This is a genomic window from Deinococcus sonorensis KR-87 (assembly GCF_040256395.1).
Lineage (GTDB): Bacteria > Deinococcota > Deinococci > Deinococcales > Deinococcaceae > Deinococcus > Deinococcus sonorensis.
Genome location: NZ_CP158299.1, coordinates 566,756 through 624,426, shown reverse-complemented (window position 1 = coordinate 624,426; position 57,671 = coordinate 566,756). Strand labels below are relative to the sequence as shown.

Genomic DNA, 57,671 nt, shown 5'->3' with positions numbered 1-57,671 from the left:
TTACGACCCGCCCGGCTTCGAGGCCACCGTGTATGCCCCCACGCTCAACTTCCGCTTCCGCAACGACACGGCCGGGGCACTGCTGGTGCAGGCGTCCTGGAACCTGAAGGCCCAGACGCTGCAATTCGATCTGTTCGGAGTCCAGCGACGCGTGGTGAGCGTGTCGGCTCCACGGGTCAGCGGCGTGATTCCGGCGAGCCCGCCTGGCTTCCTGGCCGATCCCCGCGTGGCGCCGGGCCAGGCCGTGCGTGTGGACATGCCGGCCCAGGGCGCCACCGTCCGGATCGAGCGGCGGATCACCCTGCCGGACGGCCGGGTCCGCCACGATCAGCTGCTCAGCCGGTACCGGCCCTGGGGCGGGGTGTTCGCGGTGCCCCCCGGCGACCCCCGACTGAAGCGCTGAGCCGGGGCAGGTCACAGTCAAGCCAGGCGATCTGCCCTCCTGGTGCAGGTGATCCAGCGCCCTGCCGGCCATCCGGGGCGATCCTTCAGGTGGTCTGAACCGTAGGCCGGAGCGGTCCGGCTGCGTTGGTATGATGGGCGCCGCCGTGGCCGATCGTGGTCCCGGCGGTGACTGCTGCTCCAGCGGCACGTGCTCGCGGGCACAGCCGGCAGCTCCATCAACGATCGACCCTGGGCAGGCGGCTGCGGCCCACCCCGGGGTCCGCGAGGTTCCCTATGACCGATGAGCGTTCCCCTCACCTCGAACTGGGTGTCTGTGATTACCCGGAGCACGTGCCGCAGGACCGCTGGGCCGTATACGCGCAGCAGCAGAAGGCGCTGGGCCTGACTTACGTGCGTATTGCGGAATTCGCGTGGGCGCTGATGGAACCGGCAAACGAGCAGTATGACTGGGGCTGGCTGGATCAGGCCATCGAGACCATCGCGGCCGAAGGCCTTCAGGTGGTGCTCTGCACCCCCACCGCAGCCCCGCCCGCCTGGCTGGTGCAGCAGCACCCGGAAATTCTGCCGCACGACGCCCGTGGCCAGGTCCGGACGTTCGGGTCACGGCGGCACTACGACACCGCCAGCCGGGTGTTCCGGGGATATTCGCGGCGCATCACGCGGGCGATGGCGGAGCGCTACGGCCAGCACCCGGCCGTGATCGGCTGGCAGACCGACAACGAGTTCGGCTGGGGCGACACCGCCCGGACCTTCACGCCGGCCGCCACCGAAGCCTTCCGCACGTGGCTGGAGGAGCGGTACGGGACGCTGGACCAGCTGAACGAGGCGTGGGGCAACGTGTTCTGGAGCATGGACTACACCGCCTGGGACCAGATCCTCCCGCCTAACCGGCTGGTGGCCGACGCCAATCCCTCGCACGTGCTGGACTTCCAGCGCTTCTGCAGCGACCTGACGGTGAGCTTTCAGGAGGAGCAGGTCACCATCCTTCGTGAGCTGTCGCCGGGCCGCTGGGTCACGCACAACTTCATGGGCTTCTTCGGCGGCTTCGACCATTACCGCGCGAGCGCCTGCCTGGACTTTGCCAGCTGGGACAGTTATCCGACCGGCACCCTGGAATCCATCCACGAGTGGGGTCCCGGCGGCGACGCGCTGGCGCTGGCCTATGCCCGCACCGGTCACCCGGATTTCACGGCCTTCAATCACGACCTGTACCGGGGCATGACCGGCAAGCCGATCTGGGTGATGGAGCAGCAGTGCGGGCAGGTGAACTGGGCGCCGTACAACCCGCTGCCGGCCGACGGCGCAGTGCAGCTGTGGACCGCGCAGGCGTGGGCACACGGGGCGGATGTGGTGAGCTACTTCCGCTGGCGCGCCGCCACCATGGCCCAGGAAGTGATGCACTCGGGCCTGCTGCGCCACGACGAGACCCCCGACCGTGGCTACACGGAGGTGCAGGCCCTGTCTCTGGATGCCTTTCCGCTGGGGGACATCCCGGCACGGGTGGCATTGCTGCACGACTACGAGAGCCTGTGGCTGTACGACGTGCAGCGGCATGCGGCCGGCCTCAGCTACTGGGCGCAGGTGATGGCCTACTACAGCGCCCTCAGGCGCCTGGGGCAGGATGTGGACATCCTGCACCCGGACAGCGACCTGAGCGGGTACGCGGTGATCGTCGCGCCGGCCCTGACCGTGATGACCCCCGAGCGGGCCGCCCATCTGGAGCAGGCGGCCGAGCACGCCCAGCTGGTGTTCGGCCCGCGCAGCGGGTACCGGACCGTCTCGGGCCGCACGCCGGAGGACGGTCAGCCGGGCGCGGCCTTGGCGCGGCTGCAGGGGGTGCGGCTGCTGAACTTCGACAGCCTGCGCCCCGGGCTGGAAGTGCCGGTGGCGGGGGAGGACGGGGCACCCTTCCTGGCGAGCAGTTGGGCGGAGAGCTACCGGCTGGAGGGGGCGCAGGCGCGGTATCGCTATGGGCCGGGGCCGCAGGCGGGGCAGGCGGCGGTGACCGAGCAGGGGGCCGTGACGGTGATCGGGGCGCACAGTGACGGGTTGATTCAGGCGGTGCTGCAGGCGGTGCTGCAGCGGGCCGGGGTGCCGGTGGAGCCGCTGCCTGAAGGCGTCCGGGTGTCCCGGCGCGCGGGCAGGACGCTGCTCCAGAACTGGAGCCAGACCGAAGTCCACCTCGAAGGGACTGTCCTCCCCCCCACCTCCTTCACCCTGCGCTGACCCAGCTTGAGCCGGCGGCCTGGCGGCAGAGGTGACGGACCCTGCCCCAGGCCGAAAGCGGGAGTTCGTTCCTCTCATAGCTGAGTGAAGGAGTGGCCATGACCCTGACTGACAAGGACGCCGTGCTGTACGCCATCCGCCACCTGGTCGACCGATGGAGAACGCTCGACCCTCAACGCTTCGCGGCCTCGTTCTCAGAGGACGCAGAGTTCACAGACGTTGTAGGCAACACTGCCCGGGGCCGGCCTGCCATTGCAGAGCTGCACGTCATGCCCTTCACACGGCTCTTCAGGGAGGCGGTAATCGACGTGGGGGACACTCCCATCCGGTTTGTGACGCCGGAAGTGGCCTCCGTGGGGGTCCACTGGACCATGCATGGGCACACCTCCGCCCAGGGGGAAGTCCTTCCACCACGGCAGGGCATCCTGCATGTGGTCGTGGCCCAGCAGGACGGGCAGTGGTGGCCGGTCGTCGCCCACAACACGGATCACACGGCGGTGTACAGCCGCAGCAGTGCTGAGCCGGCCCCCGGCCACAATGGGTGACGTCGGGAGCGTTGTTCACGGCCGCTCAACCGGGAACATTGGTCTCTTCCGGGAAGTCGAGGACCCGATCAGGCGCTGCGAGGATTTCCTCACCACCGTCGGTTCGCGGCTGACGGGCAAGAGCAGCAGAGCGTCGGCAAGTCCCTGTCCCGGACTGCATAGGTTTGCCTGACTCCTCCACGCTGCGGGACGCGTTTGACGCTTTCCGCAGCCTCCTATCCGGTCCCGAGTGCCAGTTCGGCGGCGCCCACAATGCCCGCGTCCTGGCCCAGTGTGGCCAGCCGCAGCGGGGTGAAGTCGTGCAGCGCGCCGGTGTTGCGGCGTTCGTGTTCAATCAGCGGCAGCAGAGTCTCGGCCTGCGCCATCAGGCCGCCGCCCAGCACCACCACGTCCGGGTCCAGCAGCAGCTGCAGGTTGTGCAGAAACAGCCCCAGGTGCGCCGCCGCGTTCCGCAGCAGTCCGGCGGCCTGGGGGTCGCCGGACTGCTGCCGGACGAACAGGTCCGGGACGCCGGTCGGCCGGCCGTACACGAAGCTGGCATCCCGTGCCAGAGAGGCGCCGCTGGCATACGCCTCCAGGGTGCCGAGGGTGCCGCTGCCGTCCATGGTCCCGAAAAAACCGATCCGGGTGTGGCCCACCTCGCCGGCCATGCCGGTGCGCCCGGTGAAGATCCGGCCGTTCAGGATCAGCCCGCAGCCGATGCCGGTGGACCAGGTGAGATAGACGCTGTGGCGGCTGCCCTTCGCACTGCCGTACCGCGCTTCCGCGAGCGCGGCCAGATTCGCGTCGTTCTCAAACGCCACCGGCCGCCCCAGACGGCGGGCGATCACCTGCTCTACCTTGGAGTCGTTGAGGCCCTGAAGGTTGGAGAAGAAGGTGGTTTCGCCGTGGACCACCGGCCCCGGCACGCCCAGCCCCACCGGCAGGGTTGTGCCGCCCTGCAGTTCGTTCACCATCGCGTCCACGCGCTCCAGCAGCGCTTCCAGGCCGCCGGGGGTGGGCACCTCCAGCCGCCGCTGCACCTGCCCGTGGTGCACCAGGCCGGCCGCCAGTTTGGTGCCGCCCAGGTCCAGGCCGATGGCTGGCCCCGGCGAGGGGAGGCCGGCCGCGTCCGCCGGGTCGGTCCGGTCCTGCACTAGCGGGTCACCTTGGCGCTGCGGACCGGCTCGCCGACCCGCTCGACCCGCTGGCCGGCCAGGTCAATCACCACCTGCTGCACCGAGACGCTCAGCGGAAGCAGGGAGCCAAGCTGGCCAGGCCAGGCAGCATCGCTGGCCGGTGCCGTCAGGGAGAGGACCGGGCTGCCGGCCTGCTGGGCGGCCTGCAGGATCAGCTCCGCGGTCTGCCGCTGGTGAGCAGATTCCTCCGCCGCGCGCAGCAGCATGACACCGAGGCCGGGGCCGAGCAGTTCCAGCGGGCCATGCCGCAGCTGGCCCAGGTCGTAGTGCAGCGCCGGGAAGCGGCCCAGTTCGATGGTGCCCAGCGCGGCCATGGCGGCCAGCCCCGCCAGCCCGCCGGAGCCGGCAAAGACCATCGCCTGCACCGACCGGAACGCTTCGAGGCCCACCGGCGGCGCGCTCAGGTCCGGCAGTGGCAGGGTGGCGCTGCCCCAGGCCCGCAGGATCAGGCCGTGCAGCACCAGCGTCAACAGGTACGAGCGGGTGGCTGCGAAGCCCTGCTCGGCGCCGCCCGCCGCGATCAGACCGGGCACCTGCCGGGCCAGCTGCCCCTGCGGGTTGAGGGTCAGGCCGAAGACGCCGGCCCGGTCTGGCCCGGCCGCCTCCAGATAGCTGTGAAGCTCGCCGGACTCACCGGACTGGCTGACCAGCAGCGTCACCCGTTGCGGGTCCGGCGGCAGCGGCATGCTGAGCGCCTCGTCCAGCGACACGGCGACGGTGAGCAGGCCGAGCGCGCGGTAGGCCGCCAGGGCTGCCGCGTTGGCGTGGTGGCTGGCGCCCATGCCCAGCAGCAGCAGCGAGGCGCCCGGCTGGCGCAGCCGCGCCGCGATCCGCTCGGCCCCTTCGCGCTGAGCGGGGTCGCTCCAGGTGGTCTGGGCATCCTGGGCCTGCCGCGCCTGTTCGCGCCGGATCAGTTCCAGGCCGGTGGGAGAAGAGGTGAGGTCGGTCATCCTTTGACGCCTCCAGACGTCAGGCCGGCCAGCAGGCCGCGTTGCAGCGCCACGGCGATCAGCACGGGGGGCAGCGCGGCCAGCACGCCGGCGGTCATGATCAGGCCGTAGTCGGTGGCCCGCCCGGCGGTGAAATCGGAAATGGCCACCGGCAGCGTCTTGGCGGCCAGGCCATTGGTGAACAGCAGCGCGAAGAAGAATTCATCCCACGACAGCAGGATGGCGAAGATGGCGGTGGTCACCACGCCCGGCAGCGCCAGCGGCACCGTGACGCGCGTCATCACCCCGAAGCGGCTCAGCCCGTCCACCAGCCCCGACTCCTCGATCTCGCCCGGCACGCCGTCGAAGTTGGACTTCAGCAGCCAGGTGGAGAACGGCATGATGATGCAGCAGTACACCAGAATCAGGCCCCAGACGGTGTTGAGCAGGTGCAGGCGGGCCAGCAGCTGGTAGAGCGGCAGCAGCAGCGCCACCGGCGGCAGCATGTAGGTGGCCACCACGCTGGAGAGAATCCAGCCTTTGCCTCTGGGCGCCCGCGACAGGGCGTAGGCGGCCGGGATGCCCACCAGCAGCGCCAGCAGGGTGGTGGTGAACGCCACCGCCGCGCTGTTGCGCAGCGCGTACAGAAACGCCTGCCCCGGCGTGTTGTCGCCGAGGGTCAGCAGTCGGCCATAGCGGGTCCAGTCGGGGTGCTGCGGCCACCAGTGCAGCGGCTTCACGGTCAGTTCGCCGGCCGGCATGATGCTGCTGACCACCATCCACGCCACCGGCAGCAGCACGCTGGCCGCGAAGACCAGCACCGCCAGATACAGCAGGGCGCTCTGCAGCGGCTGACGTCTCACGCGGGCCCGCTTCCGCTGCCCTGGCGGCGCATCAGCAGCAGGTACCCGGCGATCAGCACCGCGCTGATCAGCACCATCACGTTGGCGTAGGCCGCCCCGCTGCCGGCCTGCAGGTACGTGAAGGCCTCCTGGTACACCGAGAAGGACGCGGTCTTGGTGGCGTCCGCCGGGCCGCCGCGCGTCATCACGTAGATGATGTCAAAGACCTTGAAGGCCTCGATGGTCCGCAGCACCACCGCCACGCTCAGCGGCCCGAGGATGGCCGGCAGCGTCAGCCGCCAGAAGCGCACCCACGCGGAGGCGCCGTCCAGCGACGCCGCTTCATGGATCTCGGCCGGCACGCCCTGCAGCGCGGCCAGCGCAATCATGGCCACCAGCGGATAGTTCTTCCAGACGTCCGCCAGAATCACCATCAGCATCGCCGAGGACGGCTCGCCCAGCCACGAGCGGTAGCCGCCGATCAGTCCGGTCTGGGTCAGCAGGGCGTTGAGCGCGCCGTACTCCGGGTTGTAGATCCAGCGCCACATGGTGGCGTTCACGATGGTGGGAATCGCCCACGGCAGGATCAGCAGCGCGCGCGCCAGCGTCCGGCCCCGGAAGCGCTGGTTGAGCAGCAGCGCCACCAGCACCCCCAGCACCGTCTCCAGCGCCACCGACACCACCGTGAAGGTCGTGCTGTTCCAGAGGGTGGCCAGAAATTCAGGGCTGGTCAGCGCGCCCTGGTAATTCGCCACCCCCAGCCACTGCGGCGGGATGCCCAGCGCGTTCAGGCTGGCGTCGGTGAAGCTGAGGTACACGGTCCGGACCAGCGGGTAGCCGATCACGCAGGCCAGGATCACCAGCAGCGGCAGCAGAAAGCTCCAGCCCTGAAAGCGGGCGGCCGGGGCGTTCCCTCTGCGGGCCGTCATTACCGGAAGCGGCTGGCGGTCCGGGCCGCCGACGTCCAGGGCCTGCGCGGGCGTCTGGCTGCCCAGCAGCGCTTTCTGCAGGGCGGTCTGCAGCACGGTGCTCAGCTGCGGATACTGCGCGATGGTCGGCCGGGGGAACATCACGTTCAGCGACGTGCCGGCAGCCTTCACCAGCGCCTCCTGGCCCTTGGTCACGGCCGGCTTGCTGTAGCTGGCCTTCCAGATCGGCAGGCTGAGCTGCGCGAACTGCTCCTGCACCGGGGCGGAGGTCAGGTACTGGATGAAGCGCCACGCCTCGTCCTTGTGGGCGCTGCCGGTGGGAATGCCCAGCCCCATGCTGCCGTTCATGGCGCTGACCTGACTGACGCCCGCCACGCCCGGCGCCGGCACGATGCCCACCTGACCGGCCACCTTCGACTGCTTGGGGTCGTTGGCCATGTTGTACATGTAGGTCCAGTTCAGCGCGAAGGCCGCCTTGCCGTCGGAGAAGACCTTGCGTACGTCCTCTTCCAGGTACTCCTTGCTGTTGGGGTTGCTCACCCCGCTCTTCAGCGAGTCGGTCATGTACTGCAGCGCCTTCAGGCCGCCGCCGGTGTTGAACACGGGCTTGCCGCCGGCGTAGAACTGCCCGCCGAAGGCCGAGATCAGGGTGGTGTAGTCGCAGATCAGCGCCTCGGCCTGGCTCCAGCTCCAGACGATCGGGTACTCCACCAGTCCCTTGGCCTTGATGGTCGCGGCCTGCTGCTGCAGCTCGGCCCAGGTCCTGGGCGGGGCCGCGATGCCGGCCTTTTTCAGGATGGCCTTGTTGTAGTACAGGTACTTGGTGTCGAGAATCCACGGCATGCCGTACCGCTTGCCGCCGGCCGTGACGGTGGTCCAGGCGCCGGAAAACACGCGGGCGTTGTCGGCCGCCGGAATGCGGTTCGTCACGTCGACCAGAAAGCTGTTCTTGGCGAACTCGGTGGGCCAGATCACGTCGAACAGCACCACGTCGTAGCCGTTGGTGCCGGCCGAGGCCGAGCTCACGATCTTGTCGTGCAGGCCCTCGTACGGCACGAACTCCAGGTTGACCTTGATGTTCGGGTTTTTGGCCTCGAACGCTTTGGTCATGTCCTTGATGTTGGCCTCGCTGTAGGCCGCCTGTTTCATGAACAGGGCGTTGAGCGTGACGGGGGCCGCACTGGCCGTGGAGAGCAGCAGGGACAGACTGAGCAGCACTCGTTTCATGACAACCTCCGGAGGGGAGCAGGGGGGAGCGTGGGTCGGGCGGCCGGGCGCGGGGCCGCGGGTGGGGCCGGCGCGGGCCCGGTGGCGAGCATGGTCTGGGCGTAGCGCAGGCGGCTGGCGGCCAGGGCGCCCAACGCCGACCCGCTCTCGTCGAGCGGTGACGGCACCACCTGCAGCTGAGGGGCCACCTGCTGCAGCCGCCGGTCCAGGCGGTGGTCGCCGCTGGCGTCGTCGGTCACGATCACCAGATGCAGGTCCAGCGCGGCCGCGATGGCCGCCACCAGATACGTCAGCGCTTCCTGACGCGGCAGCGTGGGGAGCTGCTCCACGAAGGTGGGCGTCCGCCGGTACGGCCAGCGGGCCAGCGCCAGTTCGCCGGCCCGCCCGTCGGAGCCGCGGTAGATGGCGCCGTCCAGGTACAGCCCCAGGCCGATGCCGCTGCGGCGCTGCACCAGCACCATGAAGTTGTCGTGGTCGGTGGCGGCCCCGTGGTGCTTCTCGCCCAGCGCGCGCAGGTTGGCGTCGTTCTCCACCACAAAGGCGGCGCCCGCCTGCGTCACGCGGGCCTGCAGCGGTGCCAGATCGAACTGCGGCAGCGAGTTGGGTTCCAGCAGCGCGCCCTCCTCGGCCACCGGCGCCGGAAAACTGACCGTCACCTGCCGGACCGGCCCGAAGGGGGGGGCGCGCAGCAGCTGATCTACAGCGTTCAGCAGCTGGCGCTGCAGGTCCGGGAGCTGCTCGGCCTGCAGACGCTGGCGCTGCTGCCGCTCCCCACGGACATCGCTGCTGAGCACCCAGAGGTCGGTCGGTTGACAGTCGATGCCGATCAATGTGCCCAGCTGCGGATGCAGGTCCAGGATGCCCGCCGGCCGCCCCGCCGCCCCCTCGGTCTTGCGGATCTCCATCACGTAGCGCTGCTGTTCCAGGTCTTTGGTGATGGCGTTGATGGTGACGGCCGACAGCCCGGTGCGCTCCGCCAGCTCGCCGCGCGAGAGACTGCCATGTTCCAGCAGCTGCCACAGCACCTGCTGACGGTTGTGTTCCCTGAGCCTGCTCGGCTGGACCGGTTCGATACCGCCACCTCGCTTTTTTTAATTGGCTTTCTTAACTTATAAGCCGCTTCGTCAGCTGTGTCAAGGCAAGGGGCAGGGCGTGGGAACGACCGGCTGTCCTGCAGGAGCGTCGGGCCCTATCCGGCGTGCGCGCCAACCCGGCTGGAGCGTCAATCTGCTCCTGCGCGTTTATCGGATGGGTTGGTGCCAGCAGCTGACCGGGCACGTCCTGGAGCTCCAGAGGGCCAGACGATGGGGTGCGGCGCTGGCGTGGCTGGCTGCTATGCGCAGCGAGCGTCATCCACCAGCCAGACCCGGCTGAGCGACAGGGACTTGAGGCGCCTGCGGCCGCTCGGCTGAATCGGGGCAGCGTATGGCAGCGGCGGCCTACGGCCTAGCGGCTGGCCCGCTTGCACCACTGCAGGTCGTGGTTGTTTCCCGCCTGGACATCCTTCAGGTCTCGGATCACGATGGTGTCGCCGTCCATCCGGCTGCCGGTCTCGTCAGGAAAGCCGTCTGGGATGTACATGCCGACCCAGCCATGCCCGGCCAGCCCGCCGCTCTGGAAGGTCAGGGTGCGCGTGCTGGCCTGATAGCTGGAGGCGCCGGGCGTCTTGTCACTGAGATAGCGTCGGGCGTCCAGAATGGTCAGCTCCGGTCGCAGGGCGCCCAGGGTCCCGGCGGTCACGACCCCGTGGCAGGTGTAGTGGCCGGGCGTGATGTGCGAGGCGTCGAAGCGGACGGGGGCCGGTGCGCGGTAGTTCGCCCGCAGGGCCGCGACGACCTCCGGGTAGGTGAACCCGGTGTTGACGCGGCGCTCGTCCTCGGCGGTGAGCTGGAAGGCCACCCCGCGCGCCTGAATCAGGCAGATGGCAGCCTGCGGCGAGATGGTGCTCCACAGGCTGAAGAACGACTCGCGCGTAACCGGCTGGCCCGAGAAGTGGTAAGCGCCACAGGCTGGATTCGCGGCCGCCGTCGGCTGGGGCGGGGCGGCGGCTGGTGCGGACGCCGTCGCCGGGCGCGTCGCGGGCGCGGCCGGCGCGCCAACGCTGGCCGCGCGCTGCCGGCCCGCCAGGAATTCGGCGCGGCTGACCTCACCGTCATGGTTGGTGTCGCTCTGGGTGCAGTTGCATCCGGTCAGCTCGGTGCCGGACAGCCAGCCGTCCTGGGTGAGGTCCAGCGCCGCGAACTGCTGCTCCGCCGTGCCGGTGGGGAGGGCGGCCTGACCCACCTTCAGCGCACACCAGCCCAGAATGGCCTGGCCGCCGGACTCCATCCACAGGCCCGCCAGCGTCTGCCCGCTGCCGGTCAGCCGGAAGGCGTTGACGGAACCGTCCGGACCCTCGCTGTGGTCCAGCAGGTCGTAGCGGAAGCCCAGCGTCTGCATTCCGCTCCGGAAGTGCACCTGCAGCTGATCACCCGCCTGTGGCCACGCCACAAACTCGCTCTGCCGGCAGCTGCCGCCGGCGGCACTGGCCGCGTCCCGCAGGCTGGCCGCGAAGTCCGCGACGCTGGCCCGGTTGCTGACGATCACTGCGCCGGGCGTAAAGGTGGCGTTCACCAGGCTGCTGGCCGGCCCTGAGGCCGCAAGACCGGAAGACCACGGTCCCAGCAGCAGGGTGAGGAGGGGAAGGGTGGACCGGGGCAGACCGTTCGGCATGGAGCGTCCTTTCTTCAGGGGAAGGAACAATGGAGGGCAGGGTGTCCCTCAGGATACCGGTCACCCTGCCCGGACGGCCTGCCATATGGAGGATGTGGTGGCCTGGGGCGACGGACGTCAGCGCTGCTCTGCGTTGCCTGAACGCAGCCGCTGGGCGGTGGCCAGGAAAGGAGCGCCCAGGGCCGGCAGCCCGTGGTGCCTCAGATAGAGGCCGGTCGAAACACGCTCCAGAAAGCCCCACTCCCAGATGGCCTCAGCGTCGGTGCTGGTGTCCTGCGCCAGCCGCTCACACCACGCCCGCAGTTCCCCTTGCGGATCGTCGGAGGCCAGCAGGTGCGCGTTCCACTCGCGGACCGCCACGCCCAAGTCGTACTCGGGCTCGCACCGGAAACCTTCCGGATCCACGAACACGACCCCCGTCTCGGCCCCTGGCCGGGCGCGCTCCACCCGCAGCAGGTTCCCGGCATGCGCGTCTCCGTGCACCACCACCTGACGCCTGGGCTCGCTGGCGTGCAGCCGGGTCCTGGCATGGTCAAGCGCCTGCTGAATCACTGCCTCCTCTCCCGGACCAGCGTGCGAGGCGCCCAGCGTCTGCACCAGGGCAAAGAGCTGGGCGGCCTTGTGCTCATCCACGTGCTGCAGCGGAGGGAACAGGTCCAGCGGCAGGTCCCAGACCAGGTTCAGTGTGCGGGCTGTCAACGACAGCACGTCGGGGATGCTGGACGCCTGAACGGGGGCTCCGAGCGCTTCCAGCAGCAGCGCTCCCTGCGCCGGGTCATGAGCGAGCACCTGCACGTAGCCGCGCCCCTGGGCCGCGACCAGGGTGGACATCTGCGTGGTCAGCGCGGCTTCCGGAAGTGCGACCTTGAGCACGGCCGGCTGGCCCTCCGCCGTGGTGACCTGACAGACGTAGGAGCGGCTTCCGCCCGCGATCGGCGCTCCTCGCGTCAGCATCCACGCCTGACACACCTCCAGGACGATCCGGGGCAGCGCGTCCAGCCAGCGCTGCCCTGGTGCCCCCACGCTCTGCGCATAGGCCCGCACCTGCGGCTGCACCTCGATCGGGAGCGGCTCGTTCACGTTCCAGGAGCGTACCACCCGCTATGGGTGGGGCTGAGGCTGGACGGCCGTCCGGTCACGCGGGAGCGTCCGGCCGGGCGGTCCGCGCTGGCAGCGGATGGTCTGCCTGGGTCTCGATCAATGGAACCGTCAGGCGGATTCAGCTTCGAGGATCGTCCTGGATCTAAGGCACCAGGGCCCAGTGCAGCAGGCCGTCCGGCCAGCTGTCCTGCGCCGCCTGGATGGCCGCCTGTGGATCGCCATCCAGCCAGGTGTGCAGGTCCTTGCTCAGCAGCAGGGCCGGCATCCGGTCATGCACCGTGGCCAACTCACCCACCGGCGCACGCGTCACCACCGTCACCGACTCCAGCACCCCTGCCGGTGTCTCGGTCCGTTCCCAGACCCCAGCCGCCAACAGGGGTCGGCCGTCCGGCCGCTCGACCCGGTACCAGCGTTTGCGTTCGCCCTTTCTGGGCGTGTGGCTGGGGTCCGGTTCGAAGAAGGCGCTCATCGGTACGATGCAGCGCCGGCCCTCCAGGAACGCCGAGCGGTAGGTGGGCTTGCTGGTCAGGGTGTCCAGGCGGGCGTTGGTGGTGGTGACGCGTTTGTAGTCCTCGGGGGTCTTGCCGGGAGGAATCAGGCCCCAGCGCAGGGGGGTCGCCTGGTACCCGCCTTCGGTAGTTCGTACGGTGAGCAGTGGATCGGTGGGGTTGATGCGCTCGCGGTCCCCTTCCCAGGTGAACACCGGACCGAACAGCTGCTGGAGATCCTGCTGGGCCCTGGTGCTGAAGCGGTCTTCTGCACGGTTACACATACATCGCCTCCGTTTTTACGTACATAACATAAGAATAGCGCAGAGTGACGGCGATAGGTCCACCTGAACATCAGGCCGGATTTCCTTGATCCAGCCGCTTGAGCAGGGCTCGGGCCAGGTGCGCTCACCAGCGAGGGTTCAGCTGCTCACCACTCAACGGTTCTTCGGACCATCCATTCCCGGTGCCCCGCCCTTCGCACCCCCATGCCCATGATGTGACGGGGGGTCTCTTTGCGGACAATCCGAGTTCTTCGACTGCTCCACGCGCTGCGGCTGCGGATGACTGGCCTGGGTCACAAGAAGGACAGCAGGCGCAAACCTGAACTGTTGGGACAACTCCCGGATCAAGGCAGGCGGCGTCGCCAGGCTGGAACACGGCCCGGTCCTCCTGGCCACACGGGTGTGTGCGCCCGCCTTGCTGCTGCCGGTACGTCCCTGATCAGGGTCTCGGTGCCCGCCTTCGATTCTGAGCCGCTTTCAGGCGGGCCAGCTGAGGTCCATGGTGACGGAAGTGGACGGCCATGAAGGCCAGGCCCTGACGGGCGGTGAGGCGGCCCGCCACCGGGTGCCGAAAGACCGAGACCGCTGGCCGGTCCAGTGTGGCGAGCAACTCGGCCAGCTCCCGGCGGGTCACGTCCCAGCGCGACCACACGGCTGCGAGGTCCAGACCGTCGACCTGCGGGGCCACGTTCCCCGCCGTGCCAGGGGTCCGGATTCTCAGGCGCGAGGACATCACCAGCCACATCACCGCGAACGTGACATAGGCCCGCAAGTCCGGCACCGAGGGGGGCTGGGTGAGCTGGTGGTGGGCATTGTCGAGCAGGGCGCGCTCCACCCGTTCCAGGTGGTCCACCACGCCCAGCATGGACCACTCGTCGGGAGCTGGCCGGAAGGTGAGCCACTCGGGCGGCAGCCGCTGAAGCTGCCGCCCGAGACGGGCCCGCTCACGTTCAAGCACCGCGTGGGCCGACAGAGCGGGGGAGGGCATGCGACAGTATAAAACCGGCCCCACCGGCTGGCCGCCCGATCGCGATGGGCATAGGTGCTGAGCTGTCGGAGGCAGGACGCTGCTGGTCAGCAATTCACTTGTGGGGAAAGACATGGTCTGCTGTGAAAAGAGGGGAAGCACCCTGGCTTTCGCTGTCCTTCAACGTCCGGTGTTGCTGGTGTGGGACGCCATGCGCGGGGCTGTTCGGGCCATCCTGAACCCCAGCGACCGTTGAACAAGCGTGTTCATGGCGTCCCAGGTGCGGTCCCACGACATTCCAGACAGCAGCGTGTCGGCCTGGCGCTGCCGATCGGTGTGGTCGGCCTCCAGGGCATGGGCAATCGCCTGTTCAAATGCCTGCGGGTCGGAGGCGATGCTCACGAGGCCGCCGTCACCGTAGGGCCGCACCACATCATGGATCGCCGTGCTGACGACCGGCACGCCGGCCGCGAGGTACTCGGGTGTCTTGGTGGGCGAGATAAATTCGGTGGCGGCATTGCGCGCGAACGGCAGCAGGGCCACGTCCCAGTGCGTGAGGTACGCGGGCAGCTCCGCGTACGATTTCATCCCCAGGTAGTGCAGGTTCGGTCCCTGCGGCAGCTGCGATGGGTCGATCTTGACGACCGGGCCGAGGAACACGAACTGCCACTCGGGTCTTCGCGTGGCCAGGGTCCGGACCAGTTCCAGATCGAAGCGTTCATCGATCACCCCGTAGAAGCCCAGCCGGGGACGCGGCAGGGCCTGCTGGTCCGCCGGGTCCGGCAGGCCCTGCCGCGCCTGGGCAAAATGGGCGACGTCCACGCTCGACGGAAACGCGTGGACGTTCGGATGCTGTGAGCGCTTGGCTTCCCAGAGGTGGTGCCCGCCGGTGAACACCACGTCTGCCTGTCGGAACAGGCGCTGTTCGCGGGCCTGTAACTCCGGTGGCGCGTCACAGAAGCCGCCCAGCTCATCCATGCAGTCGTAGACCACGCCGCCAGTCTCGAAGAAATCGGTGACGGGCAGGAGCATCGGCGTGTACACCCAGGCGAGTGGCCGACGCACCTGCTCGGTGTGCAGGAAATCGGCCAGCAGCTGACCGATCCGGCGTTCGGCCTGGACCCACGGCAGATCGGTCCGCAGGTGGGGCGTCACCACCGTCACCGGCCCGTCCTGCCGGGTCTCCAGGTGCGGCTCGGCGGCGTCGTGGCGGGGCACCTCGCAGTAGTACACCCGGCGCTGGTCAGCGGCGCGGCTCATCAGATGCTGTGGACGCTGGTACACGAAATCCCAGCGCAGGTGCGCCAGGCAGAGCACGTCAGGATTCAGGCTCATCACTCCTCCTTGGATCAGTCGGCGGCGTCGGCCAGGTAGCGGTCCAGGGCCCGCTCGAAGCTGGGCATCAGGTGGCCGCGGCGGCTGCTCAGGGCGCTGTATCTCGGCCGTGGCGCCAGCCAGCCGGGCTGGGTGCCGAGCAGCGGCTGCACGGCGTCCCCAGGCAGGCCCCTGGCCTCCGCAACGACCCGCACGAAGTCCGACCAGGTCATCTCACCGTCGTTGACCAGATGCCAGATGCCCCGCTCGCCGTCGATCAGCAGGTCCAGGCTGGCGTGGACCAGGTCCGGCATGTAGGTGGGCGAGAAGGCGTGCTGATGGTCCAGGTGGATCACCTCCCCGGTGCGGACCCGGGCCAGCGCCCGGCTCAGGGCGCTCCAGCGTTCTGCCGGGCCGAACAGCGCCGCACTCCGCACGATCAGCGTGCCGGGGTGGTACGCGAGGGCCTGGCGTTCCGCTTCCAGCTTGGCCCGCCCGTAGGCATTTACCGGGGCCGGCGTGTCGAGTTCGTGGTACGGGGCCCGCCGTTCGCCGGCGAACACCTGATCGGACGAGAAGCTGAGCAGCTGCACGCCACCGGCGGCACACGCACGCGCCAGCACGGCGAGCCCCACCGCCTGTGCCCGCCAGAAGTTCAGGCGGTGGCGTTCTGCCGCGTCGATGTGGCCGTACCCGGCGGTGTGCACCACCGCCCACGGGTCCAGCTGCTGCAGCGCGGCGCCGATGGCCGGCGCGTCGGTGAGCTCGGGCAGCAGCTGATACGCCAGACCACGCTCCACACACAGGCGGCGGACCGATCGCCCCAGGGCGCCCTGGCCGAGAATCAGCAGCGGCCGCGCCGTCCGGTCCGGCGAGGGGGCCCGTCTCGGGGCGGACGACCGGACCACCGGGAAGAAGTACCGGTCCGGCCGGTCCCAGAAGCCCGGCGAGGCCAGCACCGGATGCGGCGCTGCGCGGCCGTCTGCACAGTCGCGCAGCAGCGTGGCGAGCGCGGTAGGCCGCGGCGCTGGCCCACGGACATCGAAGGCACCGGGTTCGTAGTGACCCTTGAGTTCGGTGTGCAGGGTGTTCCAGTCGAAGCTGCCCAGCACCGCCCACGACGTCACGGCCAGTACCTCCACACCCTCCTGCCGGACGCGCTGCGCGGCCTGCCAGAAGGTGCTGAACCAGCGCAGCTGCTCCTCACGGGTGCTGCCCAGGTGCGCTTCGGTGATGGCGATCGGCAGCCGGTAGCGCGCCCACACCTCGCGCAGCAGCCCTTCGATGCCCGCGAGGTCCTCATACACCCGCACCGCCTCGATGTCGGCGTACTCGGAGCCGCACTGGTGATGACCGGCGTAACGTTCGGTGCGCTCGTCCAGGAAGCGTTCGCTGGTCACGTAGTAGTCCACCCCGACGATGTCAGGCGGGCAGGGGTTATGGCGCAGCCACGCCAGTTCCTCTGGGGTGGCGCCGGCCTGTAGCAGGTAGGTCCACAGCGGATGCTGCTCGTCCACCCGGCCACACAACAGGTCGTAGGCCAGCCAGCGCCGGTCATTCTGGAAGTCCGCTTCCGGCTGCATGAACGGCGTCGCGTGCGTCTTGCCCAGGTCGTCGGTCTGGACCAGCTGGGCCTGCGGCTGCACCTCGCGGATGGCGCGCATCGCCAGGACGGTGCCGCGACATTCGTTGAGCAGCATCCGCACAAAGCTCGCGTCGCTGGTGTGATGCGGGTACCACACGCCGTACAGCCCGCTGAAGCGCGCGGTGGTGAGTGGTTCGTTGACTGGCGTGTACAGGCGGAGCCAGGGGTACCGTTCGGCGACCTTCCGGGCGTAGGCGGCCAGTTTCTCCGGGAAGTGCGGGTCGAGCAGATCGGTGTACTCCGGACCGCTGCCGTGATGCAGCAGGGTCGCGATCGGCTGCAGGTCCAGCTCACGCAGCCGGGTCAACCGCTCGTCGGTCCAGCGCCAGTCCGGCTGCTCCGGATCGGTGGGCGCGACCATCTCCCACAGCACCGGGTAGCGGATGCGGCGCGCGCCGAGACCCGCGAGGAGATCCAGGTCGTCCGGGCGGCGGCTGTGGCCGCAGGTGTCGAGCTGATGGAGGTACTGGTCCTGGACCCGGTTGAGGGTACACTCCACCCCGATCCAGACTTCCAGCGGGGCGGGGGCCGGGTGTGCTGTCGGTGCCGTCATGGTCGGACGTGCTCCCGAGGGCCGTCAACGTGCGTTCTGTCAGAGGGAAGCATGGTCCCGGTATTGTCTTGCCGCCCATTCGGGCGGGCGCTTGGTCTGGCTGAAGGGCCATGTTGACGCTTCCTGTGGCTCTCCTCGATTTCCCGCAAGAGGGCTCTGGCGTTTTCTCATAGAGCCGGCGGGACCCCACGAGCAAGGGCGCCGCCCTTTCGTGGCTGGGTGCCTGCCTTGCGAACGCATCAATAAGGAAGGCCCCTCCTGTCAACCAGGAGGGGCCAGAGCGGCGGTGGGGAGGGACGCGGCGTCTAGTGGTGTCCGCCCGCTGCGGGTGGCGTGCTGCCGTGGCCGTTCCCACTGCCGTGGCTGCCGGCATTGCCCTGCCCTCCTGAGCTTCCTTGTCCGCCAGCGTTCCCCTGCCCGGAGTGGCTGGTGCTGGTGCCGGTGTGTGCCGGGGCGGACGGCGTGGACGGGACAACGGCCACAGGGCGGTGTGCCTGACCGGGAGCAGCGTCGCGGTTGATGGCCGCGACCAGCGGAATCACCTGGGCCTTGCCCTGGGCGTTTGTCACGCTGACGAACAGCGGGCCGCCCGCACTCACCTTGGCGGCCAGCGTGTAGGTGGCTGAGGTGGTGCCGCGCGTCACGCTGACCCGGGTGGCGCTGCTGAGACTGGCTCCCGCCTCCAGCTTGAGGGTGCCGTCTGCCTGCAGGGTGGCGATCAGGGCGCCGTCGGCGCCGACCAGCGTCACCACGCTGCCTGCGGCCACCAGGTGGGTCAGGCTCGACAGGGAGGTGCTGGACGCGTCATCTGGGGTGGACGGTGTTTCCGGGGTGCTTGGGGTGCTGGGCGTGGCGGTCTGGGCCTGAACCAGCCCCAGGGCGAGGACGGCGGTGAACATCAGCAGGTGACGCATCGGGACTCCTGGAGGGGCTCGTGGGTGCTGCATCCGGGCAGGGCCGCACACGCCGAGCAGGGAGAATGGGGAAGAGGGTGCGGAGTCAGGACACGGAAGGCCGCACCAGGCAACGAAGCCATGAGCAGGAGGCCCAGGGTTCAGCCTCACTCTGCGCCGGATGGTCTGGGCCCGGTACACCCGGATTGGGGTGGGGGAGTAGAGGAGAGACCATCAGGGCACTTTGCCGGATTCAGGCGGTTCGGCTAAATGCTTAGAAGTCGACCTTTCTCCTCGAATATCGCACAGCGGCAATGGCTTAATTAAGCAAAGATTAAACTATGTCCTCACGTACCGACCTGTCCGTCGGCACTCCGCCGCTCCCCTGCTCCTCTGTGGAGTGGCGGCGATGACCGCCACCCTCAGTGTTCAGACCTTCGGGATCGGTCAGGGCCGCGTCGTCCGCGCCGGGCGTCCGCTGCTCACCACGTGCGGTCAGGTGCATCACCTGTTCTTCTACCTGCTGGCGGCCCCGGAAGGCCGGAGTCGCCACCAGCTGCTGCACGACCTGTGGGACAGTGACGACACGCCGGCGGCGCTCAACCGTCTGCGCGTCACCGTTCACCGGCTCAAGGCGGCCTTCGGCGGCCTGAGCGTGGTCCAGGAGATTGGCGGTCACTTCCGCCTGGCGCCGGAGGTGGCGGCCAAAGCGGACGTGAGCACCTTTGCCATGCACGCCGCCGCTGCCCGCACCGCAGGCAGCGTGGCTGGCCGGCAGGCGGCGCTGGAGGCCGCCGTGGCGCACTACCACGGTGACTTTCTGCCGGAGCTCTCGTGCAGCTGGACCGATCAGGCGCGCGAGCAGTACCGGCAGCAGTACGTCCAGGTGCTGCTGGATCTGGCCGCACTGCACTGTGACGGCATGGAGTGCTCGCACGCCACCCACCGGCTGGCCGAGGCACTGAAGGCCGATCCGTTCCTGGACGAGTCGCTGCACCGCAGCCTGATCAGCTGCCTCGCCCACTCCGGCGACACCAGCCGCGCCGTGACGCACTACCGCACGCTGGTCCGCTTTCTGCGCGACGAGCTGGGCGACGTCCCGATGGTCCAGACCAGCGAGGTGGCCGAGCGCGTGCGGACCAGCCGTCCGGTCTGCCCCCACCACATCGGCACGTCCGCCCCGTGTCCGCGGCTGGCACGGCAGATGCCGGTGCCTCCGGCCCAGGACCTGCAGACGGTGCCGGCCCTGCTGGAGCTGCTCAGCTTCTCGGAAGCGTTGCTGAGCGCGGCCACGCCTGCAGACGCGGCGCGGCTGGCCGCGCCACTGCTGAGCGCGCGGCTGCACGCCTCCAGCGTGGTGATCGGGACGGCCGGACCACAGGGCCAGGGACGCACCGTGTGGCACGCCAGCGGTGGCCACCCGTCGCCGGTGGCGGACCTGCCGCTGGAGGCCGCCCCGGACTACCGCCACCCGTCGCTGGAAACGGGGGAGACGGGACCCGTGGGCCACGCCAGCGCCTGTGAGACGGTGCCGCTGCCCGGCGGCCTGCTGTTCATCCGGCTGGACCGTGCGGCCACCGCCGGTCCCTGGCTGGACGTGGAGCGGTTCTTCCTGGCCCGTGCCACCGCGCTTACGGGGCGGGCCGTGCAGAGGCTGCTGAACTGAGCGACTGCAGGGCAGAGGCGGTGCGTCCATCCTGGACCGTGCCGTAGAGTTCACCCACCACCTGGCGTTCCACCGCCGTCCAGCGGTGCCCCGGCTCGAAGCTGACCAGCAGGCTCAGCAGCACCGGCGCGGGCGCCGCGGCGAGCGGCACCAGCGCCACCGCCTGCGCGCCGGCCTGCACCAGCGGGGCCCACACGGCTGGCCGGTGCAGCCATTTGTCCGCGAAGGTGGCGCCGCCGCGCCGGCTGATCTGCTGCAGCTGTCGGCCATCCAGCAGCAGCGGCTCCAGACGCGGCGCCCACCGCTCGTCGGCGCAGTTGTGTAGGGTGGACACGCCCGCGGGCGTCAGCAGGAGCAGCCGGCTGACGTGCACGTCGAGCGCCGCGTACAGCGCTTCCGTCACCCGCTGGCCGGCCTGTTCGGCAGCCGACGTTGTTGGCCGGGCCCCGTTCATGTGTTCACCCTTGTTCACCACGCCACCCTGGTGTGCTGCCGGTCTGGTCCCGCAGGCAGGCGCCGGGGGCCAGCGCCTCGTTTCGCCTGCGCATGCCGCAGTGTGCCTGAACACGCGTTACAGCGGCATTACACCGGGCATGGCGGGGGTGTAATGGCAAAGTAATCGCGGCCATTCACAGTGGGGTCAGGAAAGCACATCGCCCCGCCCAGCGGGCGCGGCGGTGAGAAAGGAGGACCACGATGGCGATCTTTGGAGAGTTCTCGGAGCTGCCGTTCCCGGAAGTACTGAACATGATGGGCCGACGCTGCGGCCAGCTGCACATCCAGCAGCACGGACGGCAGTACCGCCTGCACATCGACAACGATCAGCTGCTGGCCATCTTCTGTGACCACCAGCTGATCAAGGAGCCGCAGCAGGTGCGCGATACCATCCTTCACCTGAGCCGCAGCCAGGATGGCCGCTTCGAGTTCCACAAGGACTCCCCGAACACCCTGCGTCACCACTACGAATTCAGCATCACCCGGCTGTTGCTGGGTGCCAGCACGGTCATTGACGAGATCAGCCATTACCGTGACCGGCTGCCCTCCCCGGACACCCGCTTCGTGCTGCTCGACGCGGCCCATCAGACGCTCGAGCCGGAGCTGCAGCGGTTCATCGCCCGCACCGAGGTGCAGCTGCTGCTGGGCGCCAGCGCCAACGACCTGGCCCGCAGCCTGGGGTGCAACCCCGGTCAGGTACAGCTGATGCTGTACAAGCTGCGGACCAGCGGCCTGATTGCGCCGCTGCGCGCCCAGCCGACGACAGCGGCCCCGGCGCCGGCGGTCCCGGCGGCCCGCACTGCTGGCGGTCTGGTGGCCCGGCTGCTCGGCGCGCTCGGTGGCCGGCGCAAGGGCCAGCGGGGAGCCGCGACATGAGGCCGCTCAAGCTGGTGGTCGCCGGACCGGTCGCGGCCGGCAAGACCACCTTTGTGCGCGCCCTCAGCGAAACCCCGGTGGTGGACACCGACGTGGAGGCCACCGAGGACATCGGCAAGCTGAACACCACCGTCGCCTTCGATTTCGGCACCCTGACGCTGGACGGCATTCCGCTGCATCTGTACGGCACGCCGGGCCAGGACCGCTTCGACTTCATGTGGGAGCTGCTGTGTGAGGGTGCCCTCGGGCTGGTGATGCTGGTGTCGGGTGACCGGCCACGTGACTTCGCGGCGGCGCGCAACATGCTCGAATTCATCACCACCCGGTATCCGGTGCCGTACCTGCTGGGCGTGACCCGTCAGGACCTGCCCAGGGTCTGGGAACCGGACGACGTCGCCGACTACTTCGACCTGCCCCCCAGCCAGGTGCTGGGCCTCAACGCCACCGATCCTGCCGCCTGTCACGACCTGCTCGCCACGCTGCTGGAACAGCTGGACAGCAGCGCCTCCCGCCTCCCCGACCTCTCGCCCCTTTTTCCCTCCCAGGAGACGCCATGACCGCAACGATGAGCAAGCAGCAGCAGCTTCACGAGACCCTCAACAACCTGCGGGTGAACCTGCCGGAACTGCGCGGCGCGCTGATCGCCACCGCCGACGGCCTGCCGATCGCTCAGGCGATGAATGGCGGCACCGACGCCAACCGGGTTGCTGCGATGGCCGCCACCGCGCTGGGCCTGGGCAAGCGCATCAACGACACGCTCGGCTCCGGCAGCCTGACCGAAATGAGCGTCAGCGGCACCGAAGGCCAGGTGTACCTGTACGCGGCCGGCAAGGGCGTGCTGGCGGTCGTGGCGCCCAGCGGCATGAACCTGGGCCTGCTCCACATGGAAGCGCGCGACGCCGCCCACAGCATCTCCACCATCCTCTGATCGCTGTTCCAGGCGTATGAACGCGCTTGATCGTCTGCTCGCCTCACTCTATCCCCCCAGGAGATCCCCCATGACCGTCACCGCCATCCCTGCCCTGCGTCCTCAGCTGGGCGATTACAGCAGCATCGTGTGCTTCAAGGCCGTCATCACCGGCGTGGAGGACACCCTCGGGCCGGACGGCGCCGCCGTGGTGTTCACCCGCGCTGGCAAGGTGCGCGGCCAGCAGCTCGCCACCGAGCTCGGCCTCGCCGGCAAGAACGTGCCGGTCGACCAGATCGCCGCGGCGCTGGATCAGGCGGTCGGCCGCGGCGGCACCCGGCTGTGCGCCGTGACCCGCTCGTACCAGGAAGGTGACACCATCGTGATCGAGACGCAGGAGACGGTGTGCAGCGCCGGCGAGCCGCTCGGCAGCGACCGGAAGTGCACCTTCACCCTCGGCGCGGTGTGGGGCGCCCTGGAAGCTGTGACCGGCGGGATGTTCCTGGGCGAACACACCGACTGTGTGCTGCGCGGCGGCACCAGCGACAAGTTCGTCTTCAGCCCGCTGTAACAGCAACCGAATCAGAACAACCGGCCGCGGGTCCTTCGGGACCCGCGGCCCTGTTTTGGCATGGGGTTCAGCATCCTAATGGGGTTGCTGCGGTGAACTCTTCTGAGCTCCAGGCACCGGCCGCCGAGTATTCAGCCATCCGGCTGAGGACGTTGAGTCTGCGCGTCTGCCCGGTCCACCTGCAGGCGTCCTCGTCAGACCACGCCCCAATGCCCGGTCGCGGGTTCCTGTCCGGATCGATCCGGACCTAGCTGAGGAAGCAGGTCAGACCGGTGGGAAGGGCAGACCTCATCTGCTTCCAGCTCTCTAAGAACGCTACCCATCTGTCTTGAGTCAACCTCATTTCTGCCTCAGAGCTAGCGTCAGAAGTCCGGAAAATATGTCGGTATCGTTCAACATCAAGAAACATTAAGGTTGGGACTCTCATGCAGGCTGATTCTATGAATCAGGTCTGACACGTCAAAATCTGTCCCTCTCATAATTTTTCAGCACGTGACCCACTAAAATCTCACGTTCTTCATTCGAGGGCAGGTTTTTATGCATCCCGAAGGCAACGTTTACTTTTACTTTAAGCAGCGATCTCTAAATGCGTTTTCTGGCCACCCTGACGAACGCCCGTTCCCTCACCTTCTGAGTTTCAGGGACCACAACGTTCGTCACCGCAGATGAACTGGCCAGACCACCCCGCTGTCCTTCACGCCCCACCTGCATCGAATTGAACTGCCCCGCCAACCCGTGCCCAGCGCTCCTGTCTCCTGCATCATCTCAGCGCCTTAGCACACTGACCCAGGCCCCCGTCTGGTCGGTGCCTCATGCCGCGTGCGAGACGCAGGCCCACAGGAGATTCCATGACCACACATTCTTTCGCTGCCTTTTCTCTGCTGAAGCGTCCCGTTGTTCTGGGCCTGGTCACTGCATTGACCGCAACTCTGGCCGCGTGTGGAAGCAATCCCACACCCGTCAGTGCGACGGCCACCGCCAAGCAGACGTTCATCTACGACGGTCACGATGCCAGCTGGACCGGTGGGCCGCGGCACACCATCCGGGCGCTGTCCATCGATGACGGGGACAACACCCTGAGCAACGAGGACTGGACCGCGGCTACCAGCGGCTGGGGCCCCATTGAGATCAACCGCAGCAACGCGGGCTTCAAGGGCGGCGACGGCAAGACCCTGATGCTGAATGGCGAGAGCTACGGCACTGGCTTCGGCGTGCACTCGGATTCCTCCATGACCTTCGACCTCAGCGGGAAGTGTGACACCTTCACGTCGGACATCGGCGTGGATGACGAGGTGGGGAGCCTGGGCAGCGTGGTGTTCCAGGTGTGGGCGGACGGCACCAAGCTGTACGACAGCGGCACCATGACCGGTGACAGCGACACCAAGAGCATCAGCGTGGATATCTCGGGCAAGGACGAGTTGAAACTTGTCGTGACCGATGCGGGCGACAACAACTACTTCGACCACGCCGACTGGGCGAACGCCACGCTGCGCGGCTGCAGCACCTCCGACAGCTCCGGCAGCACCCCTCCCCCGGTGACGCCACAGAGCTTCGATGGCCCGATCACCATCACGAAGGGTGGCACGTACAGTGGCAACTGGCAGAGCCTGGATCCGAAAGTCCCGGTGATCACGATCAAGACCAGTGAGCCGGTGATCATCGAGAACAGCACGCTGCGTGGCCGCGGCAACCTGGTGGCCGGCTTCCGTAACCGCGTGACCCTGCGCAACAACAAGGGCTACGGCCTGAACCCGAACGTCGCGGGCCGGATCATGGGGCGCTTCGCCAACCTCGAAGAGGCGTACAACATCACCATCGAGAACAACTACTTCGAGCACGGCACCGGCATCTACCTGCGCAGCTTCTACGGTGACCCCAGCAAGGGTGAGGGGATCCGCATCCGCAACAACCAGCTGCGCAACATCGATGGGCGCCAGAGTGACGGCAACAACGGGTATAACGGCAAGCGCAATATCAGCCAGGCGGTGCTGTTCAACAGCATCCAGCGGGTGGCGAACGTGGACATCAGCTGGAACGAGATCATCAACGCGCCGTATCACAGCTACACCGAGGAGAACATGAACTTCTACCTCAGCAGTGGCACCGCGGCCAGCCCGTACCTGATCCACGACAACTACATCCAGGGCGCCTACAACGCTGACCCCGCCAATAACGCGACCTACCCCGGCGGCGGGATCCTGCTGGGCGACGGGCAGGCGAGCGACCCGAGCCTGATGGGCCATGCCCGGGTGTACAACAACCAGATCGTCGCCACCACCAACCATGGGCTGGGCATCGCGGGTGGCGTGGACAACCAGATCTATAACAACCGGGTGATCAGCAGCGGTCGCCTGCCGGACGGCCGGCCGATTGCGGCGCAGAACGTGGGCCTGTATGTGTGGGATCCGTACAAGCTGGGGCAGAAGACGCCGGCGATGTTTGCGAACAACGTGATGCGGGACAACTTCGTGATGTGGACCAAGGTCAAGAGTGACGGCACGACGACGACCAACCCCTGGTGGGTGCCGGACTGCGGCCTGAACAACACCGTCTGCACTGGCAACGTGAGCGGCGGCACCGCCACCCTTGACACCGAGAAGCAGGAGTACCAGCGCTGGCTCTCCAAGCTCGACAACGCCAACGTCAACGTCGGCCCTCAGTAACCCCCGGCACCCAGCGCGGGCCAGCGGACATCCGCTGGCCCGCGCTCCTTCTCTCTCCGCCTCCGTTTGGTGATGCCGCGTATCCACCGTCCCTCCGCGCTGCAGGTCTGGGCCAGGGCATACTGGCCTCACGTGAACCGTACCGACCGCCTGCTCGCCATCGTCCTGACGCTTCAGGGTCGTGGACGGGCGCGTGCCGAGGACCTCGCCCGCTCGCTCGACGTCTCGAAACGGACCATCTACCGTGACGTGCTCGCGCTCAACGAGGCCGGCGTGCCGATCGTCAGCGCGCCGGGGCAGGGCTACACCCTGATGGACGGCTACTTCCTGCCACCGCTGCGCTTCAGTGTGAACGAGGCGATCATGCTGATGCTCGGCAGCGACGTGGTTACGGCGTCGTTCGACGCGGAGCTCGCGAGCGCGGCGCAGCAGGCGGCCCGCAAGATCAGCGCCGTGCTCAGCGAGGAGGTGCGCGGCGACGTGGCGTTCCTGCGCGACAACCTCAGGCTGGTGCAGCGTGACCCGAACGGAGAAGACACGCAGCGCAAGCTGCTGGTGCTGCGGGAGGCGATCGTCCGGCGGCAGGGGGTGAGGTTCCAGTACCACAAACGCCACGCCCGGCCGGAGGAACGCCGCGCCGATCCGCATGCCCTGTTCCGGCTGAACACCGCGTGGATGCTGTCGGCGTTCGATCATGCGCGCGGCGCGCTGCGGACCTTCCGCCTGGAGCACCTGGACGACCTGACGCTCACCGGTCAGCACTTCGAGCGGCAGCCGGGGTTCCAGCTGCGGCGCGACGAGGCAAGGGAGGCGCGCGACACGGTCGTGCGGGTGCTGTTTGCCGCGGAGGTGGCGCGCTGGGTGCGGCAGACTCCGTCGTATTTCGTCACTGAGCTGCAGGACACGCCGGGCGGGCTGCTCGTCACCCTGCGCGTCCGCAACGTCGAGGACGTCCTGGCGTGGCTGCTGTCGTGGGGTGGCGCCGCGCGCGTGCTCGAACCGGCCGCGCTGCAGACCCGCCTGCGCCAGGAGGCCGGGCGCATCCTCGACCACTACCGCTGAACGCTGCTGACAGGACGGTGTCACCAGCCTGCCCGATGCTGGATGAGGAGGTGGACGAGATGCAGACACGATTGGATTTCGCTTCGGTGCAGGTGCGGGACCTGCAGGCTTCGCGGGCGTTCTATACGCAGGTGATCGGCTTCGAGGCCCATGGGCAGGACCGGCCGGGCGCGGTGGTGTTTCAGGATCAGGACGGCGCCATCTTCGCCATTCGCGAGCCGCTGGCCACCACCGACCTCGGCGGGGCGTTCGGGGTGGGTGTCAGCCTGTGGTTCGCCGTGCAGGACGTGGACGCCACCCATGCCCGCATCGTCGCGTCCGGGGGTACGGTCCTGTCGCCCCCACAGCCGGGACCATTTGGCCGGATGTTCGCAGTGCGTGACCCGGATGGCTATCAGCTCACCTTCCATCAGGGATGAAGGAGGACCACATGACCACCCTCACCACGCACCGCCTGCGCCCCGCACCCCCCTTCGATTTCGCGCAGACGTTGGGCTTCCTGCGCGGCTTCACCCCCACCAGCGGCGAACAGGCACTCGGGGAGCAGACACTGTCCAAGGCCGTGCGCCTGCAGGGGAGGACGGTGGCGTTCCACGTGCGGTCGGTCGGGACCGTGGACGCGCCGGACCTCGCCTGCGAGCTGTCCGCGGATCAGCCGCTGACGTCCCACCAGGAACGCCTCGCCCTGGAGCGTGTGCGGTTCTTCCTGAGCCTCGACGAGGACCTGCGCTCCTTCTACCGGCTGGCCCGGCAGGACGAGGCGTTCCAGCCGCTGCTGCGGCGACTGTACGGCTACCATCAGGTCAAATTCCTGACCCCCTTCGAGAACGCCTGCTGGGCGGTCCTGACGCAGCGGACGCCGGCACCGGTGGCCAGGGCGGCCAAGCGGCGCCTGGTGGAAGCGTACGGCGGGTCAGTGACCACTGCGCACGGCCGGCTGTGGGCCTTTCCGGAACCGGCCGACCTCGCGGACGTGGGGGCGCCGGACCTGGGCGCGCTGGTGGGCAACGCACGCAAGGGCGAGGCTCTGGCGGCCGTTACGAACGCCTTCCTGCAGGTCGACAAGGGGTGGTTGCGTTCCGCTCCCAGCGCTGAGGTCCACGCCTGGCTGCTCGGCATTCGCGGCCTGGGGCCGTGGTCGGCGGCCTTTGTGCTGTTGCGGGGCCTGGGGCGCATGGACAGCGTGCTGCTGGACGATCCGCAGACCGTCCTCGCGCGCGAACTGCTCGCGGCGGCCACACGGGTGTACGGCCCGGTGAGCGTTCAGGTCCTGCAGGCCAGGGCCGAGGCCTACGGGGTCTGGCAGGGGTACTGGGCCCACTACCTGCGCGCCGCCGGCTGAAGAGCTGGCACTCCGGTTCCGGAAGTGCCGAGCAAAGCGCCGGAGGCCTCCGTGCCGGCCTGGGCGGAGGCCGGTTCCTTCAGGTCAGGCGTGTTTGAAGACGGGCGAAATACGGCTGCAGGAGCCGCTGGAGCGGCCTATTGAGAAACAGCAGAAACAGCGCGTAATAACTCAGGCCGGGGATCAGCAGGGCCAGGCAGAGCACCAGGACGAACAGCAGCGAACTGCTGAAGGACGCCGCCAGGCTGGACGCCTCGAAGGTCGGCCGGCCCGACCGGATCCTGGCGTCGCGCGACACCAGCCAGGTCATGGCGCTCAGAATCAGGCTGCTCAGGGCCATCAGCCCGATGTACAGCCCCAGCAGGATCGGCTCGGGCGACAGCGCGCCCACCATCGCGGTCGGGAACTGCAGCAGCACGATGGTGAACATCCACAAGAAGCTCAGGCCCATCAGCGCGGGCGTGTACCGCGAGACGTGCTCGAAGATCCGGTGATGCACGATCCAGAAACTCGCCACCACCACGAAGCTCAGCGCGAAGGTCATGATCTGACCGCTGTGTTCCGCCAGCATGTCGGTGGCGGACTGCTGCGTCCTGGCCGCTTCGGACACCGATTCCAGCAGCGGCAGGATCAGCAGCGTGAGGGCAATGGCCACGACGGCGTCGGTGAAGAACTTCAGCCGTTCGACGTTCTTGAGGTCCTGGGCCTGCTCACTGGCTTCGGGGTGGGCCATATCGGCATCGTACTGTGATTTTTCGGGGAGCCGACTAGGTGTGTCGCAGCTGGGCTGGGCTCCCTGGCGGGTGGCGACTGGCCACATGTGAGGTCCCGCTTGCCCTGCTGCTTCCTGCCATGCGTTACACCTCCACCTTCAGTTCGGCGGCCTGGTCGGTCAGCTCGAACACCTCGCCGTGCGGCACGACCGTGATCTGGCCGAAATGTTCCAGGATCTTGCGGTAGGCGGCCGCCACCGGGCGCGGATTGCGGTTCAGGTCGTACAGCCCGCAGGCGTTCACGGTGCCGCGCTGCTCGGCCAGCTCGCTGTCCCAGTCGATCTGGTCGGTCAGGCTATACCAGGTGAAGCCCACCACCGGCGCGCCCTCCTGGCGCAGCCGCAGCACGTTCATCCACTGCTTCCACAGCCAGGTGGGCGCCTGATCCGCGTCGAAGACATTGGTTTCGGTGTGGAAAATCGGCTTGCGGTAGCGCTGGTAGTAGTCCTTGGTGATCTGGTACCAGCCGAACACGTCCTCAGCGGTGCAGATGCTGCCGTCCGGCTTGATGATCTTCTCGTTGCGCCCGTAGTAGTCGTTGCCCATGATCTGGTGCCCCGGCGGCTCGCCGGCCATGAACCACTCGTACTCCTGGCGGCTCATGCCGTTGTCCAGCAGGTACAGGCACACGTCCGCGTCGGGCGCGTGGGCGTACAGCAGGTCCAGCGAGAGAAAGCGCAGGCGGTTCTGCAGGGCGATCTCCGGGCGCTGCTCGACGGAGCCGTCATGCAGGTACTCGGCGCTCTCGCTCTGCACGATGATCGCGTCCGGGCGGTGCCGGGCGATCGCGTGGCAGGCCAGGATGTTGGCCGCCGCCGCGTGCTTGAGGGCCGTCACGAAGCCGGTCCCGCTCTTCAGCTGCTCGTTCCACAGCCCGTCCTGTCCGCTCGTCCTGGCCGTCACGTAGATCTCGTTGACCGGGGTGTAGTAGCGCACCCAGGGGTAGCGGGCGGCCACCTGCCCGGCGTACGCCTCGAAGTGCAGCGGCAGCTCGGGGTTCTGGAAGTTGCCGAGCCAGTCCGGCACGCCGAAGTGCAGCAGGTCCAGGATCGGGACCAGGTCCAGCCGCCGCATCTCGGCCATCACCTGATCGGCAAAGTCCCAGTCGTAGCGGCCGGGCCCCAGGTGCATGCGGTGATACGGCAGGCCGTAGCGCAGGTACTTCAGGCCCAGGTCCTTCACCAGGTGCAGGTCCTGCTGCCAGTGCTCGTAGTGGCCGCACTCGGCCAGCTGGTCGCGCCGCACCCGCCCATTCTGGATGGTGGGGTACGAGCACTCGATGCCGGTGGCGAACATGAAGTTGCCGGGCCGCCGGGTGGGCAGCCCCGACCCGTCGCGGCCGCTGGCGCCGCCGAACTGGTCGCCGGAGGCCGCGTCGCCACGGACGCGGCGGATGATGTCCAGAAAGCCTTCGCTCATGCGCGTCCACCTGCCTGGGTGGAGAAGCCGCCCACCCGTTGAGTCTCCAGAAAGCAGTCCGCTGTGCGCAGCGCCAGCGCCATGATGGTCAGGGCCGGATTCACGCTCAGGGCGCTGGGAAAGGTGGAGTTGTCGCTGATGTACAGATTGCTCAGGTCGTGACAGCGCCCGTCCCGGTTCACGACGCTGCTCGCCGGGTCGTCGCCCATGCGGGCGGTGCCGATGGTATGGGCGGCGCGGTTGAAGCTCCACAGCTGCTGCCCGCCCGCCGCCGTCCAGATGTCGCGCATCACCCGCTCGGCGTGCCGCTGCATGCGCCGCTCGTTCTCGCCCCAGCTGAAGTGGATGCGGGGCTTGGGCAGGCCCTTGTGGTCCAGCTCGTCCGAGAGCTCCAGATAATTGCCCTCGTGCGGCAAACAGTCGCCCAGCACGTTGATGCCGGCGGTGTGGGTGTAGCCGCGCAGGTGCTGGTGCAGGGCCGGCCCCCAGGTGTGCGTGCCGCGCGCGAACTGCGAGGCGTACGTCACCAGCATCACGCCGATGGACTGTAGCAGGTAGCCGCCGGCGAAATCGGCGTCCCTGGGCCGGTGGGTGTCCTCGCTGATCAGCGCGCCGGGAATGCCCTTGTACGGGCGCACCTCCTCCTCGAATTGGCCCCACACCTGCAGGCCGACGTGCGCCATGAAGTTGCGGCCCACCTGCCCGCTCTGGTTGGCGAGGTTCATGCGCAGCAGCAGCCGGGGCGTCTCGATGGCGCCCGCGCTCAGGAACACCGCGTGGGCGCGCTGCCTATGTTCCTGCCCCGCGTGGCGGTATACCACGCCGGTCACGCGTGGCCCCTGCACCTCCAGCGCGGTCACGTAGCAGTCGGACCGCAGCTCGGCCCCGTGCTTGAGGGCCAGCGGCAGGAACGTCACGTCCATGCTCGCCTTGGCGCCCACCGAGCAGCCCGCCTGACAGAAGCCCCGGTTGGTGCAGGCGGGGCGCAGGCCATGGCCGTCCTGCTGCTGTGGGCGGCTCAGGGCGGCGTTGGCCGCCGGGGAGGTGCGCAGCCCCAGCGCCGCGCAGCCGCGCTCCATCAGCTGCGCCGCCCCGTTCAGCGGCAGCGGCGGGTGCGGGTACTTTGATCGGCGCGGCGGCCCCCAGGGGTAGTGGCCGGGCCCCGACACGCCCAGAAACTGTTCGAGTTCGTCGTAGTAGGGCTCCAGGTCCGCGTAGGTGAGCGGCCAGTCCACGCCCACACCTGCGTCGGTGTGCAGTCGCAGGTCGTCCGGCTGCGCCCTGGGCGTGTAGGCGGTGTAATGCAGGGTGGAGCCGCCCACCCCGCACCCGGAATTGTTGTTCCCGAAGCTGACCGGGTCCGCGCCGGCCGAGAGCCGCTCGTCGTTCCAGAACAGCGACACCTGCGCCCGCTCGTCGGTGGGCATGTCGGCGGGCCGGTGGTGGGCGCCCGCCTCCAGCGCCACCACCCGCAGGCCGGCGGCCGCCAGCCGCGCCAGCAGCGGCGCCCCGCCCGCCCCGGTGCCGATCACCACGGCGTCCACCACCTCATCCGGCGCGTGGGTCCGGGTCACGGCGTATCCCTGGGGCCGGGGAAGGCCAGCTCACGCCGCTCGGCCTCGTTCAGGCCGATGCGGGTCCAGCCGGGCGCGTCCGCGAAGCCCACGTACCCGAGCGCCAGCTGCACCGCCGGGTGGCTGTAGTATCCCTCGGTCAGTTCGGCCAGCAGGTCCTCGAACGGGTGGGGAAAGCGGCGTTCCAGGTCCTGCAGGTGCCGGTCCTGCGCCGGCCCCTCCAGCCCTGTGAAGTCGGCGGGCAGGGCGGCCAGCAGGTCGCGCATCGCCTGCGGGTCGGGCGGCGTGTCGGCGTAGCGCCAGCCGTCGGTGCGGTCCTCGGCCAGCCGGTCATCCACCACGCCCGCCAGGTTCAGGTGGGCCGGGTCGTGCGGCACCAGCCGCGCGGCGGCCGCCTGCAGCACCCGGAATTCCGCCTCGCTGAAGAAGCGCCGCTCGAAGGTGCGGTGCAGCCGCTCCTCCAGCACCCGCCGGGTGGGCGCGGTGACGTGGCCGGATAGGAGCAGCTGCTCGAGCGTGTCGTGGGTGCGGCTCATGACCCGCTCGACAGCTTGCCGCCCGTGACGTGCAGCAGACTGCCGGTCACAAAGGAACTGTCGTCCGAGGCGAGGTACACGTAGGCGGGGGCCAGTTCCTCCGGCTGACCGGGCCGGCCCAGCGCGACCTCGTGCCCGAACTTCTGCACCTCGTCCAGCGGCATGGTGGCGGGAATGTTGGGGGTCCACACCGGGCCCGGCACCACGGCGTTCACCCGGATGCCGTTGTCCAGCTTGCCGAACTGCAGCGCCAGCGACCGGGTCAGGGCATGGATGCCGCCCTTAGTGGCGGTGTAGTCCACCAGAATCTCGTTGCCGGTCTCCCCGACGATGGACCCGGTGTTGATGATCGCGTCGCCGCTCTTCAGGTGCGGCAGGGCCGCCTGGATCATGAACACGTACCCGTACAGGTTCGTCTCGACGGTGCGGCGCAGCTGCTCCTCGGTGATGTCGAGGATGCTCGTCTGCGCGTGCTGGTAGGCGGCGTTGTTGACCAGCACGTTCAGCTGCCCGTACGCGCGCACCGTCTGCTCGACCGCGTCCTGGCACTGCGCCCGGTCGCGGACGTCGGCCCGGAGCACCAGGCAGGCTCCGCCGCGCTCCTCCACCATCCGCCGGGTGTCCTGGGCGTCGCTGTCGTTCTCGTTGTAGAGAATGGCGACCCGCGCGCCCTCCAGGGCAAACGCGAGGGCCACCGCCCGACCGATGCCGCTGTCGCCGCCGGTGATCAGTGCGGCCCGGCCTTCCAGTTTGCCCGCCGCCCGGTACGTCCGCAGGTCACTCTGGGGCGGAATCTTCATCTCGGACTGCTTGGCGGGGTAGGGGAGCGTCTGTGCGTCCTTGAAGTCCTCGGCTTTCGGTCGCCTGGTCATGCCTCCAGGCTGAGCCTCGCCGCAGCCCGCTTGTGTCGCAGAGGATACGCAGGTGGGGTTCTGAAGAAAAACCCAAGGCGGGGAGGCGAAAGGGGAGAGGAGCGGATGAGCTGGAGGTCGACAGAGCTGCCGCGAGTCAGACAACCGAGAAGAGCCGGCACGTCGGGGCCGAGGAGGCTGAGCCCCTGAAAACGACCTGGACGACCTTGATCTGGTCTGCGAGGTGTAAGAGGGAGGTAAGACCCGGATTTCTATTGTCGGGGGAGTTTCGTGGCTGCCGCGGGCCCTTGATCCGCCGGCCCCTAAGGAGTGTTATGAACCAGCTTTCCCGTTCGATGCTGGCCGCCGCCGGCCTGATGACCGGCCTTGTGGCCGCACAGGGGACGTCCCCTCTGACACTCTCGCTGGCCCAGGCACTGGTCCGGACCGTCACCGTCGGCGGCAAGAGCACCGAGCAGCTGAGCCCGGCCCCCAAGACCGTGCAGCCGGGCGACGTGCTGAGCCAACTGCTCACCGCCAGCAACGCCACGGCAAAGCCGCTGGCCCACGTGATGGTCCGGTTGCCGGTCCCGAAAGGCACCGTCTACCTGAAGCCGTCCAGCACCCTGAATGCCGGCGTCACGATGGAGTTCTCGATCGACGGCGGGAAGACCTACGCGCCGGCCCCGCTCAAGAAGCAGGTCAGCGTCACCGAGAACGGCCGGACGGTCCTGCGGGACGTGGTGGTCAAGCCGTCGGAGTACACGGCGGTGCGCTGGACCCTGGCGGAGCTGCCGGCCAATGGCAACGTTCAGCTCGGCTTCTTCGTTCAGGTCAAATAACTGGGTTGCACGGCCGAGCCTGACTCAGGCTCGGCTTTCCTGTGCTGGTCGAGCCACTGGGCGGTGCATTCGGAGCTGGACCCCGTTCAGAACAGCGCTCCCCCGAATGGGGGCAACCCACCGGCCGTAATAAATCCGTCATAGTCAAAAGTTAAGAATTCTTAATGAGTGAACGCGAGATGTGTGCCGGTTCAATTCGGCATAAATCGCGCCTCTGCCTGTCCGCTTCTACGTCTCTGGAGGTCCCGAATATGAACGTCACCCCTCGTCTCCTTGCTCTGATGGCTGCCCTGGCCACTGGAGCCGCCGCTGCCGCCGGGAACACCCCCGCCGGCACGGTCATCTCCAACACCGCCACGGCCAGCTTCGAGGACCCGACGAACCCGGGCACCCAGGCCACGCCGGTGAGCTCCAACACCGTCACCTCCACCGTCCAGCCGAAGCCGGACTTTGACGTGACCTACGCGGGCGCCCCCTCCAGCGACGGCACCACCCCGACCACCCCGATCGCCAGCCACGACAAGAAGAACGTGCTGCCGGGCGCCACGGTCGTCACCCAGTACACCATCCTGAACAACGGCAACGTGGGCAGCAACACGCCCGCCGGCGTGGCCTACAACGTGACGGTCGCCCCGTACCTGGGCGGCACCACCCTGCCCACCGGCACGGTCGTTCAGTACTGGGTGGGCACCACCAAGGTGTACGACTCGAGCGACACCGTCACCTACCCCGGCATCGTGTCGGTGCCGGCCGACGATCCCACCACCGCCACCGACGAGGGTCAGGTTGCCCTGGAGCAGCGCATCCTGGTGCCGAGCTCGGCCAATCCCACCGCGGACTTCTCGGTGAGCCCGCGCGGCAATGCAAACGTGTACAGCGCCGGCACCATCGCGGCCACCGACGAAGCCACCACCGACCTGCAGTACACCCGCGTGCGGCTGTACAAGCCGCTGGTGTCGGTCGACCCGCCGAGCAAGGATCCCAACAACCCCGGCACTCCGCTGCCCACCGTGGTCGTGCCGCCCAGCGGCCCCACCGGCACCCAGGATCCCAACTACGATCCGGCGAACCCCACCACCCCGGTCAACCCGGTGTCGCCTCCCGGCACGCCCGGCACCACCAGCGACCCCAAGGTCACCGGTTACGTGGACCCCACCACCACCAGCACGCCGATCGCCAAGTCCGGCAGCAACCAGATCGCCTACCCGACGGCCGACACCAACACCACCGATGACGTGGTCACCTTCGTCAACACCCTGACCAACACCGGCATGGCCGACACGGTCAACCTGTTCCCGACCGACAGCAGCGGCAACCCGATCGGCATCAACAACAACGACGGCAGCTTCCTGCTGCCTGGCGGCGTCGTCGTGCGCTTCCTGAACAACGACGGCACGGCCATCACGACCCTCTACACCGATCCGGCCACCGGCTCGAAGTACCCCACCATCGCGCTGGCCTCCGGGTTTGTCACGCCGAGCACCACCGACGTCCGCGTCCAGGTCACCTACCCGGACTCGAACAAGACCGCCACCACCGATCCCGCGCCGGTCGTCGTCCTGGTGGGCATCGACTCGGGCAACGACAGCGGCGTGGTGGCCGACGCGACCAGCAGCGACACCATCATGCCGGCCAGCATGCAGTTCGGTGACAGCAACGGCACCACCCTCGGTGTGGACAACACGGTGGCCACCGCCACCCAGACGGTCGATCCCACCGTCGCGCCGGCCTCGGCCACCACGGTCGCGCAGAACACCACCGACCGCCGCGCGGTGTTCCCGATGGACCTGGTCAACCGTGGCGAGTACGCCGACAGCTACACCCTGACCACCGCCACCCTGAGCTTCCCCAACACGGCGAACGGCACCAGCACCGCGACGGTCCGCTATGTGAACGCCAGCGGTGTGGAGCTGGCCAAGGACAGCTCGGGACGCTACATCTCGCCGATCGTCGGCGCCAACGACGAGATCACCGTCTACGGCATCGTGGACGTGCCGGCCGACGCGCTGGCCGGAACCGTGCTGGTGCCGCAGTCGGCCACCGGCAACTTCAGCACCATTCTCTCCAGCGACAACGATGACGTGATCAAGATCTCGGTGGTGAACACCGACCGCGACCCGATCACCGGTGATCCCACGACCGGCATGTTCATCCGCAAGTACCAGACCAAGGGCGCGACCGGCCCCACCGGCATCGCGGCCGAGAAGCTGGCCCTGACCACGCTGCCCGGCGACACGCTGCGCTACAAGATCGTGGCGAAGAACAACTACAACGCCGCGATCAAGAACTTCGTCCTGAGTGACAGCGCGACCGGCAGCACCAACGTCTACACCTACTCGGACCTGGTGTCGGTCAGCGCCACGGCCAGCTTCAGCGGCACCGTGTACTACAAGGTGAACGGCGGCGCCTGGAGCACCACCGCGCCGGTCGCCGGCACCGTCATCACCAGCCTGCAGGTGGCCGTCGACACCAACAGTGACAACGTCATCACGGCGACCGACACGGTCCCCGCGCTGGGCAGCGTCACCCTGAACATCGTCGTCACCGTCAAATAACCCGCTTCGCCTGATGGGTGATTCCGCGTGCCCTTGAGCAATCAAGGGCACGCGTTGTCTGAAGCCCTCCCCGAATTCAGACCCCATCGTTCCGCAAGGAGTCCCCGCCTGTGAACCAGCTGTTCAGACCATCCGCTCCGCTCATGACCGCCGTGCTGGCGCTGATCGTGGGCCTCGGCCTGCCGCGCGCGGCTGCCGTCGGGACGCCGGCCGGCACCGTCATCACCAACGTCGCCACCGGCACCTTCGACCCGGTGGCGCCCGGCGACGTCACCGAAGCGCAGAGCAACACGGTCAGCAGTGTGGTCCAGGCGATCTGTGCGGTCAGCGTGTCTCCGGACGGCACCGTGGCCGCAGCCGGCCAGCAGGCGGTCCTGCTGCCCGGCGAGCAGACCACCTTCCCGTACACGGTGGTGAACGCCGGCAACGCGCCGGCCACCCTGCCGCTCATCGGCGCGGTGGAGGCGACCAGCGCGTTTGCCCCCACCACCGCGGTGTATCAGGACCTGAACGGCAACGGCCGGCTCGACGGCGGGGAGCCGCAGATCAGCAGCGTCACGCTGCCCGCGGACGGCAGCGCACAGGTGCTGCTGGTGGTCCGCACCACCGACGCGGCGCGCGGCGACGCGTTCGTCAACCTGATCGGTGCCTGCTCGGGTGGCGCGCAGGACAGCAACAACGTCAGCCGCGTGACGGTGGGCCCGCCGCCCGAGCTGACGGTGCAGAAGACCTTCAGCCCGGCGCTGGTACGGCCCGGCAGCGAGACGACCGTCACGGTGAAGGCCAGCAACAACGGCCAGGGTGACAGCCGCGAGCTGCTGCTCAGCGACCCGCTGGCCGCGCAGTTGAGCCAGGGCCTGAGCTTCGTGCCGGGCAGCGCGGCGGTGAGCGGCGCGGCCGGGGCCACGCTGGAGTACACGGCGGACGGCACCACCTGGGGCGCGGCCGAGCCGACCCCGGTGCAGGGCGTGCGCGTGCGCGTGGCCAGCCTGCCGGCCGGCGCGCAGCTGAACCTGAGCTTCCGGATGCTGGCGGGCGCCAGCGCCGAGAACCACATGATCCCGAACGTCGCCACCGCCACCACCGGCGGCAAGGACGTCGCCAGCACCGCCACCGCCGACGTGCGCTACCAGCCGGCGGTGGCCATCGGGCCGCTCGGCGTGCCGGAGGCGCCGGAAGACTCGCCCAGCGATACCCAGACGCGCAGCTTCGGGGTGGTGGGGCAGCTCATCTGCTTCGACCACACCCTGAAGAACACCGGCGACGTGCAGGACAGCTACACCCTCACGGTGCAGGACACCCAGGGCCACGCGACCGCCACGCTGCTGTCTGCCAGCGGCGCGCCGCTGGTCCAGCCGCTGACCCTCGACCCCGGCGCCAGCACGCCGGTGCGCGTCTGCTACGCCGCCGACCAGGCCGGGGCGCTGGACGCGCTGGTCACCGCCACCGGCGCCCGCGGCACCAGCAACCGCACCCGTGACGTGGTGCAGGCGCTGGAGGCCGGCCTGCCGGAGGTGCACAAGAGCAGCAGCGTGGCCCCGGGCGTCACGGTGGCCAGCGGGGAATTCATCACCTACACCCTGACGGTCCGCAATCCCTACGCCCAGCCGCTGACCGGCGTGGTCCTGAGCGATCCGCTGCCGGCCCATACCGACGAGGTGGAGGCGTCCGGTGGCGGCAGCGTGACCGGCACGTCCGGCGCCCAGACGGTCCAGTGGGCGCTCGGCACCCTGCAGCCGGGCGAGACCCGCACGGTCACGGTCCGGGTCGTGGTGACGGAGCGCGCCCTCGACGGGGAGGTGCTGAAGAACACCGGTCAGCTGACCAGCAGCGAGCTGCCGGCCGCCGTGCCGAGCAACGAGGTGGTGACGCCGGTCTGGAGCGCGAGCCTCAGCGTGACCAAGGTGTCGAGCGCCGCCCAGGCCACCTTCGGGGACCGGCTGGTCTACACCCTGCGCATCCGCAACCACTCGCCCACCACCGACATCGTGGACGCGCTCGTGACCGACACGCCAGCCGTGGGCCTGCAGTACGTCGCCGGCACCAGTACCCTGGATGGCCAGGCGTTCCCCGATCCGGACACCACGGCGCGGGTCCTGCGCTGGACCGTGGACCGCATCCCGGCCGGGGGCGAGGTGGTGATCACCTACGCCACGCGCGTCACGCCGGAGGCGACGGGCACGCTGGTCAACACCGTGCAGGTGGTCGGCATCGGGGCCGGCGGCACCGCGCGGGCCATCAGCAGCAACCAGGCGGTGGCGACCGCCACGCTGGCGCCCCTGAAGTTCGCGCCGCTCGGCGACCTGATCGGGGTGGTGTTTATCGACCGCAACCGCAACGGCATTTTCGATGCGGGCGTGGACACCCCGGTCGAGCGGGCACGCGTGCTGCTGGCCGGCGGCCGGCTGACCCTGACCGACCGCTCGGGCCGCTACCACTTCACCAACGTGCCGTACGGCCTTCAGGCGCTGCGTCTGGACCCCGGCAGCACCCCCTACCCGGCGCGGCCGATGCCGGCCGACGGCGGCCTGCGCGGCACGCAGACGGTGGAGGTGCGCGGGCTCACCAGCGTGGACTTCCCGCTGGAGCCGCTGCCCTCGGCCATCGACGTGCTGCGCCGCACCACCCTGACGGTGGGGGACGTCCGCATCGACAAGGTCGTGGTGCCGGACGGCGACGGCTACCGGGTGACGCTGACGATCCAGAGCCCCCGGACGCTTGAGGCGGTGACGCTCACCGACCCGCTGCCGGACGGGGCCGTTCTGAAAGAAGGCAGAAATACTTACAGCGGTACGTTAAGCGCAGGTGAAACCTCTCTCACCTACCGTTTCAACGGCGTCGGGGCAGACCGGGCCGCCACCACCGACCCCGATGTGAGCTGGAGGTACTAAACGTGAACGCAGAAGGCAAACTCGTCCTGGCGGCCCTGACCGCCCTCACCGCCCTGCTGGCCGCCGGCCCGGCCGCCCGCGCGCAGGGCGTGGACACCAGCCTGCCGCTGACCAGCGTCGGCGACCGGCTGATGTGGACGGTGGGTGACCAGACGCTGAACCTCAATGTGGCGGTCGGCGGCCGGATCCGGCTGGACCTGTACAGCCCGCGCGTGGACCCGGCCGACTACCGCAGCGACCGCTTCTACGGCGATGAGGTGTACGGCGGCCCGGCCGTCACCACCACCTTCAGCGTGCTCGCCGACGACGGCACGGTGGTGGTGCGGCGCACCTTCACGCCGGGCAGCCACGCCTGGGACACCCTGCTGGACCAGGAGCTGCCCGCCGGGCACTACCGGCTGAGCGCCCAGACCAGCGGCAACGGCAAGAACACCTTCGCGGTGCGGCTGACCGGCCTGAGCGCCGACATGCAGTCGGACCGCCTCACCGTCACCATCCACGCCCAGGACTGGGTGCCGGCCGTGAACGTCACCACCGATGGCGCCGCGCCCTACGTGGTGCGGATGTACGACGGCGACGGCCCCGGTGAACTGGAGGCGCGGGTGCGCGATGAGCAGGGCCGCGTCACCCCGCTGCCGGTCAGCGGCGACCTCGCCTGGACCGACCTGCCGCTCCCGCAGGCGGCGGGCCGCTACGTGATCGAGTTGCGGCAGGCTGGCGCGGCGCGGCAGCACTCGAACTCGGTCGGCATCAGCCTGATGCGGGCCGGCGCCAGCACCCCGCTGACCCTGACCCGGGTGGACCAGACCGGACAGCTGCGCGTGACGGCCGAACTGGTGCTGCCCGGCAGCGTGCAGCCGACCAGCGCCGACGTGACGGTGGGCCAGCAGACGCTGCGGGTGGTGGGCAGCCTCACCCAGCGGGTGCCGGCCGGCGAGTATCCGCTCAGCGTGGCGCCGATTCCGGGCGCTGAGGTGGCGCTCGACCGCTCCGCCCTGGCGGTGCCGCAGGGCGGGCTCAGCGACGCGCGGGTGGAGGTCCGCCCGCAGGTGGCACTGAGCGTGGAGGCGGACAAGACCGAGGTGTGCGTCGGTGACACGGTGACGCTGCGCGCGCGCGCCAGCACCGCCTACGCCGGGGCGCTGCCGCTGCAGCTGACGCTGGACGTCCCCGGCCTGCGGCTGCAGGGCGCCACCGAGCAGCGTGGCACCTTCAGCGCGGCCCAGCCGGGCGCCCTGAGCGTGACCGGGGTGGCGACCGCCGCCGGGCCGCTGACCGTGCTGGCCCGGCTCTTTCCCTGGGGGCAGCTGCAGAGCGTCCGGGTGAATGTCCTGCCCACGGCCACCCGCCTGCAGCTGAGCCGCGCGCCGCTGGAGCCGGCCCAGGTGGGCGACACGCGGACGGTGCACCTGACGGTCCGCAACACCGCCGCGCAGCCGATGGCGTTCGTGCTGCACGACACGCCCAGCGATGGCCTGGAGGCCGTGGACGCCCCCGACTTCCAGGGCACCCTGGCGGCCGGAGAGGCGCGCGAGCTGAGCTACCGGGTCCGCGTCACTGCGCCCGGCACCCACACCCTACAGGCGCGGCTCGACAGCCGGGCGTGCTCCGCCCCGCAGACGGTCGGCGGCACCCTGACGGCCGTGGCCCCGGCCACCCCGGTCACGCCCGCCCCCGAGCCGCGCCCCGCGCCGAGCGTGTCGCGCGAGAGCACCGTGACGCTGCCGTACAGCGCGCCGGCCCGGAGTGGCGACCTGGTGATCGCCCACCGGCCCCCGGCGGGCGCCAGCTTCGTGCCGGGCAGCAGCCGCCTGAACGGGCAGGCCCTCCCCGATCCGCTGCGCGGCGCCAGCGGCACCCTCTACTGGGTGTTGCCGGTGAGCGGCATCCAGCTGCAGCAGGGTCAGCTCAGCTACCGGCTGACGCACCAGGACGCCCTGGGCGTGCTGGACGCCCCCGCGCTGCTGGCCCGCCCGGAAGCGGCCCCGCGCGAGCTGCTGCAGGGCGTGCTGGACCCGGCCGACCTGGCGGCGGCCACCCCGCTGACCGAGACGGCGCCCGACGCCGAGAACGAGGGCGCCATCCGGCTGCCGCTTCAGGGGTCGGTGCTGCGCATCCGCGACCGCATCAGTGTGGTGGTGGACGCGCCGCTGGGGCCGGTCCCCACCCTGAGTGTCAACGGCCGGGCGATCAGCGAGGACAGCATCGGCAGCGTCACGACCGACAGCGCGCGTGGCGTCCAGCGGCTGGTGTACGTGGGCGTGCCGCTCACCGCCGGCCCGAATGTCCTGAAGTTCCTGAACGACACTGTGACGGTGCAGCTGGTGGGCAGCACCACCCGACTGGAGGTGCGGCCCGAGCAGCTGCTCGCCGACGGCAGCACGCCCGTCCGCGTGCGGGTGCGGGCGCTGGACGCCGCAGGGAACCTCACCTCGATGCCGAGCGTCACGCTGCGCACCAGCCTGGAGCCGCGCACGCCCGACGCCGACAGTGGCGAGAGCGGCTACCAGCTGCGCCTGCAGAACGGCGAGGGGGTGCTGGAGCTGCAGCCGCAGGCGTCCCCCACGACCCTGCAGCTGGACCTGCAGAACGGGGACCAGGTGCAGCGCCACACCTTCGAGATCCGCCCGGACGACCGGCGGGTGGGGGTGGGTGTGCTGAGCGCCACCGTGGGCCTGGACGGTCAGCTGTCCTCCAGCGACCTGAGCTGGCAGGGCCGCGCCTCCTTCGAGGGGCCGCTGCAGGGCGGCAAGCTGTACGCCGTGGCCGACAAGGACGGGCTGCCGACCGGCACCCTGCCGCTGGTGCGCAACCCGGTGATCGGGGACGCCAGCAGTGAGACGGTCACGCTGCAGGGCAGCGATCCGGCCGCGCTGCTGTACGACCACCCGGCCTTCCGGGTGCAGTACCGCCGCACCGCCCTGCCGATGGACGTGCTGCCGGTCAGCGAGCAGTTCACGGCGCTGAGCGGCTACAGCAAGGGCAGCACGTCGGTCTCGGGCTTCGTGGCGCTGGTGCCGCGCGACCGGGTGTCGGAGCTGCCGCTCACGCCGAGCGGCACGCGGCTGCTGCGGCTGCCGGCCGGCGGCATTGTCGAGGGCAGCGAGACGCTGGTGCTGGTCACCGTGGAGCCGGACACCGGCAAGATCCTGAAGCGTCAGACGCTCACGCGCGACGTGGATTACGTGCTGGACACCAGCACCGGCATCATCACCCTGACCCGCGTCATCGAGCCGCTGGACCCGGACCTCAACCGCCTGCAGGTGCTTGCCAGCTACCGGCTGCTGAATGCCGAGACCAACCGGCCGCTCGCCTTTGGGGCGCAGGTGCGGCACACCGGCGAGCATTACACGGTGGGGGTGGCGGCGGTCCGGCTGGACCAGGCGACTACCTACGGCGCGCGCGCCACCTACGACAACGGCGCCGTGCACGGCCAGGCGCTGCTTGCGTACTCGGGCGGGCTGCAGGGCAGCGCGGACGTCTCGGCCCCGGTCGCGAACGGCACCCTGAACGCGCGGGTGCGCTACCAGCAGGCCGGGTACCAGGGCCTCGGCGCCTTCGATCCGGGCCTGACCGCCGGCGCCAGCTATCAGGCGAACTTCGGCACCAACCTGAAGGGCGTGCTGGACGGCGACTACCACCACCTGCTCACCGGCGACGGCGGCAGCGTGGGCGCGCGGGCCGAGCTGCGCGTGGCCCCCTTCACGGTGGGCGGCGGCCTGCGCTACGCCTTCGGCGACACCTACGGGGTGGGCGCGGTGGGCAGCGTTGGGTACCAGCAGGGGCGGTTGGACGCGAAGGTGGTGCACACCCAGCCGCTGACCGGCAACCTCGACCCGACCACCAACATCACGGCCAAGTTCCGGGTGACCGACAAGGTCAGCCTGGGCCTGACCGACGCGATCGTCTGGGGAGCCGGCGACACGGGCGACATCACCCAGGCGGCCGTGCTGAGCCTCGACGCCGTGGTGGGGAACGTCAACTACGCTGCCGGATACGAACTGCCCACCGCCGCCGGGGCCGGCAACCGCGCCCGCTTCGGCGTGAGCACCGGCCTGACGCTCAGCGAGCGGGTGTCGCTGGGCCTGCGCGGCAGCGCCGTGTACGACCTGGGCGCGAAGACCTCCACCGTGGGCGCCGGCGCCAACCTGAATTACCACACCGGCACCGTCAGCGCCACCGCCGGCAGCGACGTCACCTTCAGCGGCGGCACCTTCGGGGTGGTGCTGCGCGGCGGCGTGACCGGCAGCGTCACGCCCAACCTGACGCTGACGGCCGACGCCCTGGGCGAGCTGACGACCGACCGCAGCGGGCTACGCGCCAGCCTCGGGTACGCGTACCGCACCGGCACCCTGAACAGCCTGGGCTACGCCCGCTACCAGCAGGGCAGCCTGGGCGGCACCCAGCCGGAGATGAGCGCCGGCGTCAGCGCCGAGGAACACCGCAGCAACTGGGCCGTGCGCGGCGCCGTGGACACCCGCACCCTGCTGAACGACCCGGACAGCTTTACCGTGCAGGCGCAGGCGGGCGGTACCTACTACCTGAGTGACCGCTTCGGGGTGGGCGCGTGGGGCCGGCTGCTGAGCCAGCCGGCCTCCAGCAGCACCCAGGCCGGCTATGGGCTGGAGGCCAGCGTGCGGGCCCTGCCCGGCACCTGGCTCACCGCCGGATACAACTTCCGGGGCTTCGAGGGCCTGCCGAGCAGCGGGACCTATACCAAGCCGGGCCTGTACGTGCGCCTGGACCTGACCGTCGACGACCAGAGCTTTGGAGGGAACAAGTAACATGCATCGTGTACAGCGCCTGAAGAACAGTTCCGTCGCCAGCCTCTGGGCTGTGGCCGGCGGGACCGCGGTCCGCCGGCTGGTCTGGGCCCTGCTGGTCTGGATCTGTGGCTTGCAGGCCCTGGCCGCTGCCGCCCCGGTCCTGAGCATCACCCCCATCAGCTGGAACGTGATCGGCCTGGACAGCAACAACCCCACGGCCGGTCCGGACACGTTCCCGGTCGGCGCGCGGGTCTGCAACGTTGGGGATACCACCGCCACCGGCCTGTCGGCCAGCTTCGTGTTCGACGGCACCAGGAACACCTACCTTAACACCCAGGGCCTGACCACCGTGACGCTGAACGACCTGCCGTCCGGGTCCGCGCCGACCGATTTCAACACCATCAACAAGGTGCCGGCCAACTGTCAGGACGCGTACTTCAACATCGTGGTGACGCGCACCTCCGCGGCGTACAACACCACCCAGAACTTCCACATCACGGCGAGTGCCACCGGTCTGACCGCCGTGAGCACCCCCACGCCCAGGCAGCTGTTCGTGGAGAAGCTGGTGTCCCAGAACCGCAACGCGGTGATCAGTTTCACGGGTTCCAGCACCGTGAGTGTGGGACAGGTGGTGCAATTCACCCTGAACGCCAAAACAGCGACGGGCGGGTACGAGCAGCTGGAGAACTTCCCGGTGCTGCCCAACTCGGTGTACCAGATCCTGAACGTCGCCACCAGCTACAACTCGCCCACCGGCGCCATCAACAGCAGCGTCTACGGAGACGCCTGCGGGTGGGACAACGTGATCACCAATGCTTCCTACCGCTCCTGTATCGGGCCGACGCACTACAGCGGCGGCAAGGTGGGCGATAACATGTCGTCGGTGTACACCGTGCGGGTCATCAGCGGCGGCGCGGCCGGTGTGTTCAACCTGATCTACGACTTCTCGGGCAGCAGCTATCACTACAACAGCGACTACGGCACCAGCACCAACGGCTTTCAGGTGACGGCCACCGCGCCGGACGTGACCTTGACCAAGACCCACACCGGGAACTTCACGGTGGGCCAGCCGGCGAGCTTCACCTTCACCGTCGGGGTCACTGGCGCTGGCCTGTACGGCACCACCACCGTCACCGACACGCTGCCCGCCGGCCTGTCGCTGCCGAACGGCCCGGTGACACTGAGCGGCGCCAATGCCGCCAGCTGGGCCTGCACTTCCGCCAGCAACGTCGTCACCTGCAAGAGCACCAACGTCGACACCCCCAATGCGGTGAACACCCCCCTGATCGCGGCGGGCGGCAGCAGCGTCTTTTCCATCACCGGCATCACCGTCCTGCCGACGGCCGCGGCGAGTGTCCAGAACACCGCCACGGTCAGCAACCCCAACGAGGCCAGCACCACCACCGCCAACAACAGCAGCACCGATACCGTGACGGTGCTGGCGCCGGACGTGACGCTGACCAAGACCCACACTGGGAACTTCACGGTCAGTCAGCCGGCCAGCTTCACCTTCACGGTTGGGGTTACCGGTGCCGGGTTGTACGGCACCACTACCATCAGCGACACGCTGCCCGCCGGCCTGACCCTGCCGAACGGCCCGGTGACGCTGAACGGCACCAACGCCGCGAACTGGCAGTGCAGCTCGCTCACCAACGTCGTGACGTGTACCAGCACCAATGCGGCTGCGACCGCGCTGATCGCGGCGGGCGGCAGCAGCAGCTTCACCATCACCGGGCTGGCGGTCGGTGCCGCCGCCGTGCCGAACGTCTCCAACACCGCCACAGTCAGCAACCCCAACGAGCGCAGCACCGCCACCAGCAACAACAGCAGCACCGACGCGGCCACCGTGAGCTACGCGCCGCTGGTCATCAGCAAGACCTTTTCCCCGACCACCATCGTGGCGGGCAACACCACCACGCTGAGCGTGACCGTGACCAACCCCAACCCCGTGGCCGTCAGCGCCCTGAGCATCACCGACAACGTGGCCACCACGATGGGCTACCTCACGCCGATGCTGTTGCGGGTCACGGCCAACACCTGTGGTGGCACCACGTCCGCCGCCCAGAACGCGACCGGCGTGCTGACGCTGACGACCGGAACGGTGCCGGCGCAGTCCTCCTGCCAGCTCACTGTGGCCTTCACCCCGTCCAATCCGACGGTCGGCACCGCCACCAACACCATCCCTGCCGCCAATGTCACCGGCACTGTCAACGCGGTGACGGTGACCGCGGGCGCCGCGGCGAGTGCCACCCTGACGGTCACCGCCGGCAGCGCGGGCGGCATCTATGTCTGTGACCCGAACTTCTACCAGATTCGCGAAGACCCCACGACCCTACTCTCCACCATGTACATGCTGGACCTCAACAACCTGGGCAGCGGCGGCGTGGCGCAGTGGTCGCAGGGCTTCGGCCCGGCACTGAACGCCCTGGCGTACAACCCCAAGGACAGCTACTTCTACGCCGTGAACATCACGGCCATGAACTCGGGCTCGCCCTTCCGGCTGTACCGTCTGGGCCGCACCGGTGCCGTTGAATACGCGTCCCTCACGAACATCCCCACCGGCTCCTCGGTCGCGGCCGCGGCCATCGACCGCAACGGCGTGATGTACATCAAGAAGCTGCAGCAGGATGCCGTGATCTACCGCTATGACCTGGTGGCCAATGCGCCTCTGTCCAACCTGAACCTGGTCAACACCCTGAACCAGAGTGCCAGCGTCACCCTGTGGGACCTCGCGGTGAATCCGCTCGACAACCAGATTTACGGCGCGATGACGCCCGGCGCCGTGTCCATCATCAACCCCACGACTGGGGTCATCGTCACCAGAGGCACGGGCGCCGCTCTGGCCGCCAACAACACCAACGCCGTCGGAACACTGTTCTTCAACTTCAGCGGTGTGCTGTACGCCTACCAGAACGGAGGGGCCTTCGGCACCATCGACCTGACCACCGGGGCGTTCATACAGACGGCCACCGCCTCCAGCGCGGTCCAGTCCGATGGCGGCTCGTGTGCCTTCGCCACGAGCGCCACGCCGAACCTGACCATCGCCCTGACCGGGCCAACCTACGCCAAGCCCAGCACCGTCGCCAGCACCAATCCGCCGGTGGCCGCCTCGACCAGCACCATCAGCTACACGCTGACGGTCTCGGTCACCAACGCCAACACCACCGGCACCACCACCGTCACGGACACGCTGCCCAGCGCCCTGAGCTGGACGGCGACCGGCAACTACACCTCCAGCAGCGGCAGCTGGACCTGCGGCATCAGCGCCCAGGTCATCACCTGCACCACCAGCAGCAGCATCGCCGCTGGAACGCCGCAGACCCTCACCCTGTTGAATGTCCGCGTGGCGGCCGGCACCGCTGGAGCGCCCAGCTTCACCGACACGGCGACGGTGAGCAACGCTGGAGAGTCTTCGGCGGACGCCACCGTGGGCAACTCGGCCAGCGCCATCACCAAACTGATCCTGACCACGGTGAGCAAGGAGGTGCGCAACGTGACGGCCGACCAGCGGGACAACGCGGGCGTCGCCCGGTTCGGCACCACCAGCACCGGCCTGCCCACCGAGCTGCTCGAGTACTGCATCGACACGAAGAACCTCGGCGGGGCCGACCTGCCCAAGTACATCCTGACGGACGTGCTGGACAGCAACAGTCAGACGCTCACCAGCGTGACCAGCGACGCGGCGTACAGCAGCAAGGCGATCAAGTGGACCCGCGTCACCCCTGGCTCGCCGGCGACCACCACCACGGGCAGCTACACGGCGGCCGCCAGCGACGACAACGGCACGCTCGACACCAGCCTGACCATGAACATGGGGACCCTGCTGGCCGGGGAGACTGTTCGCACCTGCTTCCAGGTCCGCGTTCGCTGAAAACTGAGGTCAGACGGATCGCCGGGCCTATCGTCCCTCCAGAACGGAGGGGACGATGGGCCCGGAACCATTCAGGGGGCCTCACCACCGCGATGATTTCACGGAAGCAGGACGACCTTCCCCAGCACGGTGCGGGACTCGGCCAGTTCCATCGCTTGCCGGACCTCGCTCAGCGGAAAGCGCGCGGCGACCTGGGCGCTGATCGCTCCTTCAGCCAGCAGGCTCAGCACCTGGGCCAGGTCTTCGTGCTGATGCCGGCGAAAGACGGCCGGCCGGAGCGTCTTGCCGCTCCAGAAGTCGTAGAAAGAGGCGCGCCGCCCGTTGGGCAGGGCGGACCAGAGGACGATTTGGCCGAGCATGCGCATGAACATCGGGAGCATGCCTCCGCGTGCATTCAGGTCAGCCGCCGTTCCGTACGCGACCAGGGTGCCGCCCTGGGCCAGCAGATCGAAGGAACGCCGGGCGCTGTCCAGGCCCAGGTGGTCGAACGCGGCATGCACGCCCCCCGGCACCAGCGGGCGCACCTGTGTCGTCAGGTCCGGGGCCGCGTAGTCGATCGGTTCCACGCCCAACTCACGCAGGGCCGCGTGGTGCCGAGGGGCCGCCGTCCCGATGACCCGGATGCCGGCGTGGCGGGCCAGCTGCACCAGGATGCTGCCTACCCCTCCGTTGGCCCCGTGTACCAGGATCGTCTGGCCGGCCTGGACTCGGGCGCTGCGGAAGAGCATCTGCCAGGCCGTGATGCCGTTGACGATCACGGTCTCGGCTTCGGCCGGGTTGAGGGTGGGGGGGACCGGCACCAGGTCGACCGCCGGGATGAGCGCGTGGGTGGCCCAGCTCCCGGTCTTGGTGGCGGCGGCGACGCGCTTACCGCGCCATGCCGGGTCCACGCCGGTTCCAAGCTCACGCACCACGCCGACGAGGTCATAGCCTGGAACGAACGGGAACCGCGGCTGACCAGGGTAGCGTCCCCGGCGCATTCCCTGCTCGGCAAAGGAGATGCCGGTGGCCTCCATCTGGACCAGGACTTGACCACGGGCAGGAGCGGCAAGTGAACGCGACTGAATCAGGAGGCCAGACGGTTCCACCAGGCCGGGCAGAACAACTTCGGTGATGGGGGTCGTGGCGAATGGTGCGGTGATAGTCATGGTTGTGCTCCTTGGTGACCCGGAAGAGGGCAGGTTTGATTGATTGAACACTCACTACTTGAAACGAACCGGTACACCCGAAGGTCCGGCGTTGTTGCCGGTTAGAAGTGCTGGATGCCTCTGGACAGGACCTGCGCCCAATCGGCCGAGTCATCATCGAGTCCGATCACCGTGATGAGATGGCAGAGCTGACCATAGGCGATGAACTGCTGCACCGCGTTGTCCGGGGCGAGCGAGCGCTCCTTTACGAAGGTGGTGATCTGCCCGACGCCGCTGCGCAGGGCGGCCGCGATTTCCGGCACCGTCGCGGCGGACTGCGCGTGCACCTGCAGCATCAGGAGGGACCGGTCGGCAATTAGGGCCGCGTACGCGTCGCCCATGGCCGCGAGGAGGGCCTGGGGCGTCTGGTCGACGGCGGCGTGTGCGCCGGTTTCGAGCGCGGTCAGGATCAGGCGAAAACAACGGGCGAGCGCGGCGACAAACAGGTCCTCCTTACGTGGGAACAGCTTGAAGACATAAGCGGTGGAAATGTTGGCCTCCGCCGCCACGGCGGTCACGGGGGTGCCGAGATAGCCTGCGCGGGCGAACACCGTGACCGCGCTCTGAATGACCGTTTCGCGGCGGGCCTCCGAGGTGGAGAGGGAAACGGTCGAAGAAGGCATGGAGTGAGTGTACGCTCACTCTATAAAAGATGCAAGTGGCAGCGTACCTGGGCCTTGGAGATATGAGACACAGCCCCACTCAAGGTGATCGGGAGCAGCCGAGCGTACTGACTAACCAGAAGCCTGCTTGAGCTGTTCGCAACACGTTTCAGGACCAGCTTGACTCGACTGGTGTTCGGCAATGGGCGTCTACTCCCACTGAACACGTGGTGCCCTACGATGGAGGCACACGAACTTCATCCCTATTGGAGGCCGCGATGTCATTCCAGGCGTACCTTGACACCATTGAGAAGCAGACCGGCAAGACCCCGAATGAGTTGGTTGCTCTGGCTAGAGGAAAAGGATTCGCTGATCCGAAGACCAAAGCCGGCGTCATCGTCGCGTGGCTGAAGGAGGACTTTGGCCTGGGTCGTGGGCACGCCATGGCGCTGGTGCATGTCATCAAAAACGGGGCGGTTATCTCGGACAAGCACGTCAGCAGGGACGGCGCGCATCGAGATGAAAGCAACACGCTGCGCCTGGATGGCCTGGAGCACCGGAACCAGCCGTAGAGGGGTGCTAAGCGTCTCGTTCCTGGCATATCCAACCCGGCCCTCTGTCAGGGTTGTGAAAGCGGTTCGGCAAGATTCCGGCAGGCCAGCTCACAGTGGCCCGCCGGAAAGAGATCCACCGTTCTGCTTCAGCGCTTCCCAGGGATCAGCACGATCTTGCCGAGCGTGTGCCGGTCTTCCAGCTCGCGGTAGGCCGCCTGGACCTGCTCGAGCGGGTAGGTGCGGGCAATCGGCATCTCCAGCTGCCCGTCCGCGATCAGCTGGGCGAGCTCCGCCACCACGTCGGCCCGGCCACCCGCGGCGTTGCCCTCGGCCTGGACGCCGTACTGCTGAACGGCCGCGAAGTCGATGATGGTGTTGATGCGCTGCGGCGGGATGCCCAGCTCCACGGCGAGCTGCACGTAGCCCTGCCCGTAGGTATCGATGAAGGCGTCGATGTGCCCGCCGGCCGCCTCCAGCAGGCGTTCGCGGAGCCCGTCTCCGTACGGCACCAGGTCCACGCCATGGGCCGCCAGCCACTCCGCCCGTGCGGGGCTGGCGATGCCCAGCACGCGCGCCCCCTTCAGCCGGGCGAGCTGGACCGCCAGGGTGCCCACGCCGCCGCTGGCCCCGGAGACCACCACCGTGTCACCCGCCTTCACGTCCACGGCGCGCACGGCGGCGTAGGCGGTCGTTCCGGCCACGAACAGCCCGCCGGCGACTTCCCACGGCACGTTCGCCGGCTTGGGCGTCACCTGGTCCTGCGGCACCACCACGAACTCGGCCTGACTGGCCCGGTTGTGGGTGAAGCCGATCACTTCTGCGCCCGGCTGCAGGCCGGACACGCCCTCACCCACCGCTTCGATCACGCCAGCGAAGTCGCTGCCCTGGCCGGAGGGAAAGGTGGACGGCCAGGTGTCCTTGAACACGCCCTTGCGGATGGACGCTTCGCCGGGGTTGATGCCGGCGGCTTTGACCCGCACCAGGACCTCTCCGGCCGCCGGGGTCGGCTGCGGTACCTCTTCGACCTTGAGGACGTCAATGTCGCCGTAATTATGGAGCTGGACTGCCTGTGGCATGGGAATCCTCCTGCGCCGGGTGAATGGACCGGCGCTGCTGATGTCCTTGACTGTAGATCTCCGGCCGTCCGGCCGGAAGGTCAATTTCCGCTCAGAACTGGTGAATTTCCGCGGCCCTGCTGTCGGAGCTGCCGCGGCGTCTGGCCGGTGTGGTCCCGGATCCAGCGGCTGAACTGCGAGGCCGAGCCGAACCTCAGCGCGGCGGCCACCTGCTCCACCGGCTGGTCGGTGAGGGCGAGCCGCCGCCGCGCCTCGGTGAGCAGCTGTTCCTGCAGCCAGGCGCTGGGCGTCTGGCCGGTAGCGCGGCGCACCGCGCGCGTCAGGTGGTCGGGCGTGACGTGCAGCAGCTCGGCATAGGCGGCGACGGGGAGGCGCTCCAGCACCCGCTGACCGGCGTGCAGCCGGAACAGCCGCGACAGCCGCAGATCGCTGCCCGCGGCCGGGCGGGGCGGCTCCTGAGCCGGGGCCAGGGTCGCCGCTTCCGCCAGGATGACGTGCAGGTACGCGAGCAGCACCCCCTCACGGTGCTGGGGCAGCACCCGCCACGACCCGCTCCCGTGCGCTTCGCTGAGCTGCCGGTACCGCTGCCGGCACAGGGCGAACAGGCGTTCGAGGCTGTCCGCGTTCTCGTCGGCCGCGAGCACCGCCGTCCCCTCGGGCCGGAAGAGCGGCAGGTCGTGCAGGAGTTGCACGTCCAGCAGGCCCCCCTGGGCGCGCCCCACGGTGAAGAGATTGGCCTCGAAGCCGATGAGTGTCGCGCGAGCCGCGTCGTCGGCCGCGCTCCAGCGATACACCTGGCCCGGCGAGAGGCAGATGAGCGAGGGGGGCCGGACCTCGAAGTGCTCGCCGTCGCACACCAGGGAGGCGGAGCCACCGTTCAGCCACAGCAGGGCGTGGAACCCGCAGCGCCACACCCGGCCCAGCTCGCTCTTGCGGACGAGGTAGGACGCAACAAACAGGCGCGCCCCACCGTGCAGCACCGTTTTCGGGATCAGCTCTGAGGCAGGGGCCGGTGGATGCGACATCGTCTCCAGTCTGCCCAGCGCCCGGCTGGATGTCCACGCCCATCGAGGGCCTTCCAGGAGCTGGACGTACAGAGGAAGTGGGCAGGACCCGCGGGCCTGAAGATCAGGAGCCAAGGACTCGACCGATCAGGTGTGCAGCTTCAGGGATGTTGCCGAGGGGACCTGGTGTTGAGCGGGACCTTCGCCGCCGCTGGCCTTGCTCTGCATCCGGTCGATTTCAGCAGAAGGAGAGGCAGATCGCGAAGCCACAGCAGACCCGAAGCGGACGACTCCTCTTGCCGTTCGGCGCTCCACCAAGGACTGGTTCGGCGGCCGGGCTCAACCGATCATTTACTTTGGCTCGTTGCGGCTCTTTCGGCCCCTGAACGTCTTGACAGCGGTTGCAGAACCTTCCTATACTTCGCCCAGCCTGCACAACAGACGGCGGTCGGAATCCTGTTCCGGCCCATCACCTCATCCTTTTTTCCAGACGATGTTGCCGGGTATGCCGTGAGGTCCACCCAGGAAGAGCTGCCTCCGTTCTCCCTCAACATGACAGCGCTTGCACATTGGTTCTCCGTGTGCATTGTTCTCTGTTCACTGCCGTGCCGAGGCCCGTCGCCCCGCTTCCACGCCCACCCGTCAAAGGAGTTCCGATGTCGCTGCTTCCCCGCACACCGCATCACGCCCGGCCGATGCTGCTGGCGCTGACTGCCGCCCTGCTCGCCAGCTGCGGTCAGCCGCAGGCCACCAAGCCCCAGCCGTGTACCCCCACCCTGGCCGACACTCCGGACGGTCCCGCCGGCCCCTATGACCCGGCCACGTCGGAAGCGGCCCTGCCGGACCTGCTGACCGCCGCGGCTCGCAAGCCCTCTCAGGCGGGCGCGCTGAAGATCGTGCGCCTGAACTGCATGACCACACTGGTCGACGCCTCCGGCACCCCGATCCAGCTGCGCGGCATGAGCACCCACGGCCTGCAGTGGTTCCCCGGCATCGTCAACGACAACGCCTTCAACACGCTCGCCAACGACTGGGGATCCAACGTCGTCCGCCTGGCGATGTACGTCAGCGAGGGCGGGTACGCGACAGATCCGGCGATCAAACAGCGCGTCATCGACGGCATCAACGCCGCGATCAAGAACGACCTGTACGTGATCGTGGACTGGCACGTCACCACCCCCGGCGACCCCAACGCCGACGTGTACAAGGGCGCCCTGGACTTCTTCAAGGACATCTCGCAGCGCTACCCGAACAACCGCAACATCATCTACGAGGTGGCCAACGAGCCCAGCCCCAATGACCCCGGCGTCAGCAACGACGCGGCCGGCTGGGCCAAGGTCAAGGCGTACGCCGAGCCGATCATCAAGATGCTGCGCGACACCGGCAACAAGAACATCGTGCTGGTGGGCAGCCCCAACTGGAGTCAGCGCCCGGACTTGGCCGCCGACAATCCGATCAAGGACGATCGCACCATGTACACGGTGCACTTCTACAGCGGCACCCACAAGCCGTCGAACGACGTGTCGGACCGCAGCAACGTGATGAGCAACGCCCGCTACGCCCTGCTGCACGGCGCGCCAATCTTCGTCAGCGAGTGGGGCAGCAGCGAGGCAAGCGGCAACAACGGGCCGTTCCTGCAGGACGCCGACCGCTGGCTGGCGTTCTTGAACCGCAACCACATCAGCTGGGTCAACTGGTCGCTGAGCAACAAGAACGAGACCTCCGCCGCGTTCATGCCGTACTCGACGAGCAGGCCGGCCACCGATCTCGATCCGGGCACCGATCACCTGTGGGCGCCCAGCGAGCTGACCCTGTCCGGCGAGTTCGCGCGCGCACGGATCAAGGGGGTCGCCTACCGCCCGATCGACCGCACGGCCTTCACGCAGACGCTCTGGAACTTCGACGACAATACGTTGCAGGGCTGGGGCCTCAACAGTGACAGCCCGGTCAAGACCGTGACGCTCAGCAACACCGGCGGGGCGTTGACCCTGACGGGCATGACGGCCAGCCACGACGTGAGCGACACCGGCTACTGGTCCAACGTCCGCATTTCCGCCGACACGTCCAGCGTCCGTCAGGACATTGCCGGCGCCAAAACCCTCAGCATGGACGTGACCGTGGCGGCCCCCACCACCGTTGCGGTGGCGGCCATTCCGCAGAACGCCGCGCACGGCTGGAGCAACCCCACCCGCGCCATCCTGGTGAAGCCCGAGCAGTTCGTGAAGCAGGCGGACAACAGCTACAAGGCCACCCTGAGCATCTCCACCGCCGACTCCCCGAACTTTGCGGCGATCGCCGAGGACCCGACCGTGGCCGGCAGCACCCTCAGCAACCTGATCCTGTTCGTGGGTGCCCAGGGCACCGACCGGGTGGCCATCGACAACATCACGGTGGCCGGCAACCGCAGCACCACCGGCCCGGTGGTCAACCACGCGCCCCTCGGGACCGCCACCCTGCCCTCCACCTTCGAGGACGGCACCCGGCAGGGCTGGGCCTGGGACGCGGCGTCCGGCGTCACGACCTCGCTCACCGTTGCTGACGCGGCCGGCTCCAAGGCGCTCAGCTGGGACGTGACCTACCCGGACGTGAAACCCGCCGACAGCTGGGCCTCGGCGCCGCGGCTGGTGCTGGGCAACATCAACGCCACGCGCGGCAGCAACCGCTACCTGGTGTTTGACTTCTACCTCAAGCCGCAGCGCGCCACCACCGGCACCCTCTCGGTCAACCTGGCCTTCTCGCCACCGGCCCTGGGGTACTGGGCTCAGGCGGCCCAGACGCTCGACATTCCGCTGAACACGCTGTCTGGTCTGACCAAGACCGCCGACGGGCTCTACCACTTCACCGCCTCGTTCGACCTGACCAACATTGCGGACAACAAGGTGATCGCCTCCGACACCGTGCTGCGTGACGTGACGGTCGTGGTTGCCGACAACAAGAGCGACTACGCGGGCACCATGTACGTGGACAACGTTCACTTCTCCGCCACGGCGCCCTGAGCGTCGCCAAGAACTGAAGAGGCCCCAGCCGGAATCCCGGCTGGGGCCGAATGCTGTCCGCGGGTCTGCGTTCGCCCTGCGTTTCCCTGCTCTGATCGGCGGCGCCTTAACGTGCGGGCTGGTCGAGGGCGGCCAGCGCACTCGCCACAGTCGAAGGACCAACCCGGAGCCGCAGGGCATTCCTGGAGGGATCACGCACGACCAGCCCGGCCGAGGAGTCGTGCACCTGGGTGCCGGCACGGTTCAGCCGCGTGATCACGGCCTCGAGCTCGGCCGCGCTCGACAGTTCGATGGTGGAGTGCCGCAGGCCCAGTGCGCCGTCCGGCGCCGCGGGGCCGCCGCGGCTGTGCCAGGCGTTGTTGCCGAGGTGATGGTGGTAGCCGCCCGCCCCGGCGAATACGGCGTCCATGGCGTCCAGCGTGATGTCGAAGCCCAGAACCTGTTCGTAGAACTGCCGGGTCGCGGCCGCGTCGCTCATCTTGAGGTGCACGTGGCCCATCCGGGTCCCGTTCGGCGCCCCTGCCCAGCCGGGGTCGTTCGCCGTGAGCGTGCCCAGCAGGCCCCGGAGATCGACCGCCGCCTGATCCATGCGGCTGAACTTCCCGTCCTTGAACGGCCACTGCTCACGCGGCCAGTCGTGGTAGATCTCGATGCCGTTGCCCTCCGGGTCATTGAAGTAGAAGGCCTCGTGCGTCTTGTGGTCGGACTGCCCGAGGCGCAGGCCGAGCGCGGCGGCATGCTGCAGCCAGCGGGCGAGGTCCGGGCGGGTCGGGAACGCGATGGCGAGGTGGTACAGGCCGGCCGCGTTCGCCGGGGCCTCAGGGGCGGCCGCGTCGCCGAGCAGGGTGACGAGCGGGTGGCCGTCCGGCGTACCCAGCACGGCCGCCGGGCCGTGCCGGTCCAGGAGGGTGAGGCCGAGCGTCACCTGGTAAAAGCGGGAGGCGCGCTCCAGGTCGCGGACGGTCAGGGCGACCTCACCGAGGGTGAGCGCGGGGTCGATGCGCGTGGCGAGCGGGGTGTGCGGGGCGGGGCTGGTCATGGGATCACGTCCTTGCTGGGTCTGGCGCTCAGCGGGCCTGAATGGGTGCCCGGCGGGCGCGGCCCCAGGCGATGAGGCCGGCGACGACCGCCAGGGCGAGGTTCATCGGCAGCACCGTCGGTTCCCCGCGGCTGAGGTGGAAGGCCGAGGCGAGCACCATCACCGCGATGAGGCAGAGCGCCGCGAGCGGCGTGAGGTTCGGGCGGATGCGGGTGAGGCTGGGCAGGATCAGCCCGAGCGCGCCGGCGACCTCCGCGAGGCCGATGAAGCGCACCAGGCCGGCGGGAACGTCGCTCACCCAGGCCATCTGCTGGGCGAGCTGCAGGATGGGCGTGATCAGCTTCGTCACGCCGGTCATCAGGAAGGCGGCAGCGAGCAGCACCTGAAGTGCCCAGAGGGTGAGGTGCAGGGCGCGGCTGGGTCGGGCGGTGAGGGTCGTCATGGTGAGCTCCGTTGAGCGGCGAGGTCGAGGGAGCGGTTCAGGCGGTGCGGAGGCGGACGGTGATGCCCCAGGGATCGGTGGACAGGATCCCTTGCGGGGTGACGGTGACCTCGAAGCCTTCCGCCTGCAGGCTGGCGGCCGTGCGGTCCACCGTGGCCTGGTCGGGCAGCACCAGGTCCCAGGTCAGCAGGCGGGCGTCGTCGTCGCCGGACGGGGGGCTGCCGGCCGCCCAGGTGTTGAGGCCGAGGTGGTGGTGGTATCCGCCGGCGCCGAGGAACAGGGCGGTGGGCAGGCTCCAGGTGGTCTTCGGGAAGCCGAGGCCCCGGTGGTAGAAGCGGGCCGCCTCGTCCAGGTCGCCGACGTAGAGGTGCAGGTGCCCGAGGGTGGTGCCGGTGGGCACGCCGGTCCAGGGGGCGTCGCCGGCCGCTTCTTTCAGGGCGGTCAGGTCCAGCGGGTCGCCGCCGCCGATGATCTCGCCGGCTTCGGTGACGCGCCACTCGTCGCGGGGACGGTCACGATACACCTCGACGCTGAGGCCGTCCGGGTCCTTGAGGTAGGTCGCCTCGCTGAAGTGGTGATCGGACTGACCGACGTGAACGCCGAGCGAGAGGGCGTTCTGGATGAAGCGCCCCAGGTCAGCGCGGGTGGGGAGCAGCACGGCGATGTGGTACAGGCCGAGGCGCCCACGGTGCGGGGCGGCATGGACGCCCCGCTTCTCGCGGAGTTCCAGCAGGACCTGCCCGTCGGGCGTGCCGAGGCGAGCGATCTGATGCCCAGCCAGGTCGGTGTCGTGCACCTGCAGGCCGATGACCTGGGTGTAGAAGCGCAGCGAGGCGTCCAGGTCGCTGATCTGGAGGACGACCGGCCCGAGCT

The 57,671-nt window shown here is 68.9% G+C and carries 44 protein-coding genes (2 of these 44 running past the window's edge); 19 read left to right on the top strand and 25 right to left on the bottom strand.

Features of this window, described 5'->3' with window-relative positions:
• The 3 genes from ABOD76_RS08235 to ABOD76_RS08225 all read left to right on the top strand — a co-directional run.
• Nucleotides 1–403: the 3' end of a VanW family protein gene (locus ABOD76_RS08235; RefSeq protein ID WP_350244342.1), read on the top strand. The gene continues 791 nt to the left of window position 1, outside the view; 403 of the gene's 1,194 nt are visible here — the last part of the coding sequence; the start codon falls outside the window, past its left edge; it ends in the stop codon at nt 401–403.
• Nucleotides 404–678: 275 nt separating this feature from the next.
• Nucleotides 679–2,631, top strand: a complete 1,953-nt coding sequence (locus tag ABOD76_RS08230; protein ID WP_350244341.1) for a beta-galactosidase — start codon at nt 679–681, stop codon at nt 2,629–2,631.
• 98 nt (nt 2,632–2,729) lie between these two features.
• Nucleotides 2,730–3,176, top strand: a complete 447-nt coding sequence (locus ABOD76_RS08225; protein ID WP_350244340.1) for an SgcJ/EcaC family oxidoreductase — start codon at nt 2,730–2,732, stop codon at nt 3,174–3,176.
• 215 nt (nt 3,177–3,391) lie between these two features.
• On the opposite strand, the gene ABOD76_RS08220 is transcribed toward ABOD76_RS08225, so the two are convergent.
• The 12 genes from ABOD76_RS08220 to ABOD76_RS08165 all read right to left on the bottom strand — a co-directional run bounded on the left by ABOD76_RS08220 (nt 3,392) and on the right by ABOD76_RS08165 (nt 18,259).
• Complete coding sequence (locus ABOD76_RS08220) at nt 3,392–4,312, bottom strand: ROK family protein (protein WP_350244339.1); 921 nt, start codon at nt 4,310–4,312, stop codon at nt 3,392–3,394.
• Nucleotides 4,312–5,304 (bottom strand): SIS domain-containing protein, encoded by a 993-nt coding sequence (locus tag ABOD76_RS08215; protein ID WP_350244338.1) that lies wholly within the window; start codon nt 5,302–5,304, stop codon nt 4,312–4,314. Before ABOD76_RS08215 ends, ABOD76_RS08220 begins: the two co-directional genes overlap by 1 nt.
• Nucleotides 5,301–6,146 carry a carbohydrate ABC transporter permease gene (locus ABOD76_RS08210; protein WP_350244336.1) on the bottom strand — a complete coding sequence of 282 codons (846 nt, stop codon included), beginning with the start codon at nt 6,144–6,146 and terminating at the stop codon, nt 5,301–5,303. Before ABOD76_RS08210 ends, ABOD76_RS08215 begins: the two co-directional genes overlap by 4 nt.
• Nucleotides 6,143–8,281, bottom strand: coding sequence for an extracellular solute-binding protein (locus ABOD76_RS08205; RefSeq protein ID WP_350244335.1), 2,139 nt, complete (start codon nt 8,279–8,281; stop codon nt 6,143–6,145). Before ABOD76_RS08205 ends, ABOD76_RS08210 begins: the two co-directional genes overlap by 4 nt.
• The gene (locus tag ABOD76_RS08200; RefSeq protein ID WP_350244334.1) at nt 8,278–9,306 is read right to left on the bottom strand and encodes an ROK family transcriptional regulator; all 1,029 of its coding nucleotides are present in this window, start codon (nt 9,304–9,306) and stop codon (nt 8,278–8,280) included. The genes ABOD76_RS08205 and ABOD76_RS08200 overlap by 4 nt, the downstream gene beginning before the upstream one ends.
• 421 nt (nt 9,307–9,727) lie before the next feature.
• Entirely contained in the window at nt 9,728–10,993 is a 1,266-nt protein-coding gene (locus ABOD76_RS08195) for a hypothetical protein (protein ID WP_350244333.1), read from the bottom strand.
• A 117-nt stretch (nt 10,994–11,110) separates the two neighbouring features.
• Nucleotides 11,111–12,073 (bottom strand): aminoglycoside phosphotransferase family protein, encoded by a 963-nt coding sequence (locus tag ABOD76_RS08190; protein ID WP_350244332.1) that lies wholly within the window; start codon nt 12,071–12,073, stop codon nt 11,111–11,113.
• Nucleotides 12,074–12,236: 163 nt separating this feature from the next.
• Nucleotides 12,237–12,866 carry an SOS response-associated peptidase gene (locus tag ABOD76_RS08185; RefSeq protein ID WP_350244331.1) on the bottom strand — a complete coding sequence of 210 codons (630 nt, stop codon included), beginning with the start codon at nt 12,864–12,866 and terminating at the stop codon, nt 12,237–12,239.
• Between the two features lie 439 nt (nt 12,867–13,305).
• The gene (locus ABOD76_RS08180; protein ID WP_350244329.1) at nt 13,306–13,854 is read right to left on the bottom strand and encodes a DinB family protein; all 549 of its coding nucleotides are present in this window, start codon (nt 13,852–13,854) and stop codon (nt 13,306–13,308) included.
• Nucleotides 13,855–14,013: 159 nt separating this feature from the next.
• Complete coding sequence (locus tag ABOD76_RS08175) at nt 14,014–15,168, bottom strand: glycosyltransferase family 1 protein (RefSeq protein WP_350244328.1); 1,155 nt, start codon at nt 15,166–15,168, stop codon at nt 14,014–14,016.
• Nucleotides 15,169–15,182: 14 nt separating this feature from the next.
• The gene (locus ABOD76_RS08170; protein ID WP_350244327.1) at nt 15,183–17,345 is read right to left on the bottom strand and encodes a family 1 glycosylhydrolase; all 2,163 of its coding nucleotides are present in this window, start codon (nt 17,343–17,345) and stop codon (nt 15,183–15,185) included.
• A 305-nt stretch (nt 17,346–17,650) separates the two neighbouring features.
• The gene (locus ABOD76_RS08165) at nt 17,651–18,259 is read right to left on the bottom strand and encodes a hypothetical protein (protein WP_350244326.1); all 609 of its coding nucleotides are present in this window, start codon (nt 18,257–18,259) and stop codon (nt 17,651–17,653) included.
• Between the two features lie 388 nt (nt 18,260–18,647).
• On the opposite strand from ABOD76_RS08165, the gene ABOD76_RS08160 reads away from it, so the two are divergent.
• A complete protein-coding gene (locus tag ABOD76_RS08160) occupies nt 18,648–19,904 on the top strand; it encodes an AfsR/SARP family transcriptional regulator (protein WP_350244325.1) in 1,257 nt (418 codons plus the stop codon).
• Here ABOD76_RS08160 and ABOD76_RS08155 read toward each other — a convergent pair.
• On the bottom strand, nt 19,870–20,358 hold the full coding sequence (locus ABOD76_RS08155; RefSeq protein ID WP_350244324.1) for a hypothetical protein: 489 nt from the start codon (nt 20,356–20,358) through the stop codon (nt 19,870–19,872). The genes ABOD76_RS08160 and ABOD76_RS08155 overlap by 35 nt on opposite strands.
• A gap of 242 nt (nt 20,359–20,600) precedes the next feature.
• On the opposite strand from ABOD76_RS08155, the gene ABOD76_RS08150 reads away from it, so the two are divergent.
• The 8 genes from ABOD76_RS08150 (at nt 20,601) to ABOD76_RS08115 (ending at nt 27,820) form a co-directional block, all read left to right on the top strand.
• Nucleotides 20,601–21,275 (top strand): DUF4388 domain-containing protein, encoded by a 675-nt coding sequence (locus ABOD76_RS08150; protein ID WP_350244323.1) that lies wholly within the window; start codon nt 20,601–20,603, stop codon nt 21,273–21,275.
• Entirely contained in the window at nt 21,272–21,832 is a 561-nt protein-coding gene (locus ABOD76_RS08145; protein WP_350244322.1) for a GTP-binding protein, read from the top strand. The genes ABOD76_RS08150 and ABOD76_RS08145 overlap by 4 nt, the downstream gene beginning before the upstream one ends.
• Nucleotides 21,829–22,203, top strand: coding sequence for a roadblock/LC7 domain-containing protein (locus tag ABOD76_RS08140; RefSeq protein WP_350244321.1), 375 nt, complete (start codon nt 21,829–21,831; stop codon nt 22,201–22,203). Before ABOD76_RS08145 ends, ABOD76_RS08140 begins: the two co-directional genes overlap by 4 nt.
• Nucleotides 22,204–22,273: 70 nt before the next feature.
• Nucleotides 22,274–22,753 (top strand): hypothetical protein, encoded by a 480-nt coding sequence (locus tag ABOD76_RS08135; protein ID WP_350244320.1) that lies wholly within the window; start codon nt 22,274–22,276, stop codon nt 22,751–22,753.
• Between the two features lie 848 nt (nt 22,754–23,601).
• Nucleotides 23,602–25,416, top strand: coding sequence for an NPCBM/NEW2 domain-containing protein (locus ABOD76_RS08130; protein ID WP_350244319.1), 1,815 nt, complete (start codon nt 23,602–23,604; stop codon nt 25,414–25,416).
• A gap of 132 nt (nt 25,417–25,548) precedes the next feature.
• Nucleotides 25,549–26,478, top strand: a complete 930-nt coding sequence (locus ABOD76_RS08125; protein WP_350244318.1) for a helix-turn-helix transcriptional regulator — start codon at nt 25,549–25,551, stop codon at nt 26,476–26,478.
• Nucleotides 26,479–26,537: 59 nt separating this feature from the next.
• On the top strand, nt 26,538–26,897 hold the full coding sequence (locus ABOD76_RS08120; RefSeq protein ID WP_350244317.1) for a VOC family protein: 360 nt from the start codon (nt 26,538–26,540) through the stop codon (nt 26,895–26,897).
• Between the two features lie 11 nt (nt 26,898–26,908).
• Nucleotides 26,909–27,820, top strand: coding sequence for a DNA-3-methyladenine glycosylase family protein (locus ABOD76_RS08115; RefSeq protein ID WP_350244314.1), 912 nt, complete (start codon nt 26,909–26,911; stop codon nt 27,818–27,820).
• A gap of 79 nt (nt 27,821–27,899) precedes the next feature.
• Here the strand turns inward: ABOD76_RS08115 and ABOD76_RS08110 are convergent, their stop codons facing one another.
• From ABOD76_RS08110 to ABOD76_RS08090, 5 genes are all read right to left on the bottom strand, one after another.
• The gene (locus tag ABOD76_RS08110; protein WP_350244312.1) at nt 27,900–28,553 is read right to left on the bottom strand and encodes a TMEM175 family protein; all 654 of its coding nucleotides are present in this window, start codon (nt 28,551–28,553) and stop codon (nt 27,900–27,902) included.
• Between the two features lie 124 nt (nt 28,554–28,677).
• Nucleotides 28,678–30,012, bottom strand: a complete 1,335-nt coding sequence (locus ABOD76_RS08105; protein ID WP_350244311.1) for a family 1 glycosylhydrolase — start codon at nt 30,010–30,012, stop codon at nt 28,678–28,680.
• The gene (locus ABOD76_RS08100; protein ID WP_350244310.1) at nt 30,009–31,586 is read right to left on the bottom strand and encodes a GMC family oxidoreductase; all 1,578 of its coding nucleotides are present in this window, start codon (nt 31,584–31,586) and stop codon (nt 30,009–30,011) included. Before ABOD76_RS08100 ends, ABOD76_RS08105 begins: the two co-directional genes overlap by 4 nt.
• Entirely contained in the window at nt 31,583–32,122 is a 540-nt protein-coding gene (locus ABOD76_RS08095; protein ID WP_350244309.1) for a gluconate 2-dehydrogenase subunit 3 family protein, read from the bottom strand. The genes ABOD76_RS08100 and ABOD76_RS08095 overlap by 4 nt, the downstream gene beginning before the upstream one ends.
• Nucleotides 32,119–32,994 (bottom strand): SDR family oxidoreductase, encoded by an 876-nt coding sequence (locus ABOD76_RS08090; protein WP_350244308.1) that lies wholly within the window; start codon nt 32,992–32,994, stop codon nt 32,119–32,121. The genes ABOD76_RS08095 and ABOD76_RS08090 overlap by 4 nt, the downstream gene beginning before the upstream one ends.
• 314 nt (nt 32,995–33,308) lie before the next feature.
• Between ABOD76_RS08090 and ABOD76_RS08085 the strand changes: the two genes are divergently transcribed.
• From ABOD76_RS08085 to ABOD76_RS08065, 5 genes are all read left to right on the top strand, one after another.
• Entirely contained in the window at nt 33,309–33,815 is a 507-nt protein-coding gene (locus ABOD76_RS08085) for a hypothetical protein (protein ID WP_350244307.1), read from the top strand.
• Nucleotides 33,816–34,096: 281 nt separating this feature from the next.
• A complete protein-coding gene (locus ABOD76_RS08080) occupies nt 34,097–36,370 on the top strand; it encodes a hypothetical protein (protein WP_350244306.1) in 2,274 nt (757 codons plus the stop codon).
• A gap of 143 nt (nt 36,371–36,513) precedes the next feature.
• Nucleotides 36,514–39,261, top strand: coding sequence for a DUF11 domain-containing protein (locus ABOD76_RS08075; RefSeq protein ID WP_350244305.1), 2,748 nt, complete (start codon nt 36,514–36,516; stop codon nt 39,259–39,261).
• 2 nt (nt 39,262–39,263) lie between these two features.
• Nucleotides 39,264–44,045: a DUF11 domain-containing protein gene (locus ABOD76_RS08070; protein ID WP_350244304.1), complete on the top strand. Its 4,782-nt coding sequence runs from the start codon at nt 39,264–39,266 to the stop codon at nt 44,043–44,045.
• A gap of 1 nt (nt 44,046) precedes the next feature.
• Nucleotides 44,047–47,898 carry a beta strand repeat-containing protein gene (locus tag ABOD76_RS08065; RefSeq protein WP_350244302.1) on the top strand — a complete coding sequence of 1,284 codons (3,852 nt, stop codon included), beginning with the start codon at nt 44,047–44,049 and terminating at the stop codon, nt 47,896–47,898.
• Between the two features lie 98 nt (nt 47,899–47,996).
• Here ABOD76_RS08065 and ABOD76_RS08060 read toward each other — a convergent pair whose 3' ends face one another.
• The gene (locus ABOD76_RS08060; RefSeq protein ID WP_350244301.1) at nt 47,997–49,046 is read right to left on the bottom strand and encodes a medium chain dehydrogenase/reductase family protein; all 1,050 of its coding nucleotides are present in this window, start codon (nt 49,044–49,046) and stop codon (nt 47,997–47,999) included.
• 101 nt (nt 49,047–49,147) lie between these two features.
• Nucleotides 49,148–49,708: a TetR/AcrR family transcriptional regulator gene (locus ABOD76_RS08055; protein ID WP_350244300.1), complete on the bottom strand. Its 561-nt coding sequence runs from the start codon at nt 49,706–49,708 to the stop codon at nt 49,148–49,150.
• 257 nt (nt 49,709–49,965) lie between these two features.
• Between ABOD76_RS08055 and ABOD76_RS08050 the strand changes: the two genes are divergently transcribed.
• The gene (locus ABOD76_RS08050; RefSeq protein ID WP_350244299.1) at nt 49,966–50,259 is read left to right on the top strand and encodes a DUF4287 domain-containing protein; all 294 of its coding nucleotides are present in this window, start codon (nt 49,966–49,968) and stop codon (nt 50,257–50,259) included.
• A 128-nt stretch (nt 50,260–50,387) separates the two neighbouring features.
• Here the strand turns inward: ABOD76_RS08050 and ABOD76_RS08045 are convergent, their stop codons facing one another.
• Together ABOD76_RS08045 and ABOD76_RS08040 are read right to left on the bottom strand one after the other, a co-directional pair.
• Nucleotides 50,388–51,317, bottom strand: coding sequence for an NADP-dependent oxidoreductase (locus ABOD76_RS08045; RefSeq protein ID WP_350244298.1), 930 nt, complete (start codon nt 51,315–51,317; stop codon nt 50,388–50,390).
• 80 nt (nt 51,318–51,397) lie between these two features.
• Complete coding sequence (locus ABOD76_RS08040; RefSeq protein ID WP_350244296.1) at nt 51,398–52,342, bottom strand: helix-turn-helix transcriptional regulator; 945 nt, start codon at nt 52,340–52,342, stop codon at nt 51,398–51,400.
• 635 nt (nt 52,343–52,977) lie between these two features.
• Between ABOD76_RS08040 and ABOD76_RS08035 the strand changes: the two genes are divergently transcribed.
• Complete coding sequence (locus ABOD76_RS08035) at nt 52,978–55,317, top strand: carbohydrate-binding domain-containing protein (RefSeq protein WP_350244295.1); 2,340 nt, start codon at nt 52,978–52,980, stop codon at nt 55,315–55,317.
• Nucleotides 55,318–55,423: 106 nt separating this feature from the next.
• On the opposite strand, the gene ABOD76_RS08030 is transcribed toward ABOD76_RS08035, so the two are convergent.
• The 3 genes in view from ABOD76_RS08030 to ABOD76_RS08020 are tightly spaced (at most 37 nt apart) and all read right to left on the bottom strand, a layout consistent with a single transcriptional unit that may run on beyond the window.
• Nucleotides 55,424–56,356 (bottom strand): VOC family protein, encoded by a 933-nt coding sequence (locus ABOD76_RS08030; protein WP_350244294.1) that lies wholly within the window; start codon nt 56,354–56,356, stop codon nt 55,424–55,426.
• 28 nt (nt 56,357–56,384) lie between these two features.
• Nucleotides 56,385–56,798 (bottom strand): DoxX family protein, encoded by a 414-nt coding sequence (locus tag ABOD76_RS08025; protein WP_350244293.1) that lies wholly within the window; start codon nt 56,796–56,798, stop codon nt 56,385–56,387.
• A 37-nt stretch (nt 56,799–56,835) separates the two neighbouring features.
• Nucleotides 56,836–57,671, bottom strand: partial view of a VOC family protein gene (locus tag ABOD76_RS08020; RefSeq protein ID WP_350244292.1) — the 3' portion only. It continues 91 nt past the right edge of the window; the window shows 836 of its 927 coding nt (coding positions 92–927); the start codon falls outside the window, past its right edge; its stop codon occupies nt 56,836–56,838.

Excerpts from the sequence above, each read along its gene's own strand:
- ABOD76_RS08050 (WP_350244299.1), top strand. The coding sequence starts at position 49,966 with ATGTCATTCCAGGCGTACCTTGACACCATTGAGAAGCAGACCGGCAAG.
- ABOD76_RS08090 (WP_350244308.1), bottom strand. The coding sequence starts at position 32,994 with ATGACCAGGCGACCGAAAGCCGAGGACTTCAAGGACGCACAGACGCTC.
- ABOD76_RS08205 (WP_350244335.1), bottom strand. The coding sequence starts at position 8,281 with ATGAAACGAGTGCTGCTCAGTCTGTCCCTGCTGCTCTCCACGGCCAGT.
- ABOD76_RS08085 (WP_350244307.1), top strand. The coding sequence starts at position 33,309 with ATGAACCAGCTTTCCCGTTCGATGCTGGCCGCCGCCGGCCTGATGACC.
- ABOD76_RS08030 (WP_350244294.1), bottom strand. The coding sequence starts at position 56,356 with ATGACCAGCCCCGCCCCGCACACCCCGCTCGCCACGCGCATCGACCCC.
- ABOD76_RS08095 (WP_350244309.1), bottom strand. The coding sequence starts at position 32,122 with ATGAGCCGCACCCACGACACGCTCGAGCAGCTGCTCCTATCCGGCCAC.
- ABOD76_RS08025 (WP_350244293.1), bottom strand. The coding sequence starts at position 56,798 with ATGACGACCCTCACCGCCCGACCCAGCCGCGCCCTGCACCTCACCCTC.
- ABOD76_RS08160 (WP_350244325.1), top strand. The coding sequence starts at position 18,648 with ATGACCGCCACCCTCAGTGTTCAGACCTTCGGGATCGGTCAGGGCCGC.
- ABOD76_RS08130 (WP_350244319.1), top strand. The coding sequence starts at position 23,602 with ATGACCACACATTCTTTCGCTGCCTTTTCTCTGCTGAAGCGTCCCGTT.
- ABOD76_RS08080 (WP_350244306.1), top strand. The coding sequence starts at position 34,097 with ATGGCTGCCCTGGCCACTGGAGCCGCCGCTGCCGCCGGGAACACCCCC.
- ABOD76_RS08045 (WP_350244298.1), bottom strand. The coding sequence starts at position 51,317 with ATGCCACAGGCAGTCCAGCTCCATAATTACGGCGACATTGACGTCCTC.
- ABOD76_RS08120 (WP_350244317.1), top strand. The coding sequence starts at position 26,538 with ATGCAGACACGATTGGATTTCGCTTCGGTGCAGGTGCGGGACCTGCAG.
- ABOD76_RS08075 (WP_350244305.1), top strand. The coding sequence starts at position 36,514 with ATGACCGCCGTGCTGGCGCTGATCGTGGGCCTCGGCCTGCCGCGCGCG.
- ABOD76_RS08110 (WP_350244312.1), bottom strand. The coding sequence starts at position 28,553 with ATGGCCCACCCCGAAGCCAGTGAGCAGGCCCAGGACCTCAAGAACGTC.
- ABOD76_RS08065 (WP_350244302.1), top strand. The coding sequence starts at position 44,047 with ATGCATCGTGTACAGCGCCTGAAGAACAGTTCCGTCGCCAGCCTCTGG.
- ABOD76_RS08215 (WP_350244338.1), bottom strand. The coding sequence starts at position 5,304 with ATGACCGACCTCACCTCTTCTCCCACCGGCCTGGAACTGATCCGGCGC.
- ABOD76_RS08225 (WP_350244340.1), top strand. The coding sequence starts at position 2,730 with ATGACCCTGACTGACAAGGACGCCGTGCTGTACGCCATCCGCCACCTG.
- ABOD76_RS08180 (WP_350244329.1), bottom strand. The coding sequence starts at position 13,854 with ATGCCCTCCCCCGCTCTGTCGGCCCACGCGGTGCTTGAACGTGAGCGG.
- ABOD76_RS08170 (WP_350244327.1), bottom strand. The coding sequence starts at position 17,345 with ATGACGGCACCGACAGCACACCCGGCCCCCGCCCCGCTGGAAGTCTGG.
- ABOD76_RS08035 (WP_350244295.1), top strand. The coding sequence starts at position 52,978 with ATGTCGCTGCTTCCCCGCACACCGCATCACGCCCGGCCGATGCTGCTG.
- ABOD76_RS08055 (WP_350244300.1), bottom strand. The coding sequence starts at position 49,708 with ATGCCTTCTTCGACCGTTTCCCTCTCCACCTCGGAGGCCCGCCGCGAA.
- ABOD76_RS08150 (WP_350244323.1), top strand. The coding sequence starts at position 20,601 with ATGGCGATCTTTGGAGAGTTCTCGGAGCTGCCGTTCCCGGAAGTACTG.
- ABOD76_RS08140 (WP_350244321.1), top strand. The coding sequence starts at position 21,829 with ATGACCGCAACGATGAGCAAGCAGCAGCAGCTTCACGAGACCCTCAAC.
- ABOD76_RS08230 (WP_350244341.1), top strand. The coding sequence starts at position 679 with ATGACCGATGAGCGTTCCCCTCACCTCGAACTGGGTGTCTGTGATTAC.
- ABOD76_RS08165 (WP_350244326.1), bottom strand. The coding sequence starts at position 18,259 with ATGCGTCACCTGCTGATGTTCACCGCCGTCCTCGCCCTGGGGCTGGTT.
- ABOD76_RS08145 (WP_350244322.1), top strand. The coding sequence starts at position 21,272 with ATGAGGCCGCTCAAGCTGGTGGTCGCCGGACCGGTCGCGGCCGGCAAG.
- ABOD76_RS08105 (WP_350244311.1), bottom strand. The coding sequence starts at position 30,012 with ATGAGCGAAGGCTTTCTGGACATCATCCGCCGCGTCCGTGGCGACGCG.
- ABOD76_RS08060 (WP_350244301.1), bottom strand. The coding sequence starts at position 49,046 with ATGACTATCACCGCACCATTCGCCACGACCCCCATCACCGAAGTTGTT.
- ABOD76_RS08195 (WP_350244333.1), bottom strand. The coding sequence starts at position 10,993 with ATGCCGAACGGTCTGCCCCGGTCCACCCTTCCCCTCCTCACCCTGCTG.
- ABOD76_RS08185 (WP_350244331.1), bottom strand. The coding sequence starts at position 12,866 with ATGTGTAACCGTGCAGAAGACCGCTTCAGCACCAGGGCCCAGCAGGAT.
- ABOD76_RS08135 (WP_350244320.1), top strand. The coding sequence starts at position 22,274 with ATGACCGTCACCGCCATCCCTGCCCTGCGTCCTCAGCTGGGCGATTAC.
- ABOD76_RS08155 (WP_350244324.1), bottom strand. The coding sequence starts at position 20,358 with ATGAACGGGGCCCGGCCAACAACGTCGGCTGCCGAACAGGCCGGCCAG.
- ABOD76_RS08175 (WP_350244328.1), bottom strand. The coding sequence starts at position 15,168 with ATGAGCCTGAATCCTGACGTGCTCTGCCTGGCGCACCTGCGCTGGGAT.
- ABOD76_RS08040 (WP_350244296.1), bottom strand. The coding sequence starts at position 52,342 with ATGTCGCATCCACCGGCCCCTGCCTCAGAGCTGATCCCGAAAACGGTG.
- ABOD76_RS08115 (WP_350244314.1), top strand. The coding sequence starts at position 26,909 with ATGACCACCCTCACCACGCACCGCCTGCGCCCCGCACCCCCCTTCGAT.